The following is a 57671-nucleotide window of genomic DNA, read 5'->3' as shown; positions in this document are numbered from 1 at the left end:
TATTCTTTAATTTCTTCGAAGTTTAATTGTAAGTCATATTGAGACATTACTTTTCCTTCTACTAATTGGTAACGTAAACCTTTTTCTGATTTTGTGTACTCAGCAGCAGCTTCTTCAGCAGTCATTGGAGTCTCACCTGCATCCATTAACCATTTAGTTAAGAAAGCAGCTGGTAATTCAAATGAAGTATTCTCTAATAAATGTTCGTAAACATCGTTTAAGAATTTTTGATCTGCTTGACTAGCAAATTGCTTTTCAGCATCTTCTTTGATTTTTTCTTTTAATTGCTCAACAGAAGTAACAACTCCTTCTCCAAACAATTTATCGAATAACTCTTGGTTTAATTCAGCTTTCTCTGTTTCATTGATTTCGTTGATAGTAAATATTACATCAATTTCTAATCCGTGAACTTTATCGTGATCAACAGCTAAAACTTCCATTAATTTATGGTCATCTTCGAATAAACCTTTAGTACTTACAGTAACTTGGTCACCTACTTTTTTACCAATAAATTTCTTTTGGTTTGTTTTAGTTCTGATATCGCTTACAGCGATTTTAACTTCATTATTGATTCCCTCTTCTTCGTTAGCGAAAGTACCTACCATTTCTGATGTTTCTTCTACTACCTCTTTAGAGATCATTTTTCCGTATTGTTTTTGAATAAACTCAACTTGCTCGTCAAGCATAGCATCATCAGCTACAACTTTGAACTTCTTGATTTTATTTTTACCTTCTAAGTCTAAAGAAAACTCAGGAGCTAATCCTAATTCAAAATCAAATTTTAATACATCTGCATCCCAGTTAATATCATTAGCTACTGGTAATGGATTTCCTAAAATATCTAATTTTTCTTCTACAAGATAGTTACTTAATTTTTCTTGCAAAATTTTGTTTACTTCTTCGAACAATACAGCTTTACCATATTGTTTTACGATTAAACTCATTGGAACTGCACCTTTTCTAAATCCAGGAACGTTTGCGTTCTTTTTGTAGTTAGATAAAACGTTATCTACATTACCTTGGTAATCTTCTTTTGCAAGCTCAATAGTTACGATTGCATTAAGAGCATCTACATTATTTCTTGTAATATTCATTTTTGATGTATTTACATATAAAATTGGGTTGCAAAAATATATTATTTTTACAACCCAAACAACTTTTTAAGTAATTGTATTTCAACTATTAATTTTTTTATCCTCTTCTAGGCTCATCTTTTTGTAAAAACCCATTTACTACAGATTGACAAAATGTCAAGACAACACTAAATAGTAATGCAGTCCAAAATCCACTTACCGTAAATCCATTGACAAAATAGGCTGCTAACTGTATGATAACTGCGTTAATTACAAGTAAGAACAATCCCATAGTAACAATAGTCGCAGGTAATGTCATAAACACTAAAATAGGTCTTAAAAACATATTTAATATCCCTAGCGCTACTGCCACCCATAGTCCAGTAGTAAAACTCTCTACAAAAACTCCTGGTAAAATATTTGCTAATAAAACAACTAAACCAGTAGTAATTAATAATCTAATGATAAATCCCATATTTAATTTTTTGTTTAAAATTAAAAAGAATTTTACTTATTACCAACCATTAATGTTGGCCCAGGGTATACAGCAGGATTAACTAATGGTATACTAGCCTTATAATGTTTATTAATAGATCTTAAAATCTCTGAAGCTATAAATGCATATCCTCTTCCATTTAAATGTACTCCATCTAATGAAAACATAACGGTATTTAAATTCCCCATTCCTTGGAAATAATTAGCTGTATAGATTTGACCATCTTCTACTCTAAGTCCAGAAACTGCTTTATTTAAGATATCATTCATATCAGCTACAGCTAATCCTTTACTAGTAGCTGTTGCTTTAATAATACTATTAAATTGAACTGTAGCTTCTTTGATATTTGCTTGTTCTGTAGGGTTAAGTACAAAAGAATCACTGATAGGGAAACTAACTCCTTTTTTCAGCATAGCATCCATTGTAGGATTTCCTGTTGATTGAGGTAATGAAGCTCCAATCTGTGCCTTACTTGTTAACAGCATTAAGTCTTTTGCAGTAGCATGTCTAGCTTGTCCATAAGACATCGCGATAAACTTGATTTGCTCAGGTGTTAATTTTACAGGAAACAAACCTGCCCCTACTACTTGTGTTAACCCTCCTTCTAATAAAGCAGACATATCTGCCAAAGTTTTATCTTGAATCAAAAGTGGGTTAGCTGAAGTTTTAGATATCAACTGAAGTCTATCCCCTTGACCTCCTTTTGCTAAAATTTGCTTTAATAATCCTATTAGACTATTTAGTTGATCTATATTCCCTTCACCGATAAGTTTAGGAGATAATGGATTATAAGGTACTGTAGTGAAAAATGGAATAGCGGTCACATCAGGAATAGTAGCTACTATACCTTTTGCACCTTCAGAAGTTAGTGTATTTGTAATTTGCTCGTATACTTGCTTAAACACTCCTGCATGAGTAATATCATTTGAACCATACATAGCAGGATTAGTTCCCCCTGCTTTATTTTGATCCACACCTTCTCCTCCTGAAGTAGCATATGCTAATACATCATTAGCTCCAATCCAGTTCGTAAAGAATGTCGGTTTTAGGCTCATCGCATCACCTAATACTGTCGCATTATCAGCTGTAGCCGTACGTACAAAGTATGGGTTAGCGGTAGCAGGAGTAGTTAATAACCCTGATGGATTACCATAACCAGGCGCTATTAAATGGAAAGTCTTAGCACCAGGTACACCAGCATTGTGATATGCTTTTTTCTGTTGCTTAGTTGCTTCTATAGTTACTGCTCTATCAATATTCTGAGGCCCTATAGCTTGTCCATCTGCTCCAGGCATCATATTAACAATCATTCTTGTTGGAAAGCCCGGATTCGCTTGCCCTGCAAATAATAAACCTCCGACATCATTCATATCATCTTCAAATGATGGTTGAGTAAACTCGCCACCACCAACTATTTTAAATTGGGTTGCTAATATATTTGGAAATGAGTTCTTCTGTCCTGATTTGAAAACAGTACCGTCCATAAATCCAGCAGTAAGAGAGTTTCCAACAGCTACATACGAACTAAAGTCAGCTTCTCCTGCATAATATGTTCCTCCATCTATTTCATCTTTGATAGAAGGCTCACATGATGCTAATAAAGCAATGGCAGGTAATAATAATAAATATCTTTTTTTCATGATTTCTTTTTAATTAAATTAAAAACTATAGCTCACACCAAGGCCTCCACTAATCACAGAAGACTTATAAGTTCCTCCAAAAGACACATTCTGACCATCTTCCATAAAATAATCATAAGAACTATTTGTATCACTAAAGTGTAAATAAGTCAATGACATATCGATTGCTATACCATTCTTGAATTTATAACTAAACCCTCCTGTATATGCACGAGAATCATTACGTGGTGTTTCTGGAGCAAAGTATCCCTCTTGTACAGGACTTTCGTCATAATACCAACCAGCTCTAAGTGTTAACTGATCATTCATTGTATACTGTAATCCTAAACGATATGTACTTGAATCTTTATAATTACGAGGATTTACAGATGTTCCAATTGCAGGGTTGTCTACGAACTCAATCTCTAATGCTTTATATGCATTCCAGAATGTTCTATTATAATCAAAAGCAAATAACCACTTATTCCAAGTATAAGACGCTCCTACTGCCAATTCTGCTGGCAAAGGCATTTCTGCTTTAATTTTACCGTTTTTAAACAATCCTTGACCATATCCTGGTACATCATAGAATTTTGACTTACCGCTCTTTTCATCCATGACAATTTTAGAACGATAGTTTAATCCTAATCTTAGATGATCATCTACATTCACCATATATCCAGCTGTCCATCCCCAAGCAGTAACGTTTTTAGCTTCTACTGTTACATTCGTTCTATTTCCTTGCTCATCAGTCATGCTACGAGACAAGTTTTTATTAAATGTCACTCCACCATTTACGAAAATAGGTCCCCCTCCAAAACTGAAGTGTTTACTAACTTTAATAGCTACAGTTGGTTGAAAATAGATTGCTTTTAAATCAATATTATTAACTAAGTGTGAACCTTGCCAATCTTTATCCCATTCTACTTTACTACCGTATGGCGAATAGATAGCTAGACCAACTGTCATCCAATCAGTAGCCTTATAAGTACCATATGCATAGAATGGTGTTCCTGGATTACGAGTTTCATTCTCCCATCCATAAGTTTTATTCTGAAATTTAGTATCAGCGACTAAAACACTAACACCTCCTGAAAAATTAAACTTATCTTCCAAATAAACAGATGCAGCAGGGTTAAAGAATAAAGATTCCGCACCACTACTTATGACTGCTACTCCCGTATGTCCCATTGCAAGTTGTTTATTTCCTTGCATTGCAACTCTATATCCTCCAGCAAAGGCTGAAGTCGATATCAAAGTAAGTAGAGACAGTGATAATATTTTTCTTATCATAATTAACTGTTATTTATAATTCGTTTATTTCAAATATATACAGTTCTATTAGTTTTACAAATATTTAAGCCTATTTTTAACATTCATATTTTTACTTTTTAATTATTATTAAAAAGCAACTCAAATAAACTCATTTTAATACAATACAATTAACAAATTAAAAGAATTATGCATGTATACATTAACAGCACATATATTTAAAAATCAACAACATCTTGCATTTTTACTAAACCACTGATTATCTAACAACAAAAACAGTCAATAAAAAAGAGATATACACTCGGTATATCTCTTTTTACAATATTTCTTAATCTACATAGACTAAAAACTTCTATACTCCACTATCCCATTACTAGGAACAAATGTTTTAAGAATAGAGGTATCTGTATTACTAAAAAAGTAATTAGTTCCTTTACTTTCTCGTGTTGTAAGTAAGTCTAATTCTTCAAGTATTTTTTTCGTTTGTTTAGCAACTGCTTTACCAGAATCTATAATCTTTATTTCTTTAGGAATAATAGTTTCTATAATAGGAATTAGATAAGGATAATGTGTACAACCTAAAACTAGAGTATCTATTCCTTTCTCTACCATTGGTTCTAAATAAGAACGAAGTAAATCCTTCATCTCTTGAGAATGAATTCCTCCATTTTCTATCAAATTAACTAGATTATAACCTATTTGCTCAATGATCTCTATATCAGGATACATCTTAACCTTAGAAGTAAAGAAGTCACTTGTAATTGTTCCTTTAGTAGCCAATATACCTATTTTAGAAGTCTTCGTTAAGATAGTAGCTGGTTTTATAGCAGGCTCAATTCCTATAATAGGAATATGACATCTAGCTCTCATCTCGCTTATTGCATTGGTCGTTGCCGTATTACATGCTACTACTACAATCTTACAATTAAGAGAGACTAAATACTCAACATTTTTAAGAGATAAATCTATTATTTCTTGTTTTGTTTTGATTCCATAAGGAGCATAAAGCTGATCACCTATAAAGATGGTGTCTTCGTTTGGCATTAAGAGATTAATCTCTTGCCAGATAGTTGTTCCTCCTATTCCAGAGTCAAATAAACCTATAGGGTTGTTCTTAGTCATATACAAATATAAAAAAAACCACTCTTTAACAAGAGCGGTTTTGATTATGATTATCTAATTAAACTAAAATTAATTAGCTCCTAATTCTTTTTTTACATCAGCTAAAAGGTCTGCACCTCCTGCTAATAAAACTCCAGAACCATTAGAAGAATCTAATACATAGTCAAACCCTTTAGATTTTCCTACTTTCTGGATAGCTGCTAAAGCTTTTTCTACGATAGGTTGAGTTAACTCTAACTCTTTCTTACCGTAATCTTGTTGAGCTGTTGTTTGGAATTGTTGAATTCTTTGTTGTAATTCATCGATTTCTTTAGCTCTTTCTTCATTTTTAGCATCTCCTGCAGTAGCAGCTTCTGCTTGGTATTGTTGAATCTTAGTTTGGTAAGTAGACATCATTGTAGAAATTTCTTTCTCGTATCCTTCACCTATTTTCTTTAATTCAGCATTAGCATTTTTCATCGCTGGTAATTCTGTCATTAAAGCTCTTACGTCGATATGTGCTACTTTAGATTGAGCCATTACCGCTGTAGTACTAACTCCGAAAAACATTGTAGCTGCAATTAATAAAGATTTCATTTTTCTCATCTTTCTCGATTTTTGATTTATATTTTATTGTTATTCTACTTTTTATTAGCTTCTTCAGCTTTCTTTCTCGCCTCTTCTTGCTTTTGCAAGATTAATAGCTTTCGCTCCTCTTGTTCCTTTAGAATACGCTGTCTTCGCTCTTCTTGCTTACGTAGAGACTCATCTATCAACTCTTGTCGCCTTTTCAACGCTTCTTCTTGCTTACGCTTTTGTTCTGCTTCTCTTTTTTCTTGAGCTATTCTGCGTTCCTCTTGTAATTTTTCTATATCCACAGAAGATTTTTTCGACTGTTGATCTAAAGCTTGTTGTTTTCTTCTCTCTAACTCCTCTTGTATCAGTCTATCTCTTTCTGCTTTACGTCTATCTGACTCAGCTTGTTGCTCCTCCATCATTTTTAGACGCTCTTGAGTTGCCTGCTCTCTGTTCTTCTCATTTTGAAGACGTTTATCCTCTGCTTGCTGTTGACGCTCTTGAATCAACTTCTTCTGAGCTTCGATCTTATCCGCTTTTTCTTGTTTCAGCTTCTCTTGCTTCTCTATCTGCTGTTTGATTTGTTCCTCTTTTCTTCTCTTAAGTTCTTGCTCTTTCTGATAGTTAACATCGTTTGCTAGCTCTTCTTTTCTCTTCTTCTCTTCAATTCGCATGATACGTTCAGCTTCTTCTTTACGTCTCTGTTGCTCTTCACGTCTACTCTGCCTTAGAGACATTGCATCCTCTTTCTGTTCTTCTTCTTCGACAGCTTGTGCTTCTGATTTAGTCATACCTTGCTTTCTACGGGCAGTAGCTAGTCTACGTAAAACTAAGTCGCTAATATCGTGTTTTTTTGTAGCAATCACCATAGTAGCTTCAGAATTTTTATCTAAAACGTAATCAAATTTACGAGCTTCAGCAATATCTTCCACTACAGCAAAAACTTGATCTTGTATTGGTTTGGCCAACATGATCTTTTGTGTAATCAGATCACCTGACGTTCCAAATCTTTTTTGTTGATATTGAAAAAGCTCTTCCTCTAATATTGATATCTCTTCTTCTTTCTCTTCTATCAAATCTCTAGTTAAAAGAATTCGTTCAGCAGCTAAATTATCTTTTAGCTTTTTGATTTCAGCCTTTTTTTTATCAACATCTCCTTTCCACGTATTCGCTCTCTCATCTAATTGGGTAGTAGCCTGTAGGTACTCAGGTGTCTGACTTAAGATATACTCCATATCGATATAGGCTACACGAGCGCTACCACCTTGAGCCACTACTGATACTATTCCAAAAACACTAAATAATAAAGTTAAATACGTTTTCATTCTAAATCAAGTTTTATGATGTAACTAGTACATTAAAACGATTGCCCAAGAATAAAGTGTGTTTGGAATCCACTCTTCTGAGTAGTACCTGGTACAGAATCGAATCCGTATCCAAAGTCAATACCTAACAATCCGAACATTGGCATGAACACACGAACACCAAAACCAGCAGAACGTTTTAATTCAAACGGACTATAGTCTTTAAACGATGCAAATGAGTTCCCTGCTTCTGCGAAAGTCAACACATAAACTGATGCACTTGGCTTTAATGTAATAGGGTAACGTAATTCTAACGAAAATTTATTATAAATAGTACCTCCGATTTGTTCTCCTCTATCATTATATGGAGTTAATGTCTGATTTTGGTATCCTCTTAACTGAATTACCTCACGACCATCTAATGAATAATTTGCTAGTCCGTCACCACCTACATAGAATCTTTCAAACGGAACTACTCCTCTATTATTGTTATAAGCTCCCATATATCCAAATTCTCCTAGTGCACGAACTACTAATTTATCATAGATAGTTGTATACCAATCTCCTTTGAATTTTAATTTATAGTATTCTAACCAATTAAATTTCTTTTGGTCTACTTTAGCCACATCTGCTGTAGCATCTTCCCAATTATTAACTGGTCTATAGCTAGAATCTAAATAAGTTCCTACAGGGATAGTCGCTCCAGTTACTGGATCTATCGCTCCTGCTTTTGCTCTTAATTTATATTCTTGTTGATCACCAAGATTTTTATAATCCACATTGTTAAACAACGAATATGGAGCAGTAAACTTACCACTAACACTAAAGAATGAACCAAACGTTGGGAAAATCGGGTCATTACCACGATTATCACGTCTTAATTCAATCTGATAAGCTAAGTTACGAGAGTCTCCATCTCCGAATGTAAATAATCCTGTATTATAATTTTTCATATTATAATATTGAAAACTCAAAGTATGAGATAATACAAAGTTATCATCTGGCACACTTAATTGTTTAGCAATACCAAATTGCAATGTTGTAATATCAAATCCTCTACTTCTATCTGTACGACGATTCACATAATCATAAAGATTCTGTGTACTATATGCTACTGTACCAAAGAAGTTAATAGGCTTACGTCCTCCGAACCATGGCTCAGAGAAACTTATACTATAGGTTTGATAGTAAGTACTTCCTTGTAGACGTAGTGATAAAGATTGTCCATCTCCCATTGGGAAAGGCTTATAAGACTTCTTATTAAATATATTTCTCAACGAGAAGTTATTAAATGACAGCCCTAATGTACCGATGAATCCTCCTCCACCGTATCCTCCTTGTAACTCAACCTGGCTTGATCCTTTTTCAGTTACTTGCCAGTCGATATCAACTGTTCCTGAATTCGGATCAGCATTTTTCACATCTGGAATAATAGCTTGTGCATCAAAAATATTTAACCCTCCTAATCGTCGGATTGTTTCCATCACTAAAGATTTACTCCATATCTCACCTGGACGAGTTCTTATATCTCTATGAACTACGTGATCATGTGTATTATCATTACCAGAAACTGTAATATTATTAAACCTTGCGATAGGTCCTTCCACGATTCTTACCTCGAAATCGATTGTATCATTAGCTGTTCTAACCTCAACTGGGTTCACATTAGAGAATAAATATCCATTATTCTGATACACATTTGATATATAATACCCATCAGGATCAGTCTTATCATCTATACGTTTATCCAGTAAGACTCCATTATAAACATCACCTTTTTCGATACCCAATACTTGCTTTAATTGGCTATTTGTATAAACAGTATTACCAATAAAACGAATATCACCGAAGTAATACTTATTCCCCTCAGTAACATCAATGTTTATACTTATTCTATTGGTTTCAGGATTATAACTTGTTGTATCAGCAATTATACGAGCATCTCTATAACCATTCTCTTTATATTTACTAACAAGCTTATCTAAATCCTCTTCATATTTAGCTTTGATAAACTTAGAAGGTTTGAAAATACGCAATGGATTGAAAGGACTACGTTGCTTAGTCTCCTTCATTGCTTTTTTCAATTTCTTATCACTTAATTGCGTATTACCACTAAAAGCTATCTCTTCTATACGAACTTTCTTCCCCTTATCTATTCCAACTAATAGTTCTACTGTTCGGCCTGTCGAGTCAGCTGGAATAGTATTTAACGTTACTTTTGTATTATAATAACCATCTTTCTTATACTTATTTAGTAAGAAATACTTAGTAGTAGACAGAAAGTTATCATTAACAATTTTACCCCTATTCAGTTTTGCTTCTTTGATAAGAGCTTCAGACTTTGCCTTTTTAAAACCTTTAATCTTTACACTTTTTAAACGAGGCAGCTCATTTAAAGTTAGTTCTAGATTAATAGTGTCATTTACAACAGATGTTTCGTAGAAGTTAATATCAGTAAATGAACCAACCTTCCATAACTTTGTAAGAGCATGCGAAAGCTCTTCTCCAGGCACAGCTATTTTTTGGCCTTTAGAAAGCCCTGTAAAAGTAACTATCGTTTGTGGGTTTAAGCTATATTTTCCTGTCACTGTTATATCTCCTAAGGTATAGATTTTAGGAGCTTCAAAAGAAGGGGCTTTTATACTGTCCTGTGCATGCACATGAGAGTATACTAGACCAGCAATAAACAGTGCAAAAAGAGATGTACCTTTTTGAAACATTAGATTCGTTTTTTATTTTATTTGTTCACTTGTTTTTCCAAACCTTCTTTCTCTATTCTGATAAGTAAGAAGGGCTTTATAAAGTTCCTCTTCCGTAAAGTCCGGCCAGAGTACCTCTGTAAAATAAAGCTCAGAATAAGCGATTTGCCATAACAAAAAGTTACTTATTCGTTGCTCTCCACTTGTTCTAACTAATAGGTCAACATCAGGTAGATCACTCGTGTAAAGATGATTATTTATAACTGATTCATCTATATCAGCCTCCGAAATTAAGTTATTTTTAACTTTAAATGAAATTTCTTTTACAGCTTTTATTAGTTCAGCTCTAGAACCATAGCTCAACGCTAATGTTAAAGTCATTTGAGTATTGTCTTTAGTCTGATCCAATACGTCTCTTAATTGAGCTTGTACTTTTTCTGGCAATAAAGATAAATCACCAACAGCATTAAGTTTAATATTATTTTTCGTAAAAGTAGGGAGTTCCTTTTTTAGTGACTTCACTAATAATTTCATTAACATATCTACTTCCAATTTGGGACGATTCCAATTCTCAGTAGAAAACGCATATAAAGTTAAATGCTTAATTCCTAACGTAACGCATGTACTAATAGTAGTACGCACGGACTTAACACCATTCTCATGGCCTAGCGTTCTTAGAAATCCTTTTTGTTTTGCCCATCTACCGTTACCATCCATAATGATGGCTAAGTGATTAGGTAAGTTGTCTGTGTTAATCTGTTCTTTCAAATTCATTTAATCTGCACAATAACATGGGTTATTTCCAAAAGTATAACTTATCGATATACCTGAGTAAAAAAACCAATCATTTCCGTTTTTACCAAAACCATAAGACTTTTTATTTGCTTCTGTAGGACTACTTCCATCTAAATTATTAGTGAAAGTATAATGTGCAGCTACTTCAGCATTCAGATTTATCTTAGGCGTAAGTCTTAATTTTAACCCACCCGCAAAAGGTATAGTCATTGAATTTTTCTTACCTCCTTTTACTAAATCTACACTTGTCGACTCAAATCCTTCTACAGGTGTACTTGGTCTAAAGTAAATATCGTTATATCTTATACCTGATACGCCAACAAAAAGGTATGGTGTAAAACCAAAATTCTCTTGGTGTAAATCGAATTCAAAAAAATTAAATTCAATACCTACCGACAATTGTTGAACAGTATTTGTAAAACTATATCCTCTTTCTTTTCGGCTTCCCATATCAGATTTAGCATCATCTCCTCCTATTTTATGGTGAGAATAACTAACTCTAAAAGAGTGCCTAGGGCTTCTATTCCAACGATAAAAAACATTGTACCCCATATCCTTTGGTGCTATATATTGAGTAGAACCAATATCTCCTACATAATTAGAACCACCAAGCCCTACACCGAATTCGTGAATCTGAGCTTTAGCTATAACTGTTGTAAGTAGCAGTAATAGAGATATAAGAATTTTATTCATTCTGTTAAAATAATTTACAAATATAGTAATATAGACCTTTCAAAATCTATTTTTTTCTCACGGATTGCCCAAATGAGGTTAAGCTATTTTGTTCTAAACGTAGAAAACCCTTAAAAAGTATATAGTTTGTTGACTTTTTTAATTTCTCTTATCCTCTCCCCACAGTAATTTATTTCTCAATGTCTTAATAAAACTTTGAGTAGGAAACTCCACTAAATCTACTGTGAAAGGAGCTTTAGTAATAATTAATTCTGTATCGTTGTCCACAGCTTTTGTAGTCGTGTCAAGTGACACTAAGAACTGTTTCTCTCTAGAACTTACTTTTAACTTAATTGTTAAATTATCTCGGATAACCAACGGTCTCACATTTAAATTATGCGGTGCCAACGGAGTTAACACAAAACATCCCGTCTCAGGTTCTATTATCGGCCCTCCACAGCTTAATGAATAACCAGTAGACCCTGAAGGTGTAGATATAATCAATCCATCTGCCCAATAAGTAGCTAAAAACTCATCATCTAAATAAGTTTCTACTGTAATCATAGAGGTTGTATTCTTTCTTGATACAGTCACCTCGTTTAAAGCATACTGAATATCAAAAGCATTATTTTCTTGAGGTAAACAATTTAAGCTCAACAAAGATCTTTTTGATCTCTTAAACTTATTTTCAAACAACAAAGGAATATGCTCCTCTAAATTATCGTGTTGTACATTAGCTAAAAAACCTAACCTTCCTGCATTAATTCCCACAATCGGGATATCCGTATTTTTAATAAAATTAGCGGCGCGCAGCATTGTCCCATCACCTCCCACGCTAATAAAAAAATCCACTTCACTAGTCAATGGATTATTCGTTCCAAACGTTTGGTATTCTTTATCAAGAATATCTTGTTCATTCAATAGACTGTAAAACTTTTCTTCAAATACGACCTCTGTGTTTTCGTATTTTTGAAATAAGTTAAATAACCTACGTACTATATTTTGTACTATAGGTTTGGCAGTCTGTCCATAAATCGCAAACTTCATATTATATGTTTAGATATTTATTAAGGTATTCTGTTCTTTCCTTTAGATCATTAATATGCGTATCTTCAGAAAGTGTACTGACTATCTCATAACCATAACGTCTTAAGTCATCTAAAATAACCTTTGTATTGACACTATTAGTTTTAACTAATAGTTGAGTATTATGATTGTTGTTAGACAATAGTAATAGACCTATCATTTTAGCATTGTTACCTTCTACTATTTGTGTTATTTCTGAGAAGCTGTAATCTAAATGTCCTTTTTCAATGACAAAAGTAGTACCCTTTTCATCAAAAAACATTGTTTTACTCCATTCATTTAACAAATATTCTTTAGAATATATTCCTTTTATTTTACCTTCTTCGTCTAATAGCGGAATAGTATTCGTATCACACTGACTAAACAAATCAAAAAAATCAAAAGGATTCAAATTCGAAGACTCTAAAAGGTAGAACTTATCTAAATCATACATAACATCCTGAATAGTGCTATCGAGATCAGCTGTATAAATATCCTCTGTATTGATATTGCCAATCCAGATTTCATCTTTATTCACCACAGGAAGATGAGAATAATTACTTTTTTCTAGATAAGGAAGTACATCTTTAATAAGCGTATTCAATTTACAGATAGGATAATCTGTGAGTAGAAAGAAGTCAGGAGATAACATAATTCAAGGTTATTATTTAGAAGTGCAAAATAATCAAAAATAAAACAATAGACGTTAATTATAGTTTGTATTTTTGTCTTTAAAACTTAATTTTATGACTAAGCTATCTGTTAATATCAACAAAATTGCTACTCTAAGAAACTCAAGAGGAGGAGATGTTCCTAATTTATTGCAAGTAGCCAAAGATGTACAAAAATTCGGAGCTCAAGGAGTAACTATACACCCTAGACCTGACGAAAGACATATTCGTTATCAAGATGCACGTGATTTAGTAGACGTAGTCTACACTGAATATAATATAGAAGGTAATCCTATGGATAACTTCTTAAACTTAGTATATGAGTGCAAACCTACCCAAGTAACATTAGTTCCCGATGCTGTAGATGCACTTACTTCTAATGCTGGATGGGATACCATTAAACACAAAGCATTCTTACAAGAAGTAATTCAAGAGTGTAAATCACGTAATATTCGTACTTCTATTTTCGTAGATCCAGTATTAGAAATGGTAGAAGGTGCTAAAGTTGTAGGTGCTGACCGCATTGAGTTATATACTGAAAACTTTGCTGCTGAATATGCAAAAGGAAATGAAAACGCTGTCATACCTTATACTCAAGCTGCTGAATTAGCAAACCAACTTGGATTAGGAATTAATGCAGGACACGATTTAAGTCTTGACAACATTGAATTCTTTAAAAACAATATTCCTAACCTACTAGAGGTTTCTATAGGTCATGCCTTAATATCTGAATCTCTTTACCTAGGATTAGAAAATGTAGTAAATATGTACATCAGAAAATTACAATAATGGCAGATATATTATACTCTAAAATAGAAGGCGAAGGTATCCCTTTAATTGTTATGCATGGATATATGGGAATGTCTGACAACTGGAATACTTTTGGTAAACAAATGGCAGAAGTAGGTTACGAAGTACACCTATTAGATCTTAGAAATCACGGTCGCAGTTTTCATTCTGACGATTGGTCTTATGATTTTATGGTAGAGGACATCGTTCGTTATATGGATTATCACGCTATATGTGATGCTATCATATTAGGACACTCTATGGGAGGAAAAGTAGCGATGAAGTTAGCCACTCGTTACCCAGCTAAAGTAGAAAAACTAATTGTAGCAGATATTTCACCGCGCAGCTACGCCCCACATCATCAGGATATATTAGCAGCGCTTAACGCTGTTGACTTCTCTACTAAACCAAGTCGAAAAGAAGTAGAAGAAACCATCGCTTCTCATATTCCCGAAATCGGTACACGACTTTTCTTATTAAAAAGTTTATACTGGGTAGAACCAGGACAACTAGGTTTCAGATTCAATCTGAATGCTTTTAATCAAAATGAAGATGTCGTAGGTGAAGGTGTAGAAGAAGGTGCTGAATACACAGGAGACACGTTATTCATTAGAGGGGGAAACTCTAAGTACATTCAAGAAAAGGATGAAGTACTTATCCAAGAACACTTCCCTAATGCAATCATCAAAACGATTCCAAATACAGGACATTGGTTACATGCAGAGAACCCTCAAATGTTCTTCGATATCGTTAAAGAGTTTCTAGGATAGACAAAAAAATATCACTTATAATAAAGGTCTAATACTTCGTCAGTATTAGACCTTTATTTATATGTAAAATGTAGTTCTCATTCGCCTTGTTCTCATTCGCCTTGTTCTCGTTACCGCGACTTTATGTATATTACCTACAACTTGTATATAATTGTACAAATTCTTAATTCTTAATTCTTAATTAATCATTTGTACCAACTAGAATACATCACATAATTATCTGCTATACGCTCTACCTCACCCCCAAAGTCTGACGCACTTATATCTTTTACCTTTTTAGCAGGCATACCAGCATATATAGAACCTGCCTCTACTACCGTATTCTGAGTGACAACAGCGCCAGCAGCAATTATTGTATTGCTGTGTACAACACAATTATCCATTACAATAGCTCCCATACCAATTAATACATTATCATGTATTGTACATCCATGCACCATAGCATTATGCCCTATAGAAACATTATTACCGATCACAGTCGGATGCTTTAAGTAGGTACAATGGACAATAGCCCCATCTTGTATATTCACCTTATCGCCTATCGTAATAGAATTCACATCACCGCGAATGACAGCATTGAACCATACACTACACTTCTCTCCGAATGTAACATCACCTACTATAGTGGCATTCTCTGCCACATAGCAGTCCTCAGGTATTTGAGGATATTTTCCTCTTATTTCTTTTATAATCATAATATATAGCAATAAAAAATCCCGATAAATATCGGGATTTTTTTATTATTTAATCTTTTGCAGTTGGACAATTACACTCTAAACTTGTACGTTTAGGAAATATATTAAACCCTACTGTAAACTGATGGAAAGCACCATCACCGAAAGTAAGATCTCCCATTAGTTTAGTATAAGAGTATGCAAAACTAACATTCTTATAGTTTCCTCCTAGCATTGGAGAGATATACTGATAACGTTGTGTTTTAGACTTCCCATTCTCGAAATAATCTGTTCCATTAAAGTTAGATCTAAAAGACGCTCCAGCCCAAATCTTACCAAAATCAAACTGTCTATAAACCTTCATATTAACATCTAGTGCAAAATCCTCACGCTCTTCAGTATACTGAGCTAATATAGATGGCTCATAGATCCAACCTGTTCCATATCTCGTATTTCCAAATGCATACCCTGCACCTAAAATATATTTTCTAAAGTTATTGCTCTCTGTATCCGAGTATAATTTACTAGAACTCGTTACCGCATTCTTCACTGTAAACATAGAGAAGAAATTCTGATAGTGATAAGCTGCACCAAAATCAACTGAGAAATAAGAATCTTTTAATTCTAGTCCTCCTGCTACATTAGGATCAAATCCTCCAAACTCACTCTCATCTAACTTCGTCTGAGCAAAACCTGCACTCAATCCAAATGACAATTGGTTTAAGTCATAACGTGACTCACTAAAGGTAATATGGTGAGCATACGTCGCTTTAAAACCAGTCTGTGAGTGATAACCATTCTTATCATTGAATCCGATAATTCCGATAGCTGATTGATCGGTTAGACGAGTACTGGCATTCATTGTCATAAGACGAGGAGCATCATCTACACCACTCCACTGTTGTCTTACAGTCAATCTAACATTCGTACTATTCTTAATACCTGCCATAGCAGGATGTAAAAGATAATAGTTATCTGCTAAATATTCAGAATTTACCGTTAGTCCTTCTTGTGCAAAACCAATTTGAGAAATCAATAATGCTATAGCTAAATAGCGCTTCTTTATTATATTCATAACTTAATTATCTTTTTAAAGAAAAGTGTCCTTTATAACTTACCTTACGTCCATTCATATCATTCGGAGCTTTAAAATCATTTACAAACTCCACAGTGAACCAATAATCTGTAGACGGCATCGGTTTTCCATTCCATGTTCCATCCCATCCCTCTGTATGTGGGCTTAACTGTTTTAACAATCTACCTGAACGATCATAGATATAAATACGAGCCTCATTGTGTCCTTTTAGACCTGGTATATTCCATGTATCATTATATCCATCTCCATTAGGAGTAAAATACTTAGGATAACCAAACACTGAGAATTTAACTGATGTAGAACATCCTGTTACTCTATTTCTTGCATAAGCAATATGTTCTCCGATTGGTATATTATAAAACTGACTTGAAGGTTGGAATGCACTATTATCAATAGCAAAATCATAACCATCTGTAATAGGACTTGTTCCTCCATCTAATACACCTAAGCGCACCATCGTCTCTCCTTTTTCATCAATCTCCATACTGTTCAGCATTCCTGTTGCATCTACTCCTTCCACTACCGCTACTGGTGGTGCTTTTACTGTCCATACTATCGTCTCTGTTGAACAAGACTGTACTCCAGGATAAGGAGAAGTAGCATAGCTTGCTATTGCTCTATAATTACCAGATTTATCTATCTTAATCGAAGTCTGGTTCCCACTTCCAGGTACTGTATTATACACTATCCACCCATTCTCTCGACTTACTTCATATTGCCATGTTATAACAATAGGTCTACCTTTTACATCCTTATTCTCCACACTTAATACGACAGGAGCTATTTCATTCGTCTCTGTATTAATACAAAGTTGTTGAGTGCTTTCTTTAGGGAAATAATCTATAGCTAATTCTACCCCAAGAGAAACTTTAAAAGAAGAGTAATTATCCGCCTTACAATCGAAACCTTCCGTCATGATCACTCTAGTATAAATCGGTCCTTTTACTTCTCCCATCTTAATAGGGTAAGCCGTTACTTTACTCTCAGGCATACGGTTTACATCAGCTTCTGCATCCTTTTCATTTTCATAATATACAGTTGTTATTTTATCTGTAGGATTTAAGTTTGGTGTATTTGTAATAGAAGTTTTCCCCATTACAGTCCCCTCATATCTTCTTAAATTCACAGTAGATTCTCCTGTATTATTTTCTACTTGACAGTAATGAAAAACTTGAGTTGACACTTCTGCTGTCTTTAAATTATCATATCCTAAAGAAGCGTAGAAAAAAGCAGTATTGAAATTCTTATCTTCTAAATTCGTTAAACGAGCCCATATCTTGCGAGTCTCATTTAACTTCACTGTTATCTCTACTCCTACTATTTTATTTGTATTCGCGATTGCGTCTTCCTCTGAATTAAAATATCCTATAGAATATTTTCCCTTAGGATCAAATCCTTCTGCTGCTTGTTCTTCATCTGTAGCTATGGTACGCCCATCAGCTATTACTTTTGTTTGACCATCTATAGTCAAACTGTATGAAGCAATCTTACTATCACAATAAGAAACATTCTGAAGAGGAGGAATAATTGGTTTATCTATTACTTTAAACACTACTTTCTGACTTGTTGATACAAGAGGATTAGCTGATTTAGCCAACTTATAAGAAATGCGTGCAGTAGCATCTGTCCCATGCGCTCCCTCATAAGGTTTAGAGATATCTATTGGATTCTCATTTCTCTGAGCATCATAAGCAGTCTTGTGAAAAGTAATCGTATAATAGTCTGGATTTTCACCAGTGCCTAATAAAGCAGGTATTGTCTTTTTCAAGTCGTAATTACCATATCTATTTGTATCGTCTTTTCTTGTCTCTACAGATTCTAATACTGGGTTAACGCCACTCACTTTTAACTTCTCTACAAAAAGCGTGAACTGACGTGTAGCAGTCTCTCCATCAAGAACGATCTTCGCTTCAATTAATTGGTTCTTATTTGTAGTAAACTTATTAATCTCAGCATCTGTTAGCTTAGTTTTACTAGTACCATCTACTTTGAAAAGCTCTGTATTAGAATTTCCGTAGTACAACTGGTTTTTATCCTCTAACAAAACAAATGTAGCATTACCTTCTTTATCAGCATTTTGATACTGATCAGGACGTCCTGTAACTCTATCATTTAATGTAGCTCCTTCTTCTGGCTTCACTTTAATTAAAAATGGGCTAACCGTTACTTTTGTAGCATCTACTACAGATTGCACTCTAAGAAACCTAGTCAATGGTGCTGTAGTAGGATTAAACTTATCCTCATAAAGAATTTCGCTTATTATTTTATTCGTATTGCGATTAGCTTCATCTTGAGTATTGTGAAAACTATAGATATATCCTTCAGGAACAATAGCATTTCCCTCAGCATCTACAACTAATCCAGTTGTTTTGTTTTTTATTGCCTCACCTAAGAATACTCTAAAATTCCCTGATGTGCTATTCTTTGGAAGAGCCTGTTCTATATCATGAGGTTTCCCAACTTTCACCTCAGGTTTTGGCTCATCTTGGTCATTATATACCTCAACTATCTCTCTATTACCTAGATATTCAAAAGGGTTTATACCTCCAGCTACAGCTCCTACTGACAGAACTCCTGAAAGTACAAATAATGAAAGCCACATTCTTTTGCCCATTTTATCGCTATATTAAATTGTTAGTGCTTACTAATGTTAATTAATTGTTTAAAAATCTTATCTTCGTGACGCTTAGCATTTTTCTTTGCTAATTTTGAAAAAAACTAAATTAACATGTCAAAAATACAAATTCAAAATACGTCAAACCCAACAATTATAAAATTTGTTTTACCAGATTTTATAGCTAAGGGAGAAAACCACGAGTTCAAAAATATTGATGAGACTGCAGAATCACCTTTAGCGAAGGAATTATTCTATCTTCCTTTTGTTAAAACGGTTTATATCTCAAATAATTTTATCGCCATCGAAAAATTTTCAATTGTCGAGTGGGATGATGTAAAAGAAACCGTTGCAGATCAGATAGAACTATTCTTGGCTAAAGGTAAGAAAATCTTAATAGATTCTAAAAAAGAAATAAAAAAGCAACCAATTACTATTTACGCTGAATCAACACCAAATCCTTCAGTAATTAAATTCGTTGCCAATAAATTATTAACAAAAAAAGGTGTAGAGTTTAAAAATATAGATGAAGCTAGTGCTTCTCCTCTTGCTAAAGAGCTTTTTAAACAATCTTTCGTTAAAGAAGTATTCATTGATGAGAACTATGTTTCTATTTCTAAATATGACTCTTTCGAATGGGATCAATTAGTACAGGTTACTCGTGCCTTTATCAAAGAGTTCTTAGAAAATGGTAATCTAGCAGTAGACGAATCGCTTATTCATGATGTTAAAGCAATTGAGGCGGCAGCTGACGAACACTTTGACTCTTTAGATGAAAAGTCTCAACGCATCATTAATATCCTTGAAGAAAACGTAAAACCTGCTGTACAAGCTGATGGTGGTAATATCGCTTTCCAAAAATATGACCAGGAGTCTAATATTGTACATGTACTTTTACAAGGAGCATGTAGCGGATGTCCTTCTTCTACATTCACTTTAAAGAATGGTATAGAAGGAATGCTAAGACATATGCTTAACGATGAGAAAATCATTGTAGAAGCTTATAACGGATAGTAAACAACTAGATATAAAGAAAAAGGTAGCATTATAAATGCTACCTTTTTTTGTGCTTTATTATCTAAGTAGAAGGTAGAAAATCAGAAATCTACTTCATTACACTCCTAAATATCATAAAAACAAAATGAGGTTGCCTAGGCAACCTCATTTCTTCACTTAAATTAAATATAGATTAGCTCATTCTTTTGAATGACTTCCTCTTAACATCAATTTCGAAATCTCGAAACAATTCTAACAATCCAATTGTAGACTTGATTAGATCATCAGTCTCAAATAAAATAGAGAAGTATAACTTACTATTTTTAGGACTTGTCTCTGTCGTACGAATACGAATGATTTGTTTCTGGATTAACTTATCTACAGTAGCGATTAAATCATCTTTTTCCTGTAGGATTTCTTCTATCTCAGAGAATTTTTCTTCTGTAAATAATATGATTACTTTATCGAATAATACTTGAAGCTTTTTATCTATTAGTTTTAAATCTCTAATTTGATTAAACTTCAGTTTCTTATGGTTATTGTCAATATGCGTATAACTATTCTGAGCAATAAAATTGATAGACTTAATCATATCTTGTAGATACCCTAGCGTCAATACATAGAATTTACTTGCTTCTACAGAAGTTTCATCTAGATTTTTAATAAAGAAGTACACATTACCACGTAAGTTATCCACTTCTTTTTCTAGCTTCTTAAGCTGCTTTCTACTTTTCTTTAATTCTGTCAATTCTTGCAGAGCCACACCATCTATCACCGAAGTATATAATTCATTTGCTCTTGTAATCACATTAGCGATTTGAGAAGAACTTTCTGAAGCTACCCCTTGGATAGTCATAATATCAACGCTATCTAACTTCGCTTCATTATCTGCTTTTTCTTTTGTCTTCTTATTATACATTTTATTACTTCTGTATAATAAAATTCCCACTAGAATTAACATTCCTACTAAAGCGTAGATCTCTCCTATTTTTAATACATAAGCGATCACAAAAGAAGCAATAAATGCTACAATAGCTGTTACGAACCAACCACCTATCACATTAAACACCCCTGCTACACGATACACAGCTGAGTCTCTATCCCATGCTCTATCCGCAAATGATGTACCCATCGCCACCATAAAAGTCACATAAGTAGTTGATAGTGGTAATTTCATAGAAGTACCGATAGAGATCAAGATACTCGCCACAATAAGGTTCACTGAAGCACGTACCATATCGAATGCTGGTTCATCCTTTGGAGTTCTACTCTTTGGTTTCTTAGGAATCTCAAAGCGCTTATCCATTTTGAGCTGTAGTGATTTTGGCAAGAAGTAATTCACTCCCATACCGATTAACACCATACCTCTAACGATAACCTTAGACAGAATATTAGGTGAGAATTTCTCCTCTGTACTTCCTGTATCTTGTCTTGCCAAGCTCATTTCTGTCTCGATTACATTCTTCGCTTTCTTAGATGTCCATAAAGTATACACCATGATAATACCTGCAATGGCTAAAAAATAGAAAGGAGCAACTACACTCTCTTCTGCTAACTTATGCATCATATAAGTATCAGGAGACTGACCCGATGCCATAAAGAACTCAAATGATTGGAATGCTGCAATAGGCACACCTATAAAGTTCACTAAGTCATTACCTGCAAAAGCCAATGCTAATGCAAATGTTCCGATAACGATAATTACTCTAAGTATATTTAACTTAAAGATACTCATCAGTAATTGAGAGAATATAGTCCAAAACACTAAACTAATCCCTATAATAGTTAACTGATTATCTCCAATCCAGTTACTAGTTTCTTTTGTAATAAAACTTGCACCTTTTAATCCTTTTACCAAGATAAAGAAAGTAATAGCAGTAATAGCTACCCCTCCGAATATCGCTCCGAAGTATTTCAACTTTTGTTCCACTTGGAAGGTAAAGATCAACCTAGAAACGTATTGTACTAAAGTACCTAACGTAAAAGAAAGTATTACTGACAGTAAGATACTGACTACAATCTCGGTGGCCTTCTCCGTATTGATATAATCTGGCAACATAGACCAGCTATCGTTATTAGATACGATTTTGATTACAGCAAGACATACTGCAGAACCTAATAATTCGAAAACAATAGATACTGTAGTAGATGTTGGCAACCCTAAAGAGTTAAACACATCCAGAAGTAGTACATCGGTAATCATCACCGCGAGGAAGATGACCATCACATCATTAAAGGAGAACATACTAGGGACGAATATACCACTTCGGGCTATCTCCATCATCCCTCCTGAAAATATCGCTCCTACTAGAATACCTAGTGAAGCTACAATCATAATTGTCTTAAAAGTAACCGCTTTTGAACCCAATGCTGAATTCAAGAAGTTCACCGCATCGTTACTTACTCCAACAGTTAAATCGATAATAGCTAATACCCCAAGGGCTATAAGCATTACAATAAAAATCTGTTCCATTTATAAATTCTATTTAAATTAAGTGTGCCGCAAAATTGATTATAATAATTCACACCTATGTTAACTTAACGTTATTAATCCTTCTGCTTCTTTTTATAGTTAAAATACATTTGAGTACTTTTGTTAAGCAACAACAATATCAGAATCTCATCATGAATTTATTACACTTAGAATCAAGCCCTTACTTATTACAACATGCCAATAACCCTATTTATTGGAAAGCATGGAATAAAGAAACTTTAACACGAGCTGAGCAGGAAGACAAACTTATTATTATCAGCATAGGATACTCTACTTGTCACTGGTGTCATGTTATGGAAAAAGAAAGTTTTGAGAACCAAGAGGTAGCAGATATTATGAATCAACATTTTATCTCTATCAAGGTTGATCGTGAAGAGCTTCCTCATCTAGATAACTTCTATATGAAAGCAATCCAAATTATGACGAAACAAGGAGGATGGCCTTTAAATGTAGTTTGCCTACCAGATGGTAGACCTATCTGGGGTGGTACTTATTTTAAGAAAGAAGCATGGATAGATTCTTTATCACAGTTACATCACCTGTACAAAGAAAAACGCGATACTGTACTTGACTTTGCTACTCAACTTCAAGAAGGGATATCTATTCTTAGCCAAGCACCTATAGCACAAGAAGACTCTAGATTCAATACTGAACTTGTATTAGAGAATTGGAAGAAGAGTTTTGATTGGGAATATGGAGGGTATACACGAACGCCAAAGTTCATGATGCCTACTAACTTACTATACTTACAGAAAAAAGGAGTATTACACCGAGATCAACAATTATTAGAATACATAGACCTTACGTTAACTAGAATGGCATGGGGAGGTCTATTTGATACAGTAGAAGGTGGTTTCTCTAGATATTCTGTCGATCATAAATGGCATATTCCTCACTTCGAAAAAATGCTTTATGACAATGCACAACTGTTATCTGTATATGCAGATGGATATAAACGTACTCACAATAAACTCTACAAAGAAGTTATTGACAAGACAATTAATTTTACTACTAACAATTGGGCTAATGGTGAAGGAGGATATTATTCAGCACTAGATGCAGACAGTTTAGACAGTCACAACCAGCTGGAAGAAGGTGCTTTCTATATTTGGACAATAGAAGAATTAAAAGAATTAGTCCAACAAGATTTCCCTTTATTCAGTACTGTATTTAATATCAATTCTTTTGGACATTGGGAGAACAACCAATATGTATTAATCCAAACCCGTGAATTAATAGATATCGCTAACGAGAATAATATCCCTCTTGAAGACTTAGAAAATAAAAAAAAGCAATGGGAAACAGCTCTAAGACAGTATAGAGCGAATAGACCTAAGCCACGCCTAGATGACAAAACACTCACTTCGTGGAATGCTATGTACATCACAGGATTATTAGATGCATACACGGCTACTCAAAACACAGCTTATCTAGAACAAGCTAAAGCATTACACCTATTCATCCACAATAACCTATGGTGTGAAGAGCGTGGACTATTGCGTACGTATAAAGATGGAAATGCCAAGATAGAAGCTTTCTTAGACGATTATGCCTTTTATATACAAGGATTAATTTATCTATTTGAACACACAGAAGAACAACAATACATCACAGAAGCCAAAAATCTTATGGACTACTCTTTAGACCACTTCTTAGATCACGAGAGCAAGTTCTTTTATTTTAGCAAGCATAACCAAGAAGATACTATTACACCAGCGATAGAAACAGAGGATAATGTTATCCCTTCTTCTAACGCGATTATGGCTATAAATTTATACAAACTCGGTTTGCTATACGAGAATAGTTACTACAGTGATCTCACAATTAATATGATGAATACTGTACTATCTACTGTTGATTATCCTTCAGCATACTCACATTGGCTATTGCTACAACTATATTTAGAGCAACCTCTTGAATTAACATGGGTGGGTGCAGATGCTCTACAACATAACCTATCGAGAAGAGAAAACATAATAACGAGAGCTTCTGTATTCTCAGTATCCTCACCATCAACTGTACCTTACTTAGCTAAATATACTCCTACAGAAGAAACTTTACATTATATTTGTATAGAAAGAGCATGTTTAGCACCTGATACAGATCATACACAGATAGATAATTATACTTTATAAAATATGCAAAAATTAGATACTTTATTATCTAGATATATTGAAGATATTATTACCTATATACCTGAGATAGTGACTTCACTTATTATCTTAGGTATAGGTCTATGGGTTATTCGCTTCTTACAGAGATTAGCAAAAAGAATATTCTTAAAAAAGAATATAGACCCTACTTTCTCTAGCTTTATTCTAGATGTATTAATCTGGGGAATGCGAATACTCTTATTTGTTATCATCGCCTCAAAGCTAGGTATACAAACTAGTTCATTCGTAGCGATTATTGGTGCGATGAGTTTAGCCATTGGTCTTTCATTACAAGGATCATTGAGTAACTTCGCTGGAGGTGTATTAATTATTCTATTTAAACCATTTAGAATAGGAGATATTATAGAGGCACAGGGAGAAACAGGTAAAGTACTAACCATACATATCTTCTCCACTCAGGTACTAACTTATCAGAACAATATAGTGTATATCCCTAACGGAGTACTATCTAATGGTAAGATTAAAAATATTACACAGAACAACCTTAGAAGAGCTGAAATAGCAGTGCAAACAACTCTACTTAAAAACACAACAGTCTTTATAGAAAAACTACAAGAGGAGCTAGATTCCTATGACAAAGTACTTTCACAACCAAGACCTAGAATATTAATTAGGGAGTTATTAGACACTAAGATTACATATACCGTACAGATATGGGTAGAGAATGATAACTATACCGTTGCCACATCTTATGTCCTGTTAAAAGCTAGAGAAATAAGTGATGCGCTATAATAGATATTCATTCAATAAATAAGGGCTAACAATCTATAGATTAGTAGCCCTTATTTATTATTATTTATTTCTTCTTTTGAATGAGAACAAAGTCTTTAAGATAGAAAGGCTCAAAGTAAGCCACATCTACAAATTCTTCTTTCACATACTTATCATAAGCCATCACTCCCATTTCACTTGCAGAAGGATATGTAATCTCAGGATAGTACATAAAACCTTCCGTACCTAATGTTTCCTTACACTTCATTGCTCCATCCCCTATCAGATGTAATTTTGTTCCTTTATATTGATTAAAAGAGTTTTCATCAATAACGATTGCCTCTATTTCACTTAATTTATTATACTCTTTATCAAAGACTGCGGAGAACACTTCCATACGTCTAGCATCTAGCATTGGTACGATCAGTCCTTCTGTCACCTCCACCTGTCTTGCTAATATCTCTAAAGTGTCTAATGCTATTAAAGGAATCGACAATCCATAACAAAGCCCCTTCACTGAAGATACTCCTATGCGCAAGCCTGTATAGGATCCTGGTCCTTGACTAATCGCTATAGCCGAAAGATCTTTTAAAGTCTTGTTATTCTCTTTTAATATTTCTTCTACAAAAACGTGTAGCTTCTCAGCATGAGAGAAATTCTCTTCTGCTATCTCCTTACACGCTATTACTTCTCCAGTCACTGATAATGAGACAGAACAGTTCTTAGTAGCTGTCTCAATAGATAAAATCGTTATCATTATTATTTTTTACTTTCTACTTCTACTTTATCTCCATGTTGAAGGATTCTACTTACAGTCGAATATGGTCCTGTAATAATCACATCCTCAGCATGAAGCCCTTCTATTATTTGAATATTCGAGTCGTCTTTTATTCCAGTTTTCACAAATTTAAGCTTTGCTGTACCGCCATCATTAACGAATATAGCTTCTCTCATAAGCTCTTTATCGAATATCTTCTTTCCTTCTGTTTTATTCATAACAGTATCAGTAGGTGTTTTCATTACCACAGCACTAATAGGTACCGCATAAATATCATTCTTAACATCAGTAATAATATCTACAGCTGCAGTCATACCTGGTCTAAATGGAGAGTAATTCTCAATATCCTTTTTTACCAAGTCTTGGTATGATTCTGCTAAGATTTTAATCTTTACTTTAAAAGTCGTTACCTGATCAGCTGATACTGTCTGATTAGAAGCAGAATTAGAAATACTAGTAACTACACCTCTAAACTCTTTTTTTAGATATGCATCGACACTGATTCTTGTCTCATCCCCTAATTTCACTTTTACGATATCATTTTCATTAATATCGACTTCTACCTCCATTCCACTAAGGTTAGCCACTCTTAAAATCTCCGTACCTGCCATCTGTTGGGTACCTAACACTCGCTCTCCTAACTCTACATTCACTCTAGAAATCGTACCATAAGCTGGTGCGTATATCGTCGTTCGAAGAAGATTAGCTTTTGACTCTGCTAGTGCAGCCCTAGAACTCTCTACATTATAATAAGCAGAAGATTGAGCTGCTTTAGCCACTTCATACGTTCGCACTACTAGATCCCATTCAGAACGCGAAATCACTCCCTTGTCATACAATCTACTATTTCGATCATAATTAGATTTAGCCTCTTTTAACTGAGCTTCAGCCTGTGATAATCCAGCTTTACTCGTCGCTAACATCGCCTCTACTCTCTCCATAGCAGAAGTATATAAGTCTGGATTAATTACGACTAATAGATCTCCCTTATTAACGACCTGTCCTTCTTTGATTGGCAAATTTATGATTTCTCCAGATACTTCTGAAGATATTTTAATCTCTATTTCGGGTTGTATCTTTCCTGTACCTGATACTGTCTCGATAATATTCGTCTTTTCTAATTCTATCGTTTCTACTTTAGTACGATCTTCTTCTTTACCGAAAACAAACTTTCCAATAAGTAAGACAGCCACTATAAGGATACCAACTACTATGATGTATTTTTTCTTCATCTCTCTAATGTTTAAAAAGTGGGATACCAAAATAATACTCTAGTATCTTGGTTTTAAAAATGTATTCATATTTAGACTTTAATAAATCTGACTGTGCCGTCACAAATAAAGTCTGATTTTGATTTAATTCAAAGATATTAATTAAGCCAACAGAATAACGCTCCTTTGAGTACTCTAGAGACAGCTTCCTTGCTTCAAGACTTGCATTACTAGCCTCATACTTCTGATAAGCACTCTCCGTATCTGTATAAGCCTTAAACACGAGCTGCTCTAAATTCAGTGCAATTACCTCTCTTTCATTCTCTATCTGTTGTAGCGTAAGTTTTTTTAATTTGATACTATTTCGAGTAGAGAAACCATTAAAAATAGGTATCGTTAGACTTAAACCAAAATTCGAATTAAAGTTATCACTAAACTGATTGAAAAAAGAATTAGGCCCACCGTATACAGCCATACTATTCTGTCGCAATACACGCTGATTAGATCCTTCTACATACCCTACTTCAGAAGTAGATTCTAATAAGCGATTTCCTACTAATCGATCTTGGTAATTCATATTCGTACCTAGATTATAAAATGCTTGTAGAGTAGGGCTATAAGCAGACTTAGCTATACTTACATCTTTTTCTGCCATCAGCACATTCGTTTCTGCTGTTTTGATATCTGTCAATACTTCAGTAGCTCTATTAGTAATATCTTGAGGGCTATAGCTAAGCATACTTGACTCTGACACTTCATAGTCCGTATCTACAATATCAAAAGATTCATAGGACTTGATTTGAAGCAATTGAGCTAAGTTTAAACGAGCCATCACTAGTTCATTCTGTGAAATAATTAATCGCTGTGTATCTATAGCCACAGTCGCTTTGGCTTCTAACAAATCACCTGCTGGTACAACACCTTCATTCACTAACTCTTGCGTACGCTCCTGCTGACTCTTGTCATATTCTAATTGCGTTTGATTCGTCTTTACCAATTCTTTATTAAACAAAATCTGCAAATAAGAATTAATCACATTCAACGCAATATCCTCCTTCATCTTTTGCAACTTATACTGAGAAGCTAGATGTGATAATCTAGCCTTGACCAACATATTCTGTTTCTTCAGTCCTCCGTATAAATCTACTTTCATACCCAGACCTAAATTTGTCGCTTGAATAGTCTTACTATCTACCATACCTGTTAACTGATCTGGCTGATCTGCGATAGTCCATGAATGACTTCCGGTTAAATTGACATTAGGCATGAAGCTGCCTATCGCGATATCCTTATTAATCTCTGCGCTTTGTTCATCTAACTCATACTGCTTAATACGAATATTATTCTCTATTGCATAGTCAATACACTTCTCTAATGACCATAGAGTACGTTCTTGTCCTTTCACAAAAGAACAATATAAACCCAGTACTATACAAGTACCTTTTAGAAAGTAGCGATTAACCATATTCGATATACTCTTCTGAAATTAATAATTAATTATAACTCAAGTATAAAGTAATAAAAAAAACCGCTACTATTAGCGGTTTTCTGTTATGATTTTGTACTTTTTTTGTTTTTATATACTCTATAACTAAAATACATAGCAAAAGCAACAAGCAAATACGGAAATATCATTAGGTACACTATTCCGTCGTTTACAGCTTCTGCTTTCACTCCTCCGTCTTCTGTCTCTAATGTAGCTCGACACATCGCACACTGAGCAAATGCCTCACCCGAAAAGAAAAATACAGAAAACAGCAGACCCCAAACTAACTTTTTCATCATTACTTAATTGTATTAGTTAATATAATAAGGCGAAATCATCAAGTAAACGATAACTCCTGTCACAGCTACATACAACCACATAGGGTAAGTAATACGAGCTAACTTTTTATGTCTAGCATAAGATCCAGAAATACCACGTACAAACGTGAACAAAACAAAAGGAATAATGATAATAGACAATAAAATATGGGTAATCAAAATAAAGAAATAGATAGGACGTATAATTCCCTCTCCTCCAAACTTCGTCTCAATAGAAGTCATGTGATAAGCCACATACATCGCTAAAAAAGCTACTGAACATGCAATACACAATTTGATTAAACGCTCGTGTAATTGCTTATTTCCTTTTTTAATAGCCATTACTGCCCATACTAATAATACAGCGGTAAGTCCATTAATAGTAGCGTAGATTGGAGGTAAAAATGATAACGGTTTTACATCATATCCTAGTTTCTGTAGATTAACTCCAAATAGGATAGCTACTACCACAGGTATTGCTATAGAAAGTATCCATATCCACTTATTGTACTTTTGTTCAATATTGTTTTCCATTTTAATAATATTATTCTTCTAATAATGCTTTTATATCCTCCTTTAACCAAGCAACACCTTCATCACTGGTCCCATCGTAATAAACTACAGGATTACCATGCTCATCTTTACGAGAACGAATATTCCCTTCCTTATCTATCAGGGCAAATAAACCTGAATGTTCAAAACCACCTGGTGCATCAGGATTAACTCCTGTGTATAAATTAAACTTCTTCGCTAAATCATAAATATACTTAGCATCTCCTGTCATCATATGCCAATATGGATTCTTCACTCCTAATCCTTCTGCATGAGTATGTAGAGCCTCTACAGTATCACGAGTAGGGTCTATCGTAATAGAAGCAATACCAAAGTCTAATTTGCCATAGAATGTATCTTGTATTTTCAACATATTCGCATTCATAATAGGGCAGATAGTAGGACAGTTAGCAAAGAAGAATTCTACTAAATATACTTTCCCTTTATAATTATCATTGGTAATCGTCTTATTATTGTGATCCACTAATTCAAATTTAGGTGCAGTACCTATAATTTCTAAATCAGCTTTCTCAAACTTTTTAATAATCTTAGGCACAGCCCAAATTCCAAATATTAAAATAATAAGTGAGATCCAGATATACGACTTGTCTTTCATATTATTCGTTTGTATTAATTCGTTTATATTTTTTTAATGCTAATCGATACTCAGCTAAAAGCACTTTTACATCATCCATCATATCATTATTTAACTCTGCTGCTGATATTGTTGAGTAACCTTCCTTATACTCATAATTCCCTATTTTATTCTCTCCTTTACGTCCACGTACATTTCGGTCTTTATCCACTAGATATACATTGCTACTAGCTAAGTCACTATCTAACTTACCAACAAGACCCAATGAATTAAAGAACTCTTGTATCTCTTCAGGTTTTAAGAATAGATAATTCCAATTAGACATATCAGAGATCGGGCTTAACTCATCCACTACCTTCTGAGCGGCTTCCTCACTTCCATAAGGCAATACCATCACCAACTGAAAATCTTCAAAATCTTTATATCGCTTATATATCTTCTGATTTAAATTAAAGGCATCTCCACGATCACGGAACAAATGCGCTCCTGGGAAACCTAATACGGTAATCTTACCGTCTAAAGAAGGCATCTTCTCCAAGGACGAAGTTCCTTTCGGAAAATCCTGAACACCTTCAGTAATTATAGGCAAACGCTTAAATTGATTAACACCTGTTGCAAAGAATAAGTATGCACAAATAGGCATCACAAACAGCAACGTTAGAATTAAATATTTTTTCATTTTTACACAATGTTGACTAACTAACAAAAATAAAAAAAGGCGGTCAATAAACCGCCTTTAAAATATATAATAATATGTTATTAAAATATCCACTTATATTGTGAGTTTTGGAATACATCGAAGATGTAATTACCTTCTGTCAATACTAAAGTGATTAAATACACACATAAGAAAGTAAGAACTCCAGCTACAGACCATCTGAATGCCGATTTCTCTTGTTCTAAGTGCATAAACGCCCACATAATGTAGTATGCCTTAACAATCGTTAAGATAATGAAGATATAGTTCAATAAACTCAATCCAAAAATATGTACGTGATGTAGAGATTCTGGTTTAATAATACCTAAGATAACCTCTACTAGAGTAACTACAGACATGATTACGAATACTGTCCATATTCTCTTTGTATTTGAATGATGTGCTCCTTCTGCTGCCATTTTACTTTATTTTTAAAATTAAACTAAATAGAAGAATGTAAATACGAACACCCATACTAAATCCACAAAGTGCCAGTATAATCCTCCTTTTTCAACCATTTCGTAAGAACCTCTTCTTTGGTAAGTTCCTAATAATACGTTGAAGAAAATTACTACATTAATTAAAATCCCTGTAAATACGTGGAATCCGTGGAATCCAGTAATGAAGAAGAAGAAATCTGCGAATACTTTATGTCCGTACTCATTGCGGATTAAGTTAGCTCCTTCTACTACTAATACAGCATCTTCTAAACGTTTAACTGATTGCTCTCTAGTTAAAATTTCTTTGTGCTTAGCATCTGTAGTTAATTGAGTTCTAATTCTTACGTTAGGATTAGCTTCAAAACCTGCTTTTACTTCTGCTAAAGAATATGTAGGTGCATTCTCTCCTTTTACAAACCAAGTAGCTTTAGCTCTTGTTAAAGTAGCCTCATCTCTGTTTGGATCTACTTTTGCAAAATCACCTAATGCAATTTGTTTACCATCTTCTCCTACGAACTGTAAGATAGATCCTCCACGAGTCTCTACTGCTCCGTAAGTTCCGTTAATAAAGTTTTTCCACTCCCATGCTTGTGATCCTAAGAATACTAAACCTCCTACGATCGTTAAGAACATGTACACTGCTACTTTATTCTTTTTCATTTGATGTCCAGCATCTACAGCTAATACCATAGTAACCGAAGAGAAAATTAAAATAAAAGTCATCAATGCCACATAGAACATCGGCGCATCTACACCGTGTAAAAATGGAAAGTGATTAAATACTTCGTCCGCAATCGGCCAAGTATCCATGAATTTGTAACGAGTAAACCCGTATCCTACAAGGAATCCACAAAAAGTTAATGAATCTGATAATATGAAATACCACATCATCATTTTACCATAGCTTACTTTAAGAGGCTCATTTCCTCCACCCCAAGTAGTTTCTTTAGTAGCTGCTGTAGTAACTGTCGCTCCCATAAAATGTTGTTAGTTATAAAGTTTTCAAATTTAGTTTATTTTTTTTATTTAAAGAATGTAAAAAATAAAAACAAATAAATCCACAATAAATCCAAAAAGTGCCAAAACCATGCACACAATTCAATTCCAATATATTGCTGTGAATTATACTTTTGTTTAAAATGATTATAAATTACATACAATAGTGATAAAACCCCTCCAGCTAAGTGAGCGATGTGTACTATTACGATCACATATAAAAATGATGTGGTAATCGTACTCTCACTCCCAGTGAAGAAATATCCCATAGATATTACCTCATTAAAGCCTTTGAACTGCAAAAAAACGAATAACAATCCTAATATCAAAGTAGAAACTAGATAAGTAGTTGTTTTATTGCGATCATTTTGTTTTATAGCCTTATATGCTAAGTGCATAGTAACGCTACTTATTGCGATTGCTAATGTACTATATAAAAAAGAATTTGGCAATTGAAACTCTGCTAACCAGTCTGGACGTGACTTACTTACTACATAAGCACTCGTTAGACCAGCGAAGACCATCATAATACTACCTATCCCGAAAAGCATCATCACCTTTAATGCCTTTCCTTTTCTTTCGTATTGTTCTTGAGCTGTTATATCCATTTATTGTTATCTTAAAATTTTATCAAGTATATAGATTATCTGTATTAACGAAATATACGTCACACTCACTAACATCAGTGAACGTGCTGCCTTATCTGTTCTTTTCTTATACAGTTTTATTCCTGCCCATAACATCCATAATCCTGCTAATAACACTAGCACAGCTGATACAGGTGTTAGGTATAATCTACCTGTAACTCCAAATGCAGGGAATACAGACGCAATGATTAACCAAATCGTGTATAAGATAATCTGTGTCGCAGTCTTAGAATCCTTCTCTCCTGTAGGTAACATAGAGAATCCTCCCTTTTTATAGTCGTCATATAAGAACCAACCAATAGCCCAGAAGTGTGGGAACTGCCAGAAAAACTGAATAATAAATAATGTTCCTGCCTCTATACCAAAGTTATTAGTAGCCGCTACCCATCCTAACATGAAAGGAATAGCACCTGGGAAAGCTCCTACGAAAACTGATAGAGGGGTAATAGTCTTTAACGGTGTATATACACTCGTGTACAAAAAGATAGAGATAGCACCGAACATAGCCGTCTTAGGATTCACTACATAAAGGATAGCGATACCTAATACTGTAAGCGTACAAGCTAAAATAAAAGCTGCACTAGGCTTAACTCTTCCAGACGCGATAGGACGATTCATAGTACGAGTCATCTTCGCATCTAGCTCTCTCTCTATAATTTGATTAAATACATTAGAAGCACCTACCATACAGTATCCTCCTATAGCAAGAGCTAGTACTGTAAGAATGTCAATACTTCCTAAATCGGGTATAGCTAAAAAGTAACCAGCTATGGTAGAAAAAACTACGCTGAGTGCCAACCCCATTTTAGTCATTTCTTTAAACTCCGTCAACACAGAAGTTGACGTATTTTTTTCAGACGATAAATTCAAAGCTGTTTTCATTTGTTTTTAATGATGTGCAAATATAGTTCAATTTTTAAAACAATACCTAAAAACAAACGTGACAGCCTTTAATATAACCTTTTTTTAAATATCCTCAGTCTTTAGTGTTCTAAAAAAAAAACATTCAAATAAATCAGCACTTTCACAAAAGAAACATTGATGATAATCACAAACAACTAAGATTGCTATGACTATCAAAACGAATTAAATATGTTTTTTAACAATTCTTACACTTATACCAATAGCTACTAAGTCAATTTAATGCAATTCACAACCAAAATAATACAACTTGTATTCTTCTCTTTTTCTAAATTCCAACACTAAAATATAGAAACACAAGGATAATCCTCTTCAAAAAACAAAGCCATAAAACACATCCAATGTTATCTACTTTCTGACTTAGAAATAAAAATTCTACAAGGCATTATAGTTATTCAACAACAATAAAATAGAATGCAACCATCTTATCAAAGTAATCCTGATAACAAAACACCTTTTTAGAAAAAATACAACGCTATTCATTCCAACATTAATACGCTATGCAGCTTTATTATCAATTCAAAAACAGGCTTAAATAAACAGCATTACAAAAAAACAATAATCTACTTATTTACAACATCTTAAACCTTTCTAATCGGCAGTTATCGCATAGTGGTCGCATAGTGTTGCCATACTGCTCGCATATTTTTGGCTAGTTTTAATGCTATCACTACCCTATCATTATTCCATAACCATCTCATCGTACCCATAATGATTCCTTATGCATATACGATATTATAACCCTCTTCGCTATTTCTAATTAAAAACAATAAGTTTAAAAGCTTATCTAAACATTCAATGCACTTATCTAATACTTGTGATAAAACTCCTTAAAACCGCAAAAAAGCATCTCACAACAAGGCACAAAAAAAGAGCATCTAGTTTAGATGCTCTCATATAGAACTAAAATGTAATCTTAGTAATTATCTACTGTACCTGATCCGTCAACAATGATCTTAGCAGAAGAAGTTCCTAGACGTTTCACTCCTAAATCAATTAATTTGATCGCGAAGTCTTTATCACGTACTCCTCCAGAAGCTTTTACAGGTAGAGGCCCAGCGTTCTCTAACATTAAAATCATTGCTTCTAGTGTAGCACCATTCGGTTTACCACCTTCTGTTTTATAGAATCCTGTTGAAGATTTCACAAACACTTTCTCATAATCTTTCTCATTGAACTTCGATAACACCACATTTTTAATCAATGCTGTTAACTGCACAATTTGATTATCTGTCAAAGCAGCAGTCTCTATAATCCACTTCACTACTTTTCCAGCATCAAGACCTAGCTTCGTACACTCTGCTACTTCTTTTTTTACTTGTTCTACTTCTCCTTTTTGGAAAGCAGTATAATCAACTACATAGTCAATCTCATCCACCCCATCAGCAATGGCTTGTTTAGCTTCAGCTAACTTCGCCTCTAGACCGCGGTTCCCTTCTGGAAAATCTATAACTGTACCGATCGCCACCTTTGAGTTAGCAGCATCCACCATTTTTCGTCCCATCTTTACTTGGTCAGGGCGAATCATTGCTAATTTAAATTTCTCATCAATTGCTTCTTGAATTAAATCAGCTACTACCTGATTATTTTCTACTTCAGTTAAACCAGCTTGATCAGCTAATTTTAAATAAGTAGAATCCATAAATTCCCTTAAGTCTCTCATAATCTAAATATATTTAAAACAAAAAAAATGACCCCGTGATGGGGTCATTTTTAAATCTTATTTCTTTCTTCTAAAAAGAGTCAAACATAGTAATACCCCAAATAAACTACCTAGACAGTTTGCTAATTCGTCAGCCCATTCTGCACTTCGAGAAGAAGTGAAGTAATACTGTAATAACTCTACAGTGCCTCCCATTAAACTAGCAATAGTAAAGATAAGAATACTTACCCAAATTCTAGACCTATTTGGCTTACTTTTCACTAAATATACAAACCAAATTATGGAAAATACAAAATAAAAAGTAAAATGTGCTACTTTGTCTTTATATGGGATATCAAATCTTGGTGCTTTTGCAATAGTATCACTATCCAACAGGCAACCTGCTAATACAAGACCTGTCCATAGTATTCCTAATACAAAAAAAGTTTTACGCCCCAATCAATTCTTTATATTGTGCATCTGATAATAAAGATGATACTTCATCCATATTAGACACTTTTACTTTAATCATCCATCCTGCTCCGTAAGGATCAGTATTCACTAACTCTGGCTCTGTATCTAAGCCTTCGTTAAACTCGATCACCTCTCCTGACAATGGTAAGAATAAGTCAGAAACGGTTTTTACTGCTTCTACAGTTCCGAAAACTTCATCTCTATCTAAAGTTTGATCCAATGTCTCAACTTCTACATAAACGATATCTCCAAGTTCTCTCTGAGCGAAGTCAGTAATTCCAATTGTAGCAACATCTCCTTCGATAGCTACCCACTCGTGATCTTTAGTGTACTTTAAATTAGCTGGTATATTCATTATAATAAGTTTTTAGCAAATGTATAATATTATTACATAATGTGGAACCAATATCCGTTAATTTCCAAAATTATATCGCATTGTAAAACCTGCTCGAATATTCGTGATTGGATACATAGTCGAAATAACGGCTTTAGAGAATGAATGGTCATAGAAGAAGAGCGCTGTAAGGTTCTTACTCAACATATAGTCTGCTGACAATTTCAACGACCACATATTTTGTCCTCCACCAGTCTGGCTATTTCCATAGTCTAGATAGCGCACTACCGTCTCTCTCTTCGTCAATGTGAAGTCTGCCTTAATATTAATATCACTAGCGATTCTTCCTCCCATTCCATTGTTAGCATACATCGAGTTAAACCCTACGTCTTTGACACGGTACCCCAATCCTAATACAAAGTCATTCCCATTCGTCTCTGTCAATAAATTATTGTCAAAGCTCAACGATAGCATTCTATCTTTTCTCATCTCTAAAGACATTCTGATCGAAGATTTTGTCTCCACTTCAAAACGGATTAAAGGATTAAACTGCTCAAATAATGTAGCATTGTTTACAACATATTCACTAGGGTAATTACCATATTTATTTACTTCATTCGGAGCTTTATAATACTCCGTATTATAACTGTAAGACCCCAATGTATAAGAGGCTCTATATCCATGGTTAATAGAGAAGTTCTTGAAATTATCTTTAAACCATCCTATTCTCATCAGTCCTCTGTACTTCAAGTTCCAGTTAGGCAAAGGCATTCCTTTAAACAAACCTGTCGAAACCTTATTCGCATCTTTACCTGTATACGCCGCCACAAAAGATGGTAATAATACAGACTGACTTCCTTTACTATACCCGATAGGGAATCCTTCTCTATCTAAGTTGGCAGGATTGGTAATATCAATACCACGCTCTACAGCTAATCTATTTGCTACGATAATACGATTATCCAACATTCTGTCAAAAGTAGCTGAACTCATTAAATCACTACTAGAGAAAGCTGTACTTAACATCACCGTAGACATACTGAAGTTTCCATAACTATAAGGTGCTTGTCCTATATACTCATTGTTCTCTACCACGAATTGTTCTGAATAGTTATCAGACTTCATACGTTCAGCATAAAGATCAATAGTCAAGTCAGGTATTAAAGATATTGAAGCATTCAGGTTAAGTGTCTTATTACTAATCGTAGTATAAGGTTGATTCATCTCTGGGTAATCTGTTAAATACCCTTTACGAGCAGCATCATATCTAATATCTGCTTGATTACCGAATACGAACCCTAAATCAGGTTTAGACGTACCAAAGAAACCTACAGTAGGTAAGAAACCTGGTAACATCGTACCACTATTCTCAGAATAATTAATCTGGATATTCTTTACAGATGTTAATACTCCTATTAATAAATCTTTCGTAGCAGTACCAAATGCAGATGGCTCCCCTTTCTCCTTCTTGTCTTTTTTCTTAGTATCTTCTTTCGCTTGTACTACTTTCTGTCCAGGAACGATAGTTGCTTTTTTCGCTTTAGAAGGCGTTCTTCTGCGATCAGAGCTTTTCACCAACCCTAAATAACGATACAAAGTCTCCATACCTAAAGTAGTATTCAGACGTTGTGTTCTCGCATTCTGAATCGTGTTCCCCAAAGAATAATTAATACCGTCTATGTCAATATTAGAATAAGCGTCTGATGCACGTTGCCAGTTAAAGCTACCTGTATAAGCATAGTTAGAACGGATAAAAGACAATACTGGAATCTTACTAAAAGGCAATTCATAATTCACTGTTAACTGCTGTGTAAACTGATTAGGCTCACCAATATTAAAGTAATCATCCCATATTGTATTCGTATTATCTACGATTCCATTTACACTGTCATAATAGTTTCGAACGATATTATTACTACCTCCGATATAACTTAGACGAAGAGATTTAGTCAAGTCAAAATTGAATCCAAAGTTATAGTTAAAGAAATAATTTCTTCTATACAATGGATCTAAACCTATCCCTTCTACATCTATTAGTCTAAACTCTTGTCTATTATACTGACGCATAATATTAGAACTAAACGATATATTAGTCGGTAGATAATTAAAGTTAAAGTCTCTCAATAGTCCCCAATATTGCCCTTTCATAAAACCGATGTTTTTAAAAGGCTCTACAGACTTCGTTTCGAAAGCATAAGTATAATCAAGTGATGATCTCACTTGTTGTTCTAACATTGACTCTATTTCAAAATCGTGGTGTCTCACCTCATTATACGAGTGAGATACTGTAATATTCTCTATATCATAGATACGATTCTTTTGTTCTGGTCCTCTCTGCTTATTAACACCAATAAAGTTTATACTCTTACGCTTCGTGTAGTCCATCGCTCTCTTCTCAGCCTCTTCTGCCTCAGCTGATGTCTTCGCTCCAGACTTGATATAACTAAGCTTTAAATCAGGATTCATCGGATCGTACTCAGGCGTAATAAACTCTTCACTGATAGCATAATTAAATGGCAGTGTGATTCCCCAACGTTTAGGTAACAGTTGTCCTAAGTTTACGTTAGTCATTACACTGTACGACTTTCTATCTTCACGACTACGGTCATGAGGCCCTTGTTCTAATCCACCAAAACCAATAGTAGACTTCATCCCTGTCAAAGAGATATTAGCAAAGTCTGCTATATTAGCATCAACTGTAGCTGTAGCTGCCCATCCTCCTTTATTATCCATATCTGACATACGTAATTCATCAAACCAGAACTCTCCTGATAAGGCTTCTGCTCCTGGCGAGATATTACGTATCCCTATCATCATCATCCTTACTTTTCCAAAGTTTGGATTCCCTTTTATACCAAGTCTTACTTTATTAGGCTTATCTCCAGCACTTGGATTTAACTCCTCTTCATTTACATAAAATATCTTAGAACTGTCAAAACCAGGACGAGATACTTCTCCCATCTTCATCACTTTTAACTTTGCAAGTAAGTCTATAGGAAGATTTAGTTCATTCTCTTCCGGCCAAATCGCATCAGGGTTAGTTTCTCCACCATTTGTTATTTTTAATGGTATCTCTACTTCATAGAAGTTCTCAATAACATCACTACCTATACGGATGAATGCTGCCATCTCATAATCTTGTAAACGTCTCGATGCGCCACCTTCTAAAGACTCTCCATGGATAAACATTCTCAGTTTTTTATACTGACGCATGTCTACATTAAAGATCTTAAATACTCCTCTAGCATCATTCGAAAGTAAACCTGAAGGATAAGCATTTAAATCTTTTGGATATATCTTTAATGAAAGTGATTGTTCATTCTGATTAATCAATGTATTATTCATATAAACCTGTTCTCTTCTTACTCCAGGAGGAGTTACGTAAGGAATAGGTTTACGATCATAATTATCTGTTAGATTCACAGAAGATACATCTATTCCTGTATTAGAGTATTTCTCATCATTAGTCCCTGAATTATCTTCTATGAGGTTTCTGTCATATCGCTTCCAATCCGATCGAACTAAGTTTAAAGTTCCAAAACGAAGTGTTACTTGTTTCTCGAAACCTGTAAGATACATTCTCATAAACTTCATTGATCTCGTATCTTCTATAGCTCCTACTTTTTTCCCTTTAGTATCAATTGGGATTTTGTACTGAATCCATCTTACATCAGATACAGATCCATCAGGTAACTGTACTTTAGTTTCTCTGACATCTGTAACATATTTATCACCTACTATAGTGTTAGGCTTCACTTTTACCTTATACTCAAAGTATGCATCAATAGTATTCATGGTATTATCCCCATCAATATCTTCTGCATCAGGCTGATTATTTCCTGCTCTCCCACCGCCTGCTGGGCTATTATTTTCTAAACCATTATAATCTCTATAACGCTCTAATATTCCACCTTGAGCATCTAAATAATGTACAAAGTTATCTGCTGCTGGATCACTAAATCCTGCAAAATCTTTAAAGAAAGCTCTTTCTTCTTCATCATTTAAACCATCAAGTCCAACGTCTTGTAACCTTCTATTCTCTGCATTATTATCAAATGCATAAACTAATGAAGGAGCTGAAGGTACTTTCCCCCAAACAGTATTAATCGTTGTTACTGCATTAGCTCCTGTATCAGGTAGTCCATTCTCATACTGCTTATGTCCATCTCTCAAAATATCTTCAGAGATAAAACCTAAGTTTAATCTAAGCTCTCCTGTATTCTGAACAGTTAATGCATCACCACTCTTTCCTACATACGGATCCATTACCCAAAACTCTACAAACTCAATATTCGCTTGTTCAAAGTTCGTAGTCGTTAAACCACGCATAATACCTGCCCAGTTTTTTCTAGGTGTTAAAGAGCGAGGGTTCGTTAGATAACTTCTATTAAAATTATAAGGTCCTCTCTCCTCTGGATAATAAGTCAAGTCTAGTGTATTAATCACTCGACTCTCTCCATAAGCAATATCTTTGTCAGGGAATAACTCTTCACTGTAAATCCTACGTGTTCTATTAGATGATAAATCATACTCACTTACCCCATCTGGTTTGCTCCCTACATAAAATGTTGGATCAATAGAATACCATGACATCTTAGATCTTCTATATCCATCCTCTAGAGAATATGCTGGCAAAGCTACATCCACCTTATCTCTATCACTATCTATTTCATTCAATCCATGGAATCCTACTGGTACACTCGATAACTTCCATGAGAGAGGGGACTTAACATCAATAATAGATTGCATTCCTTCAAAATCATCAATGTAAGAAGTTGCTTCACCATTCATCTGATCTAATTTAGAGGAACCTGGTTTTAAATAAGCAAATTCTCCTCTAAACGAAACTCTAGATTCTACATCTGTATCTATATTAGGTAACTTATTAACCATTCTAGTTAAGAAAGGTACTTCAGTAGAATACTGTGCATTCAATCCCCAGATTGTATTATTCACAGCTTCTTGACCATAACTCGACTTATGAGTAAATGGACGTTCTGACATCTGTAAGAATGTACCTCCTAATATAAAGTCTTTGCTAAACTTATGTTCTACGTGCATTCCGAAGAAACGCTTAGTCTGCTGACCAAACATCGTATTATTCTCTACAGAAACTTCGATCGGTGTATTAGATGCTTGTAGTCCTGGATCTAATATCATCACTCGACCTCTACTGTAATCTACTGTATAATCTACTCCTTCTACTAATACCCTACCTGCTGCTCTTACAATAACTGATCCTGGAGCGACATTAAATGATCCAATAGGAATACCTTCTCCCATTGAACTAGAGAATTTCCCTTTTAACTGGAATTTATTCTTCTCATTTTGGCTTCGTAGAGCTTCTGCTTTAGTAGTACGATACATACTTCTAAAGACATACTTTGATTGGTTTTTATTATATGAACTAGATTCGTTATAATCTTCACTTAACTGATTAGCCGAAAGCTTTTTAAATAAGTGCTCTCCAAAAGGCTCAACAGTCGTAAAAATAATACGACCATACATTGGGTCTATCGTAATCCCATCAAATGTATTGCTGTTGTATTGGTTATTATTATTTCCGTATCCTCCACTGTTGCCATACCCTCCATTATTCCCGTATCCGCCGTTATTTCCAAAACCACCATTGTTTCCAAAGCCTCCATTATTACCGCCATATCCTCCATTACCACCATAGCCACCATTGTTATTATTACCATAACCATTATTCATATTACCTGCATTAGTAGGATCAAACGTGTTTTGCATTCCTCCATTAGGCAAAAAGTCAAAGAAACCATCTCCCCCTTGCTGAGGGTCATTCGTATAATTCAATCGGTCTAAATGGAATACTTTTAATAATGGTGTGCGCTCTACATCTGGAGGCAATGGCTTCCCATCCACAGAACTAATATAATTCAGTGGACTCGGATCTGTATAAAGAATATTGAATCTAAACTTATCTTGTGAGATATACATCGCATTCGGAATCTGATAGATATTCTTCATCATCAGTTTCCATACTGGCTGCCCTACTAAAGTAAAATTACTTTTTAATAGCTTCAGAATAAGCGATTGACTCTGTGGCACATCTGGGTTTGCCTCATCTACACCAGGAGGCAATACCGTCATACCTCCATCTGTACCAAACTCCCCCACTTGATATATCTTATCTCCAATAGAGTACTGGAACGCTACAGCAAGAACTTCATCATTAGAAAGTTTTTGTTGTAATGATATGTATCCTAACTGAGGATGGAATGTAAACTCATTGGCACTTAACTTACGTGCTCCCTCTAAACGTACAAAATCTCGTCCTTCTTGTACAGATACATTAAATCCACTTGCACCTGATGTGTTTAATCGAATAGAGGAATTTAAATAATTACCCCCAATGTTTCCTGGGTCATATTGGTTATTCGCATTATCAGGATATGCATTAGGCACTCCATTGATAGTAAAGAAATCAGGCTCAGGCTTAGAAACAACATCTGCATTAGGTCTTCCTAATTTATTCTGTCCTTCTCCTAAATCCTGTATAGCTATAATATTACGTGCATTATTACCTGTTTGATTAACGCGTCCATATCGATTCGTTATCCATACTTCTACACGGGTAATTCTTACTCTACTTTTTATAAAAGGATATTTCTCTAAAGCCTCATCATAGTTATTTCTAAAATAATGAGATAAAAAGAAGTGTCTATCCTCATCATAATCTAACGCATCTAATTCGAACTCTTCTAATGTTCCTGCACCGTCAGCACGAATAGAAGTCGTCTGAGACTTCTGCTCTGAGAATACTCCTGTAATAGTGGTTCTACCGAATTGTAATTCTGTCTTTACCCCAAATAAACTCTGTGCTCCTCTAACTAGCGAACCACTAATAGGCATACTTACATTACCTACTTCTACTTTACGTACGATATCATCTTCGTCTGGTGCGAAAGATAATTTCATCATATTCTGGAAGTCAAAAGTAGCCTGGGTATCATAATTAATATTCACAGCTAGTCTAGTACCTACCATTCCTTGTAATCCCATACTAATGCGTTGATTAAAATCAAACGCCATATTCTTACGATTACGCGTAGATACTACAGGGTTATCTTGTTTACTATAACGAACTCCCATATCAAACTCTACAGATCCTGTAGGTTTAACATCAATAGTATTCGATCCAAAAATAGTACTGAACAACTTCGAATTCACATAATAACGTGGTAACATATCACGCTTGATCTCTTCGTTCTCCTCACGTCCATGCATTACATTAAATCGCTGCTGAAAATACTTACGCAACTCTGCACGCATAATAAGCTCTTCAAACTCTTTACGAGTTAATACAAGAGGATAATTGACATTAAATCCGTCAAAGGTTTTAGTAAAGTAGTAACTATCCGTTAAAGGATCATAGGAGTATGCTTCCTTAATAAGATTAGGATCAGGTATGACAATTTTCCCAATATCATATTGAGTTTGTAAACTATCAGCTACTTGTTCATCTGGATCTTGAGCATACATCCCTTGTACGCTCAAAAAAAGAACAACTAGCCAAAAAAAAATTGACTTTGATATAGGAAATTGCCCCCTCAAAATTTATAAGTTTTTTAAAGCTTGCTTAATGATGAATTCAACAGATGCATCAGGTGTTTGCTTCATAATCTTATCAACAACTTTCTCAGCTGATTTACGTACAAAACCTAATACCTCTAAAGCTGATAACGCTTCATCTGCATTTGTATTGTTAATAACAGGAGAAACTTCATCAATATTATACAATTTTATTACCTTTTCTTGTAAGTCAAGTATAACACGCTGAGCAGTTTTAGCACCAATCCCTTTTACAGACTGGATTGTTTTTACATCAGCAGAAGCAATAGCTTGTAGAAGCTCTTTAGGAGCAATAGATGAAAGCATATTACGCGCAGTATTACCACCAATACCAGAAACTGATATCAATAGTTTAAATAATTCACGTTCTATTTTATCTATAAAACCGAACAGAGTATGTCCGTCTTCTTTTATTTGTAGGTAAGTATATAATCTCAAATTTTCTGAGGAACCAATTTGAGAAAAAGTATGCAGGGAAATATGGATAAGATATCCTACTCCCCCGCAATCTATTACCACTTCTGTGGCTGTTTTTTCTACTAGGCGTCCTTGAATATGTGCTATCATTATTATATCAAATTTTACTTCAAAAATAACAATAAATATTAACTATCTACTAACAAATAACTAATCGCACAACTACTATTCAGAGTACCAGTATATTATTTCTTTTTGCGATTCTCGCGTACTTGAGCATCTACTACAGCTACAGCTGTCATATTAACCATCTCATCAACACTAGCACCTAGTTGGAATACGTGAACAGCTTTATCTAAACCTAAAATAATAGGACCAATAGAAGTCGCTTTATTCAATTCTTTCAACATTTTATAAGTGATATTAGCAGAATCTAGGTTAGGAAAAATAAGTGTATTTACTTTCTTATCTACTAACTTAGAAAAAGGGAATTTCTTCTTCAACATTTCACTATTTAAAGCGAAGTCGATCTGAATTTCACCATCTACAATCATCTCTGGATGTTGATCATGTAAGATACTAACTGCCTCTTTCATTTTTGTTGGAGAAGCATTAGGTGCAGACCCAAAGTTAGCATATGATAACATTGCAACAACAGGTTCCATACCGAACATACGTACAGTCTTCTCTGTCATCACGGCTATTTTAGCTAAATCTTCAGCTGTAGGATCAGGGTTAATAGCAGTATCTGCTAAGAACATTGGTCCTCTCTTCGTCATCATTAAGTTCGTTGTAGCTACTCTGCTTACACCTTGCGCACGAGGTATTAATTCTAAGATAGGTTTAACTACATTAGGATAACTACGAGAATATCCTGTCAACATAGCATCTGCCTGCCCTTCATTCACTAACATAGATGCAAAGTAGTTTCTTTCTAACATTAGTTTACCTGCATCGTATAAAGTAACTCCTTTGCGCTTTCTAGTTGCCCAATAAGCATTAGCAAAAGCAGCTCTTCTTTCTTTTTGCTCATCAGACTTAGGATCAATAATTTCTACATCATCATTAAACTCTATTTCTTTCTTAAGCTCTTGAATAGTTTCTTTATCTCCTAATAAGATTGGAGTCACCATTCCTTCTTCATAAGCAATCTGAGCAGCTTTTAATACATCTAAATGGTCAGCTTCAGCATATACCACACGTTTTGGTTCAGTCTTAGCACGGTTGATTAACATACGTACTAATTTATTATCTGACCCCATTCTTTCTTCTAAAGAAGATTTATATTCTTCCCAATCTGTAATTGGAGCAAGTGCTATTCCACTTTCCATTGCTGCTTTAGCAACTGCAGGAGGAACAACAGATATCAATCTAGGGTCAAATGGTTTTGGGATAATATATTCTCTACCGAAAGTAAACTTAGTCTCTCCGTAAGCAATATTTACTTGCTCTGGCACTGGCTCTTTAGCTAACTTAGCCAAAGCTACTACAGCAGCCATCTTCATTTCTTCGTTAATCTTAGTAGCACGTACGTCTAATGCCCCTCTAAAGATATAAGGGAAACCTAATACGTTATTAACTTGGTTAGGGAAGTCAGAACGACCAGTAGCCATAATAACATCCTTACGTGTAGAAGTTGCAAGGTTATAGTCGATTTCAGGTCTTGGATTAGCCATCGCAAACACGATTGGGTTATCTGCCATCCCTAAAAGCATTTCTGGTTTTAATACATCCGCAGTAGACAATCCGATAAATACATCAGTCCCTTTTAAAGCATCTGCTAAAGAGATATCACTATCAACAGCAAACTCTCTTTGTAAATCTGAAATACGTGTATCGTCTTTCTTTAAAACACCTTTACTGTTAAACATTTTTATATTCTCTTGTTTAACACCAAAAGCTACATACAACTTAGCACATGCGATAGCAGCTGAACCTGCACCAGAAACTACCATCGTAATTTCTTCCATTTTCTTACCAGCTAACTCTACTGCATTTAGTAAAGCTGCTGCTGAGATAATAGCAGTACCATGTTGGTCATCGTGCATTACAGGAATATCTAACTCTTCTTTCAATCTTCTTTCAATTTCAAAAGATTCAGGAGCTTTGATATCCTCTAAGTTAATTCCTCCGAAAGTTGGAGAAATGTTTTTTACAGTTTCGATAAACTTATCTACATCAGTAGTATCTACTTCAATGTCAAAAACATCAATATCAGCAAAAATCTTAAACAGCAATCCTTTTCCTTCCATTACTGGCTTAGATGCTTCAGCTCCGATATCTCCAAGTCCTAGTACTGCAGTACCGTTAGAGATAACAGCAACTAAATTTCCTTTTGCTGTATATTTATATACATTATTTACATCGCTTGCAATTTCCAGACAAGGCTCTGCTACACCTGGTGAATATGCTAAGGCTAAGTCTCTTTGTGATGAATACTTCTTCGTAGGAACAACTTGTATCTTACCAGGCGTTGGTTCAGCATGGTATTTAAGTGCTTCTCTACGTAAACTATCTTTATTCATATATTTACATTTAACGTGATGAACAAAGATAACCTTTTTGTAATATAATTCGGATTTACGAAATTCACTCCCCTAAAAATTGCATATTTCGCAACAAGCCCTCATATTTCGTCCTTTTAATTGCAGATTTTTTAAAAATTTCATTAAAAGTCTCCTTCGTAAGTTCTTTCCATTCGTGCTTTGAATACTCTATTAACGCATTATTAGGAATAAATCTTTGCTCTTTATGGGGAGATGCAAAGCGATTCCACGGACAAACATCTTGACACACATCGCAACCAAACATCCAATTATCTAATTTCCCACTAAAGTCGGTTGGAATATCATCTTTCAATTCTATGGTGAGATATGAAATACATTTACTCCCGTTTACAATATGAGGACTTTCAATAGCTTCTGTAGGACAAGCATCTATACATTTAGTACACGTTCCACAATGATCAGTAGTAGGGCCGTCTTCTTCTAATTCTAAATCAATTATTAATTCAGCAATAAAAAAGAAAGAACCGCTTTTTCTATTAATCAAATTGTTATTCTTACCGACCCATCCCAAGCCAGCCTTAGCTGCCCAAGCTTTATCTAAGACTGGTGCAGAATCAACAAATACACGTCCATCTACAGCCCCTATTTCACTTTCTATAAAGTACAGAAGCTCTTTCAGCTTATCTTTTATCACATGGTGATAATCCTCTCCATAAGCATACTTAGATATTTTATAACTATCACTAATTTGTCTTTCTTCTGGGTAGTAATTTAAAGTTAATGACACAACGCTTTTCGCTCCTTCTACAAGTAATCTAGGATCAAGGCGTTTATCAAAATGATTCTCCATATAAGACATCTGCCCATGCATTTGTTTATTCAACCACTGCTCTAAACGAGGAGCCTCAACTTCTAAGAAATCCGCTTTAGAAATACCACAAGACGAAAAGCCAAGGCGTTTGGCCTCGGCTTTTATAATATTAGAATATTTACTTTTATTTTCAATCATTTAATCACTTCTATGACCACTACATATCAAAAAGCCCACCTTGTGGATGAATTCTTTCTCTACCTAAGTGTTTATAAGCTTTGTCAGTTACCTCACGCCCTCTTGGAGTTCGAACAATAAAACCTTCTTGAATTAAATAAGGCTCATAAACTTCCTCTATTGTTTCACCATTCTCAGAAACAGCAGTCGCTAAGGTAGATAATCCTACTGGTCCTCCCTTAAACTTATCAATAATCGTACTCAATATCTTATTATCCATTTCATCTAATCCAAAAGAATCTACATTCAATGAATTTAAGGCGTATTTAGAAATCTCGATATCAATATCACCATTCCCTTTTATCTGTGCGAAATCACGTACACGTCTCAACAATGCGTTTGCAATACGAGGTGTTCCTCTACTTCTTCCCGCTATTTCTATAGCAGCTTCTAGATCAATATGAACACCTAATATAGAAGCACTACGTTCAATAATAGTCGCTAATAGTTCCTTATTGTAATACTGAAGGCGACTTTGAATACCAAAACGAGCACGCATAGGTGAAGTCAATAAACCAGAACGAGTAGTCGCACCTACTAATGTAAAAGGATTTAAATGAATCTGAACCGTACGTGCATTCGGACCAGACTCTATCATAATATCAATCTTAAAGTCCTCCATAGCAGAATACAAATACTCTTCTACTATAGGGCTTAAACGATGAATCTCATCAATAAATAAAACATCACGTTCCTCAAGATTAGTTAATAATCCAGCTAAATCACCTGGTTTATCTAAAACTGGCCCAGAAGTGATCTTAATTCCCACATCAAGTTCATTAGCTAAAATATTAGCTAACGTAGTCTTACCAAGTCCTGGAGGTCCATGAAACAAAGTATGATCTAAAGCTTCTCCCCTTTGATTAGCAGCTTCAACGAAAATCTTTAAATTCTCTAATACCTGATCTTGCCCAGCAAAATCATCAAAAGACAGCGGGCGTAACTTCTTCTCAACATCTAATTCATCAGAAGAAAAGTGCTTATTAGTTGGGTTTAAATTCTCATTCATAGTACAAATATAATTCAAATATCAGAGTCTACACTAACAAAAAAAGTCATCCTTTCGGATGACTTTTTAATATCTATAAGAAATATAATCTTAGTGATGTAATTCCTCTTCACCTGCAACGAATGGCATGTTTTGAGGAGCGTAATCTTCTGGTAATCCAGGTTTACTATAGTCATAAGGCCATCTGTAAACAACTGGTAATTCTCCAGGCCAGTTACCATGAATATGTTCAACTGGTGTAGTCCACTCAAGAGAGTTACTTCTCCATGGGTTCTGAGTAGCTTTCTTACCATAGAAAATACTATAGAAGAAGTTCCATAAGAACACTAATTGGAAAGCAGATCCAACTAAAGCGAATACTGTAATTAACACGTTTACATCGTAGAACTCATCAAATAATGGGAATGCAGTATTTGAATAATAACGACGTGGTAAACCAGCTAATCCGATGAAGTGCATTGGGAAGAATACTCCGTAAGCACAAACTGCAGTTACCCAGAAATGGATATAACCTAAGTTTTTATTCATCATACGTCCGAACATTTTAGGGAACCAGTGGTAGATACCAGCAAACATTCCGTAAAGAGCAGAAATACCCATTACTAAGTGGAAGTGAGCAATAACGAAATATGTATCGTGAACGTTGATATCTAATGTTGAATCTCCTAAAATAATCCCTGTTAAACCTCCTGTAATAAACGTAGATACGAATCCAATACAGAATAACATTGCAGGGTTCATTTGGATATTACCACTCCAAATTGTAGTGATATAGTTGAATGCTTTTACTGCTGAAGGAATTGCAATCAACAATGTAGTAAATGTAAATACAGATCCTAAGAATGGGTTCATACCAGATACGAACATGTGGTGTCCCCATACAATTGTTGATAAGAAAGCAATACCTAAGATAGAAGCAATCATCGCACGGTAACCGAAAATTGGTTTACGAGCGTTACAAGCAATAATTTCTGACGTAATACCCATCGCTGGTAAAATTACGATATATACCTCAGGGTGACCTAAGAACCAGAATAAGTGCTCATATAATACAGGAGAACCTCCTTGGTAATGTAATACCTCTCCAGCTAAATAAATATCTGATAAGAAGAATGATGTTCCAAAACTTCTATCGAATAACAATAATAAAGCTGCTGATAATAAAACTGGGAATGATACGATACCAATAATAGCTGTAGTAAATAAAGCCCACACTGTTAATGGTAATCTTGTCATAGACATTCCTTTAGTTCTTAAGTTAATTACTGTAGCAACATAGTTTAACGATCCCATTAAAGAAGATGCGATAAAGATTGCCATAGATACTAACCATAATGTCATCCCCATTCCTGAACCAGGAATAGCCTGTGGTAATGCACTCAATGGAGGATATACTGTCCATCCAGAAGATGCTGGTCCTCCTTCTACAAATAATGAAATAATCATTAATACTGCAGAGATGAAGAATAACCAATAAGATAACATATTTAAGAATCCTGAAGCCATATCACGTGCTCCAATCTGCAATGGAATAAGTAAGTTCGAGAACGTACCACTTAATCCAGCAGTTAAAACGAAGAATACCATTATGGTACCGTGCATCGTTACTAGGGCAAGATAAGCATCATTTTTCATAACTCCATCAGGAGCCATTTTATCACCTAAAAACCATTTGAATACTGTGAAAGATTCTTCTGGCCAAGCAATTTGCATTCTAAATAACAGAGACATTCCAATCCCGATGATTCCCATAATAATACCTGTAATCAAGTATTGTTTAGCAATCATCTTGTGGTCTAAACTAAACACATATTTAGTAAAGAAGTTCCCTTTATCGTGATGATCATGATCATGTGAGTGATCGTGATTGTTTTCGTGTCCTTCTACTGACATAGTTATAGATTGATTTTAATATGTGAGTTTTATTTTCCTACTTGAGCGATAGCTTCAGTTTCAACTTCTTCAACTGCTGCAGGAACTTCCTCTACTGCTGGAGCAGGTGCGTTGCTAGCTTTTTCAGCAGCAACTTGCTCTTTTAATGTAGGAAGCTCTTTTAACCAAGATTCGAATTCTTCAGGAGTCTCTACAACAACTTTCATTTGCATGTTATAGTGAGAAGCTCCACAAATCTTATTACATAAAATTAAATAATCAAATGAATAAGGTTCTAATGCCTCTTCTCCTTTAGCGATTAACTCTTGGCTTCTTTCAGCTCTAATATCGTTAATATTACTAACTTTTTTTACAATCGCCTCACGCTCTCTCATTTCTGCTGTAGTAACAGTAGGAACGAAAGCAAACTGAGTAACCATACCAGGAACACAGTTCATTTGTGCTCTAAAGTGAGGTAAATAAGCTGAGTGAAGTACGTCTTGAGAACGGAATTTTAATACTACTTTTTTACCTTTTGGTAAGTGTAATTCTTTTGCCATTTTATCATCAGCAGCATTCGGGTCAGACATATCTACCCCAACTAAATTGATACCTTCTATAAAACGAACGTTAGCTTTACCTAAAGTGTTATCTGTTCCAGAGTAACGAACATCCCATCCGAATTGTTTAGCATATACTTCAACAATAAGAACGTCTTCTTCTTCATCTACAAACATAATATCATTCCAAGCAAATAATCCATAAAGAATTAAACCTGATAATGTAATTACAGGAATAATTGTCCAAAGAGCTTCTAACTTATCATTATCTGAATAGAAACGAGCTTTTCTACCGTTTATTCCACGTCCTTTGAATGCAAAGTAGTGTAATAAGAACTGAGTAAAAATTTGAACAACAAAAATTAACCCCATTGAGATCCACATTAAATTGTCAACCTCTTTTCCGTGCTCTGACGCAGGGTTATCCATCAAAGGAAAGCTTCCATACTCAACTAAACAGAATATAGTAAAGATATAGATGAATCCTAAGAAAGCGAAAGTCAAATAACCATTGATGTTATTATCCTTCTCATTAGCGATCTCTGTAGAAATATCATCAGGGTGAGAACCTACTTGAGTTAAATCAAATATTTTCGTCAATTGCCATACAGCAACTCCTAATAATACAACCGCAGCTAATATTAATAAACTTGTCATTTGTTTATTTTTAAATATTAATAGTGAAAATGTTTACTCTCTTCAATCAATGGGTTATTCTTAGCTAATAATGGCGCTTTAGCAATTGCACTAAATCCTACATAGATAAATAATCCGATGAAGAAAATAAGTGAAGCTATCTCAGAAACACCAATAAACCAAGAACCTCCAACTGTACCAGGAGAGATCATCATAAAGAAGTCAATATAGTGACCTACGATGATACAAGATCCTGCCATTACAACAATCCAAGTTAAACGTTTGAAATCTGTATTGATCAATAATAATAATGGCAATAAGAAATTCAATACTAACATTCCGAAGAATGGTAAGTTATACTCTTGAATTCTGAAGATGAAGTAAGTTACCTCCTCTGGAATATTAGAATACCACTGTAACATGAATTGAGAGAACCAAAGATAAGTCCAGAATATACTTAATCCAAACATAAATTTAGCTAAATCGTGAATATGACTAGTATTAACATATTCTAAGTATCCTTTGTTCTTTAAATAAAGAGTAACAAAAGCGATAGTTGTAATAGCTGTTACGAAGAAACTAGCGAACACATACCATCCGAATAATGTACTATACCAGTGAGTATCAATTGACATAATCCAATCCCAAGATGCCATAGACTCAGTAACAATAAAGAATACTAAGAAAGCAGCTGAAGCTTTAAATATCTTTTTGTAGTAAGTTTGATCACCACTCTCATCTAAAGCTAAAGATTGTTTACGAGCATAAATTCTATAAAAGTTCCATCCTGCTAAATAGATAACTGTTCTAATTAAGAAGAAAGGTACGTTTAAGTATCCAGCTTTTCCTTGAATAATTGGATCTGCATCAACTACTGCTTGGTCAGCCCATATAAATAAATGGTTTCCTCCCAATACAGAAATTAATAAAATCACGAAGAATATAACTGATCCTGGTAATACATAAGCAGATAATCCTTCCATTACTCTGAATAATACTGGAGACCATCCAGCACTAGCAGCATTGTTAATAGCATAAAAAGTTAAAATACCTACAGCTACTAACATAACGAATATACAAGCTACATATAACGCTGTCCAAGGTTTGTTTTGCATTTGACCAAGAACATGTTCTAAATGTTTTTGATGTTCAGCATGATCAGCGTCAGACACAGAGTGGTCTGCAGCAGATACATGATGCTCACCACCATCATGATGAGCTTGCTCAGTTAAGATCTGCTCTACTTCAGCAGTTGTCTTAGGGGCACTGAAGAAACCATATGCAATCCCTACAAGTCCAAGAACCATAAGGACGATTGCAAAAGTCTTCAAATTTTTTGAAAATGTGTACATATCTAAACTTTCAAATAAGTTTTACAATTTATTATTCTGATTTCAATTTTAATACGTAATCTGTTACTAACCAACGTTCATGTTGAGTTAATTGGTTAGCATGAGATCCCATTGAATTCAAACCATAAGTAATTACGTGGTAGATTCCTCCTTCTGTAAGTTCTCTATCTTTATAGTTAGGAACCCCTAAGAATTTTTCTTTCTTCACTAAATTACCTTTTCCATCCCCAGCTCCTCCGTGACAAACTGAGCAGTAAATTGTATATAACTCTTTACCTTTTTCTAAATCTTTCTCCTCAGCAGATAATGGTGATTTTAGATTTAATCTAGCCATTGCTAAACCTTCTGTAGTATTCTCATACTCCTCAGGTGAAAATCCGCGTGGTATAGATCCTTCAGCAGGTAACTGACCTTCTTTACCATTTTTAAAAACTGTAGTAGGAACTTCAGAATATGTCTCATATGCAGATGACTCATACATATTTGGCATGAATTGATAGTTTGAACGTTCTTTATTAAAACAAGAAGTAGTCAAAACTGATACCCCTACTAAAGCTACTATTTTATATATCGTTTTCATTCTACAATTGCTTTTCAATTACTTTAACTTCAACTGCTCCCGTTTGTTTGAAGAACTCAATCGCTGCTGCTTCATCAGTTTTCAAAGCTACTTCCATTAAGAAGTGATCATCTGTAGTTCTAACATCAGGATTCTCAGCTTTCTTGAAAGGCCATAATTTACTTCTCATAAAGAAAGTAAGAACCATTAAGTGAGCTGCAAATAATACAGTCATCTCAAACATAATTGGAACGAATGATGGCATATTCTGAATGAAGCTAAAACTTGGTTTACCTCCAATATCTTGTGGCCAATCTACAATCATAATATAATACATCATGAATGTACCAAAAGAAAGTCCAACTAAACCATACAAGAAAGCACAAATAGCTAATCTTGTAGGTTTTAATCCCATAGCCTTATCTAGACCGTGTACTGGGAATGGTGTATAGATTTCTTCAATATGATGATGAGCATCTCGTGTTTCTTTTACAGCATGTAACAACACATCATCATCGTTGTATAGTGCGTGAATTACTTTATTACTCATAATATATTAATGATTTAAAGATTGATGATTCTCTTTGCTGTCTCTTTCTTTTTTGTAAAACTCTCCTGAAGATTTCAAGATTGTTTTTACCTCTGCTTGTGCAATTACAGGGAAACTTCTTGAATATAATAAGAATAATACGAAGAAGAAACCAATTGTACCGATGTAAATACCAGCATCTACGAATGTAGGTTGGAACATTGTCCATGAAGATGGTAAGTAATCTCTGTGTAATGATGTAACGATAATTACGAAACGCTCAAACCACATCCCCACGTTTACTACTAAAGAGATAACAAACGATGCTAAGATATTAGTTCTAATTTTCTTGAACCACATTACCTGTGGAGAAATTACGTTACAAGTCATCATTAACCAGTAAGACCACCAGTAAGGTCCTGTTGCACGGTTTAAGAAAGCGTATTGTTCATACTCTACTCCTGAATACCAAGCAACCCATAACTCAGTAATATATGCTACCCCAACGATAGAACCAGTGATCATTACAATAATGTTCATTAATTCAATGTGTTGTACTGTAATATAATCTTCTAAGTTAGAAACTTTTCTCATGATGATAAGCAGGGTATTTACCATTGCGAATCCAGAGAAGATAGCTCCTGCTACGAAATATGGAGGTAAGATTGTAGTGTGCCATCCAGGAATAACTGAAGTGGCAAAGTCAAAAGATACAATCGTGTGTACAGAAAGTACAAGAGGAGTAGCTAAACCAGCTAATACTAATGACACTTCCTCAAAACGTTGCCAGTCTTTTGCACGACCTGACCAACCAAATGATAAGATTGAGTATATTCTTTTTGTAAATGGCGTTATAGCTCTATCACGTAACATAGCGAAGTCAGGTAGTAAACCAGTCCACCAGAAAACTAATGATACTGATAAATACGTAGAAATCGCGAATACGTCCCATAATAATGGTGAGTTAAAGTTAACCCATAACGATCCGAACTGGTTAGGAATAGGTAATACCCAATATGCTAACCATGGACGTCCCATGTGAATGATAGGGAATAAACCAGCCTGAACTACTGAGAAAATTGTCATTGCCTCAGCAGAACGGTTGATCGCCATTCTCCATTTTTGTCTAAATAATAATAATACTGCAGAAATTAACGTACCAGCGTGACCGATACCTACCCACCAAACGAAATTGGTAATATCCCAAGCCCATCCAATGGTTTTATTTAATCCCCAAGTTCCAATACCTGTACCTACAGTGTAAGCCATACAACCTACTCCCCATAGAAACGCTAATAAAGCTAAAGTAAAAACTCTCCACCATAGTTTATTCGCTCTCCCTTCTACAGGTCTAGCCACATCCACAGTTATATCGTGATATGATTTCTCACCAATAACTAAAGGTTTTCTAATGGGTGCTTCGTAATGTGACGACATAATCCTTTATATGTTTCTTTAATTAATAATTCTTTTAACTAGATATTTCTAACCTTAACGTGATAGAATACATTTGGTTTTGTTCCAATGTGCTCTAATAAATGGTAAGCTCTATCTGACTCAGCTAATTTAGTAATTTCTGACTCTTTATCATTTACATCACCAAATACCATCGCTCCACTTGAACAAGCTGCAGAACATGCAGTTTCAAATTCATTTGGACGAATTGCTCTACCTTCATTCTTAGCTTTTAAGATTGTAGATTGAGTCATTTGGATACATAATGAACATTTCTCCATTACCCCTCTTGAACGAACTACAACGTCTGGGTTTAATACCATACGTCCTAAATCATCATTCATGTTGTAATCGAAAGCATCGTTCTGAGAATATAAGAACCAGTTGAAACGTCTAACTTTGTAAGGACAGTTGTTTGCACAGTATCTTGTACCAACACAACGGTTATAAGCCATATGGTTTTGTCCTTGACGACCATGAGATGTAGCAGCTACTGGACACACAGTCTCACATGGAGCGTGGTTACAGTGTTGACACATTACTGGTTGGAAAGCCACTTGTGGGTTTTCAGCTGGATGTTCTAATTCTTGGAACACTTCACGGTATTCTCCGAATCCACTTGCATTAACTTTTTTCTCGATATCTCCTGCGAATGTATCTTCTGAAGAGTAGTATCTATCGATACGTAACCAGTGCATATCTCTACTTCTTCTGACTTCTGACTTACCTACTACAGGTACGTTATTTTCAGCGTGACAAGAGATAACACAAGCACCACATCCAGTACATGCATTTAAATCAATTGATAAGTTGAAGTGATGTCCAACTGATCTATCAAATGATTCCCAAATATCAATAGTAGAAGCTTGTACAGTCTGGTGATCGTAAGAAACCACAGGTTTAATATTCCAGTCTTCAGCATCTTTTGTATTGAAGATCTCTAATGTAGTATCTTTTAAGATATCACCTCTACTCATTAAAGTGTTTTGTAACTGAACACAAGCGAACTCATGATCACCACCTACTTGAGTAATAGCAGCACTTTGTACTCCATTACAGTCTTTGTATAATGTGTAAGCATTAACACCTACTTGCATTTCTTCTTTTAATGCAGCTTTTCTACCGTAACCGAATGCTAAACCGATAGTTCCTTGAGCTTGTCCAGGTTGGATAATAGCAGGTACTTTCTCTAATTTAACACCGTTAGCTTCGATAGTTACATAGCTACCATTAAGACCACCATTAGCAACGTGATAATTTTTAATTCCTAATGACTCAGCATCAGCTTGAGCTACAGTTACGTAGTTATCCCAAGATACACGAGTGATAGGGTCTGGGAACTCTTGTAACCAAGGGTTATTAGCTTGTTGTCCGTCTCCC

The 57671-nt window shown here is 34.6% G+C and carries 47 protein-coding genes (2 of these 47 running past the window's edge); 5 read left to right on the top strand and 42 right to left on the bottom strand.

The window, feature by feature from the left end; genetic code table 11:
* The 12 genes from tig to AABL87_RS05555 form a co-directional block, all read right to left on the bottom strand.
* Positions 1 to 1094, bottom strand: partial view of a trigger factor gene (gene tig, locus AABL87_RS05610; RefSeq protein WP_006262824.1) — the 5' portion only. The gene continues 229 nt to the left of window position 1, outside the view; the window shows 1094 of its 1323 coding nt (coding positions 1-1094); its start codon is at positions 1092 to 1094; the stop codon falls past the left edge of the window.
* Between the two features lie 97 nt (positions 1095 to 1191).
* Entirely contained in the window at positions 1192 to 1548 is a 357-nt protein-coding gene (locus AABL87_RS05605; RefSeq protein WP_006257317.1) for a phage holin family protein, read from the bottom strand.
* Positions 1549 to 1580: 32 nt separating this feature from the next.
* Positions 1581 to 3209 carry a hypothetical protein gene (locus AABL87_RS05600; RefSeq protein ID WP_025125371.1) on the bottom strand — a complete coding sequence of 543 codons (1629 nt, stop codon included), beginning with the start codon at positions 3207 to 3209 and terminating at the stop codon, positions 1581 to 1583.
* Positions 3210 to 3227: 18 nt separating this feature from the next.
* The gene (locus AABL87_RS05595) at positions 3228 to 4481 is read right to left on the bottom strand and encodes an OmpP1/FadL family transporter (RefSeq protein WP_341277063.1); all 1254 of its coding nucleotides are present in this window, start codon (positions 4479 to 4481) and stop codon (positions 3228 to 3230) included.
* Positions 4482 to 4802: 321 nt separating this feature from the next.
* A complete protein-coding gene (murI, locus tag AABL87_RS05590) occupies positions 4803 to 5582 on the bottom strand; it encodes a glutamate racemase (RefSeq protein WP_006257320.1) in 780 nt (259 codons plus the stop codon).
* Positions 5583 to 5651: 69 nt separating this feature from the next.
* Positions 5652 to 6167 carry an OmpH family outer membrane protein gene (locus AABL87_RS05585; RefSeq protein ID WP_006257321.1) on the bottom strand — a complete coding sequence of 172 codons (516 nt, stop codon included), beginning with the start codon at positions 6165 to 6167 and terminating at the stop codon, positions 5652 to 5654.
* A 35-nt stretch (positions 6168 to 6202) separates the two neighbouring features.
* A complete protein-coding gene (locus AABL87_RS05580) occupies positions 6203 to 7462 on the bottom strand; it encodes an OmpH family outer membrane protein (protein ID WP_341277062.1) in 1260 nt (419 codons plus the stop codon).
* 32 nt (positions 7463 to 7494) lie between these two features.
* Entirely contained in the window at positions 7495 to 10161 is a 2667-nt protein-coding gene (locus tag AABL87_RS05575) for a BamA/OMP85 family outer membrane protein (RefSeq protein ID WP_006257323.1), read from the bottom strand.
* Between the two features lie 12 nt (positions 10162 to 10173).
* Positions 10174 to 10914 carry an isoprenyl transferase gene (locus AABL87_RS05570; RefSeq protein WP_341277061.1) on the bottom strand — a complete coding sequence of 247 codons (741 nt, stop codon included), beginning with the start codon at positions 10912 to 10914 and terminating at the stop codon, positions 10174 to 10176.
* Positions 10915 to 11628: a type IX secretion system protein PorG gene (gene porG, locus AABL87_RS05565; RefSeq protein ID WP_016650181.1), complete on the bottom strand. Its 714-nt coding sequence runs from the start codon at positions 11626 to 11628 to the stop codon at positions 10915 to 10917.
* A 138-nt stretch (positions 11629 to 11766) separates the two neighbouring features.
* A complete protein-coding gene (locus tag AABL87_RS05560) occupies positions 11767 to 12654 on the bottom strand; it encodes an NAD kinase (RefSeq protein WP_006262819.1) in 888 nt (295 codons plus the stop codon).
* A 1-nt stretch (position 12655) separates the two neighbouring features.
* A complete protein-coding gene (locus AABL87_RS05555; protein WP_016650180.1) occupies positions 12656 to 13324 on the bottom strand; it encodes a CBS domain-containing protein in 669 nt (222 codons plus the stop codon).
* A 94-nt stretch (positions 13325 to 13418) separates the two neighbouring features.
* On the opposite strand from AABL87_RS05555, the gene AABL87_RS05550 reads away from it, so the two are divergent.
* Together AABL87_RS05550 and AABL87_RS05545 are read left to right on the top strand one after the other, a co-directional pair.
* Entirely contained in the window at positions 13419 to 14132 is a 714-nt protein-coding gene (locus AABL87_RS05550; protein WP_341277060.1) for a pyridoxine 5'-phosphate synthase, read from the top strand.
* Entirely contained in the window at positions 14132 to 14902 is a 771-nt protein-coding gene (locus tag AABL87_RS05545) for an alpha/beta fold hydrolase (RefSeq protein WP_006257331.1), read from the top strand. Before AABL87_RS05550 ends, AABL87_RS05545 begins: the two co-directional genes overlap by 1 nt.
* 185 nt (positions 14903 to 15087) lie before the next feature.
* Here the strand turns inward: AABL87_RS05545 and AABL87_RS05540 are convergent, their stop codons facing one another.
* From AABL87_RS05540 to AABL87_RS05530, 3 genes are read right to left on the bottom strand one after another with little or no spacing between them, the layout of a single operon-like run.
* A complete protein-coding gene (locus AABL87_RS05540; RefSeq protein WP_006257332.1) occupies positions 15088 to 15597 on the bottom strand; it encodes a gamma carbonic anhydrase family protein in 510 nt (169 codons plus the stop codon).
* Between the two features lie 49 nt (positions 15598 to 15646).
* Entirely contained in the window at positions 15647 to 16651 is a 1005-nt protein-coding gene (locus tag AABL87_RS05535) for a PorP/SprF family type IX secretion system membrane protein (RefSeq protein WP_006257333.1), read from the bottom strand.
* A 7-nt stretch (positions 16652 to 16658) separates the two neighbouring features.
* Entirely contained in the window at positions 16659 to 19274 is a 2616-nt protein-coding gene (locus tag AABL87_RS05530; RefSeq protein ID WP_006257334.1) for a T9SS type B sorting domain-containing protein, read from the bottom strand.
* Between the two features lie 126 nt (positions 19275 to 19400).
* Here AABL87_RS05530 and AABL87_RS05525 point away from each other — a divergent pair, with 126 nt between their 5' ends.
* Positions 19401 to 20300, top strand: coding sequence for a NifU family protein (locus AABL87_RS05525; protein WP_006257335.1), 900 nt, complete (start codon positions 19401 to 19403; stop codon positions 20298 to 20300).
* A 175-nt stretch (positions 20301 to 20475) separates the two neighbouring features.
* Here the strand turns inward: AABL87_RS05525 and AABL87_RS05520 are convergent, their stop codons facing one another.
* Positions 20476 to 22755 carry an inorganic phosphate transporter gene (locus AABL87_RS05520; protein WP_006257336.1) on the bottom strand — a complete coding sequence of 760 codons (2280 nt, stop codon included), beginning with the start codon at positions 22753 to 22755 and terminating at the stop codon, positions 20476 to 20478.
* A gap of 152 nt (positions 22756 to 22907) precedes the next feature.
* On the opposite strand from AABL87_RS05520, the gene AABL87_RS05515 reads away from it, so the two are divergent.
* Both AABL87_RS05515 and AABL87_RS05510 read left to right on the top strand, forming a co-directional pair.
* Positions 22908 to 24911 carry a thioredoxin domain-containing protein gene (locus AABL87_RS05515; protein WP_286417973.1) on the top strand — a complete coding sequence of 668 codons (2004 nt, stop codon included), beginning with the start codon at positions 22908 to 22910 and terminating at the stop codon, positions 24909 to 24911.
* Between the two features lie 3 nt (positions 24912 to 24914).
* Positions 24915 to 25682: a mechanosensitive ion channel family protein gene (locus AABL87_RS05510; protein WP_341277059.1), complete on the top strand. Its 768-nt coding sequence runs from the start codon at positions 24915 to 24917 to the stop codon at positions 25680 to 25682.
* 64 nt (positions 25683 to 25746) lie between these two features.
* Here AABL87_RS05510 and tsaB read toward each other — a convergent pair whose 3' ends face one another.
* The 26 genes from tsaB to AABL87_RS05380 form a co-directional block, all read right to left on the bottom strand.
* Positions 25747 to 26418: a tRNA (adenosine(37)-N6)-threonylcarbamoyltransferase complex dimerization subunit type 1 TsaB gene (tsaB, locus tag AABL87_RS05505; protein WP_006257339.1), complete on the bottom strand. Its 672-nt coding sequence runs from the start codon at positions 26416 to 26418 to the stop codon at positions 25747 to 25749.
* 2 nt (positions 26419 to 26420) lie between these two features.
* Positions 26421 to 27671, bottom strand: coding sequence for an efflux RND transporter periplasmic adaptor subunit (locus tag AABL87_RS05500; protein ID WP_006266314.1), 1251 nt, complete (start codon positions 27669 to 27671; stop codon positions 26421 to 26423).
* Between the two features lie 4 nt (positions 27672 to 27675).
* Positions 27676 to 29115, bottom strand: coding sequence for a TolC family protein (locus AABL87_RS05495; RefSeq protein WP_025125381.1), 1440 nt, complete (start codon positions 29113 to 29115; stop codon positions 27676 to 27678).
* A gap of 86 nt (positions 29116 to 29201) precedes the next feature.
* On the bottom strand, positions 29202 to 29435 hold the full coding sequence (locus tag AABL87_RS05490) for a hypothetical protein (protein ID WP_006257342.1): 234 nt from the start codon (positions 29433 to 29435) through the stop codon (positions 29202 to 29204).
* Between the two features lie 12 nt (positions 29436 to 29447).
* Positions 29448 to 29987 carry a DUF420 domain-containing protein gene (locus AABL87_RS05485; protein ID WP_006257343.1) on the bottom strand — a complete coding sequence of 180 codons (540 nt, stop codon included), beginning with the start codon at positions 29985 to 29987 and terminating at the stop codon, positions 29448 to 29450.
* A gap of 10 nt (positions 29988 to 29997) precedes the next feature.
* Positions 29998 to 30621 carry an SCO family protein gene (locus tag AABL87_RS05480; protein ID WP_006257344.1) on the bottom strand — a complete coding sequence of 208 codons (624 nt, stop codon included), beginning with the start codon at positions 30619 to 30621 and terminating at the stop codon, positions 29998 to 30000.
* A gap of 1 nt (position 30622) precedes the next feature.
* Positions 30623 to 31243, bottom strand: a complete 621-nt coding sequence (locus AABL87_RS05475) for a hypothetical protein (protein WP_006262808.1) — start codon at positions 31241 to 31243, stop codon at positions 30623 to 30625.
* 116 nt (positions 31244 to 31359) lie between these two features.
* On the bottom strand, positions 31360 to 31716 hold the full coding sequence (locus tag AABL87_RS05470; RefSeq protein ID WP_006257346.1) for a cytochrome C oxidase subunit IV family protein: 357 nt from the start codon (positions 31714 to 31716) through the stop codon (positions 31360 to 31362).
* Positions 31717 to 31734: 18 nt separating this feature from the next.
* Positions 31735 to 32715: a cytochrome c oxidase subunit 3 gene (locus tag AABL87_RS05465; protein ID WP_286417970.1), complete on the bottom strand. Its 981-nt coding sequence runs from the start codon at positions 32713 to 32715 to the stop codon at positions 31735 to 31737.
* Positions 32716 to 32759: 44 nt separating this feature from the next.
* Positions 32760 to 33341, bottom strand: a complete 582-nt coding sequence (locus AABL87_RS05460) for a cytochrome c oxidase subunit 3 (RefSeq protein ID WP_006257348.1) — start codon at positions 33339 to 33341, stop codon at positions 32760 to 32762.
* A 6-nt stretch (positions 33342 to 33347) separates the two neighbouring features.
* Positions 33348 to 34262 (bottom strand): heme o synthase, encoded by a 915-nt coding sequence (gene cyoE / locus AABL87_RS05455; RefSeq protein ID WP_006257349.1) that lies wholly within the window; start codon positions 34260 to 34262, stop codon positions 33348 to 33350.
* Between the two features lie 955 nt (positions 34263 to 35217).
* Positions 35218 to 35964, bottom strand: a complete 747-nt coding sequence (gene deoC / locus AABL87_RS05450; RefSeq protein ID WP_006257350.1) for a deoxyribose-phosphate aldolase — start codon at positions 35962 to 35964, stop codon at positions 35218 to 35220.
* Positions 35965 to 36021: 57 nt separating this feature from the next.
* Positions 36022 to 36402, bottom strand: coding sequence for a VanZ family protein (locus AABL87_RS05445; RefSeq protein WP_006257351.1), 381 nt, complete (start codon positions 36400 to 36402; stop codon positions 36022 to 36024).
* On the bottom strand, positions 36392 to 36772 hold the full coding sequence (gcvH, locus tag AABL87_RS05440; RefSeq protein WP_006257352.1) for a glycine cleavage system protein GcvH: 381 nt from the start codon (positions 36770 to 36772) through the stop codon (positions 36392 to 36394). The genes AABL87_RS05445 and gcvH overlap by 11 nt, the downstream gene beginning before the upstream one ends.
* A 57-nt stretch (positions 36773 to 36829) precedes the next feature.
* The gene (gene sov / locus AABL87_RS05435) at positions 36830 to 44329 is read right to left on the bottom strand and encodes a T9SS outer membrane translocon Sov/SprA (RefSeq protein ID WP_006257353.1); all 7500 of its coding nucleotides are present in this window, start codon (positions 44327 to 44329) and stop codon (positions 36830 to 36832) included.
* 3 nt (positions 44330 to 44332) lie between these two features.
* Positions 44333 to 44914 (bottom strand): Holliday junction branch migration protein RuvA, encoded by a 582-nt coding sequence (gene ruvA / locus AABL87_RS05430; protein ID WP_006257354.1) that lies wholly within the window; start codon positions 44912 to 44914, stop codon positions 44333 to 44335.
* Between the two features lie 95 nt (positions 44915 to 45009).
* A complete protein-coding gene (locus AABL87_RS05425; RefSeq protein ID WP_006257355.1) occupies positions 45010 to 47289 on the bottom strand; it encodes an NADP-dependent malic enzyme in 2280 nt (759 codons plus the stop codon).
* Positions 47290 to 47353: 64 nt separating this feature from the next.
* On the bottom strand, positions 47354 to 48280 hold the full coding sequence (gene queG, locus AABL87_RS05420) for a tRNA epoxyqueuosine(34) reductase QueG (RefSeq protein WP_006257356.1): 927 nt from the start codon (positions 48278 to 48280) through the stop codon (positions 47354 to 47356).
* Positions 48281 to 48299: 19 nt separating this feature from the next.
* Positions 48300 to 49328, bottom strand: a complete 1029-nt coding sequence (ruvB, locus tag AABL87_RS05415; RefSeq protein WP_006262802.1) for a Holliday junction branch migration DNA helicase RuvB — start codon at positions 49326 to 49328, stop codon at positions 48300 to 48302.
* Between the two features lie 90 nt (positions 49329 to 49418).
* Entirely contained in the window at positions 49419 to 51221 is a 1803-nt protein-coding gene (locus AABL87_RS05410) for a cytochrome c oxidase subunit I (RefSeq protein ID WP_006257358.1), read from the bottom strand.
* A gap of 29 nt (positions 51222 to 51250) precedes the next feature.
* A complete protein-coding gene (locus tag AABL87_RS05405) occupies positions 51251 to 52417 on the bottom strand; it encodes a cytochrome c oxidase subunit II (RefSeq protein WP_006257359.1) in 1167 nt (388 codons plus the stop codon).
* 17 nt (positions 52418 to 52434) lie between these two features.
* Complete coding sequence (locus AABL87_RS05400) at positions 52435 to 53748, bottom strand: hypothetical protein (protein ID WP_006257360.1); 1314 nt, start codon at positions 53746 to 53748, stop codon at positions 52435 to 52437.
* Between the two features lie 31 nt (positions 53749 to 53779).
* Positions 53780 to 54328 carry a c-type cytochrome gene (locus AABL87_RS05395; RefSeq protein WP_025125387.1) on the bottom strand — a complete coding sequence of 183 codons (549 nt, stop codon included), beginning with the start codon at positions 54326 to 54328 and terminating at the stop codon, positions 53780 to 53782.
* A 1-nt stretch (position 54329) separates the two neighbouring features.
* A complete protein-coding gene (locus AABL87_RS05390) occupies positions 54330 to 54857 on the bottom strand; it encodes a DUF3341 domain-containing protein (RefSeq protein ID WP_006257362.1) in 528 nt (175 codons plus the stop codon).
* Between the two features lie 6 nt (positions 54858 to 54863).
* A complete protein-coding gene (gene nrfD / locus AABL87_RS05385; protein WP_006257363.1) occupies positions 54864 to 56273 on the bottom strand; it encodes an NrfD/PsrC family molybdoenzyme membrane anchor subunit in 1410 nt (469 codons plus the stop codon).
* Positions 56274 to 56311: 38 nt separating this feature from the next.
* Positions 56312 to 57671, bottom strand: the end of a protein-coding gene (locus tag AABL87_RS05380) for a TAT-variant-translocated molybdopterin oxidoreductase (RefSeq protein WP_341277058.1). The gene runs 1694 nt beyond the window's last position; only the last 1360 of its 3054 coding nucleotides appear in the window; its start codon lies beyond the right edge, outside the window; it ends in the stop codon at positions 56312 to 56314.

Origin of the sequence: Myroides sp. C4067, assembly GCF_038039665.1 — a bacterium.
Taxonomy (GTDB): Bacteria; Bacteroidota; Bacteroidia; order Flavobacteriales; family Flavobacteriaceae; genus Flavobacterium; species Flavobacterium odoratimimum.
Note: the sequence above shows the minus strand (reverse complement) of the source record. Positions and strands in the feature narration are given on the sequence as shown.

What these genes read in the sequence shown, in the direction of transcription:
- AABL87_RS05605 (WP_006257317.1), bottom strand. Translation starts at nt 1,548, where the DNA reads ATGGGATTTATCATTAGATTATTAATTACTACTGGTTTAGTTGTTTTA.
- AABL87_RS05600 (WP_025125371.1), bottom strand. Translation starts at nt 3,209, where the DNA reads ATGAAAAAAAGATATTTATTATTATTACCTGCCATTGCTTTATTAGCA.
- AABL87_RS05595 (WP_341277063.1), bottom strand. Translation starts at nt 4,481, where the DNA reads ATGATAAGAAAAATATTATCACTGTCTCTACTTACTTTGATATCGACT.
- murI (WP_006257320.1), bottom strand. Translation starts at nt 5,582, where the DNA reads ATGACTAAGAACAACCCTATAGGTTTATTTGACTCTGGAATAGGAGGA.
- AABL87_RS05585 (WP_006257321.1), bottom strand. Translation starts at nt 6,167, where the DNA reads ATGAGAAAAATGAAATCTTTATTAATTGCAGCTACAATGTTTTTCGGA.
- AABL87_RS05580 (WP_341277062.1), bottom strand. Translation starts at nt 7,462, where the DNA reads ATGAAAACGTATTTAACTTTATTATTTAGTGTTTTTGGAATAGTATCA.
- AABL87_RS05575 (WP_006257323.1), bottom strand. Translation starts at nt 10,161, where the DNA reads ATGTTTCAAAAAGGTACATCTCTTTTTGCACTGTTTATTGCTGGTCTA.
- AABL87_RS05570 (WP_341277061.1), bottom strand. Translation starts at nt 10,914, where the DNA reads ATGAATTTGAAAGAACAGATTAACACAGACAACTTACCTAATCACTTA.
- porG (WP_016650181.1), bottom strand. Translation starts at nt 11,628, where the DNA reads ATGAATAAAATTCTTATATCTCTATTACTGCTACTTACAACAGTTATA.
- AABL87_RS05560 (WP_006262819.1), bottom strand. Translation starts at nt 12,654, where the DNA reads ATGAAGTTTGCGATTTATGGACAGACTGCCAAACCTATAGTACAAAAT.
- AABL87_RS05555 (WP_016650180.1), bottom strand. Translation starts at nt 13,324, where the DNA reads ATGTTATCTCCTGACTTCTTTCTACTCACAGATTATCCTATCTGTAAA.
- AABL87_RS05550 (WP_341277060.1), top strand. Translation starts at nt 13,419, where the DNA reads ATGACTAAGCTATCTGTTAATATCAACAAAATTGCTACTCTAAGAAAC.
- AABL87_RS05545 (WP_006257331.1), top strand. Translation starts at nt 14,132, where the DNA reads ATGGCAGATATATTATACTCTAAAATAGAAGGCGAAGGTATCCCTTTA.
- AABL87_RS05540 (WP_006257332.1), bottom strand. Translation starts at nt 15,597, where the DNA reads ATGATTATAAAAGAAATAAGAGGAAAATATCCTCAAATACCTGAGGAC.
- AABL87_RS05535 (WP_006257333.1), bottom strand. Translation starts at nt 16,651, where the DNA reads ATGAATATAATAAAGAAGCGCTATTTAGCTATAGCATTATTGATTTCT.
- AABL87_RS05530 (WP_006257334.1), bottom strand. Translation starts at nt 19,274, where the DNA reads ATGTGGCTTTCATTATTTGTACTTTCAGGAGTTCTGTCAGTAGGAGCT.
- AABL87_RS05525 (WP_006257335.1), top strand. Translation starts at nt 19,401, where the DNA reads ATGTCAAAAATACAAATTCAAAATACGTCAAACCCAACAATTATAAAA.
- AABL87_RS05520 (WP_006257336.1), bottom strand. Translation starts at nt 22,755, where the DNA reads ATGGAACAGATTTTTATTGTAATGCTTATAGCCCTTGGGGTATTAGCT.
- AABL87_RS05515 (WP_286417973.1), top strand. Translation starts at nt 22,908, where the DNA reads ATGAATTTATTACACTTAGAATCAAGCCCTTACTTATTACAACATGCC.
- AABL87_RS05510 (WP_341277059.1), top strand. Translation starts at nt 24,915, where the DNA reads ATGCAAAAATTAGATACTTTATTATCTAGATATATTGAAGATATTATT.
- tsaB (WP_006257339.1), bottom strand. Translation starts at nt 26,418, where the DNA reads ATGATAACGATTTTATCTATTGAGACAGCTACTAAGAACTGTTCTGTC.
- AABL87_RS05500 (WP_006266314.1), bottom strand. Translation starts at nt 27,671, where the DNA reads ATGAAGAAAAAATACATCATAGTAGTTGGTATCCTTATAGTGGCTGTC.
- AABL87_RS05495 (WP_025125381.1), bottom strand. Translation starts at nt 29,115, where the DNA reads ATGGTTAATCGCTACTTTCTAAAAGGTACTTGTATAGTACTGGGTTTA.
- AABL87_RS05490 (WP_006257342.1), bottom strand. Translation starts at nt 29,435, where the DNA reads ATGATGAAAAAGTTAGTTTGGGGTCTGCTGTTTTCTGTATTTTTCTTT.
- AABL87_RS05485 (WP_006257343.1), bottom strand. Translation starts at nt 29,987, where the DNA reads ATGGAAAACAATATTGAACAAAAGTACAATAAGTGGATATGGATACTT.
- AABL87_RS05480 (WP_006257344.1), bottom strand. Translation starts at nt 30,621, where the DNA reads ATGAAAGACAAGTCGTATATCTGGATCTCACTTATTATTTTAATATTT.
- AABL87_RS05475 (WP_006262808.1), bottom strand. Translation starts at nt 31,243, where the DNA reads ATGCCTATTTGTGCATACTTATTCTTTGCAACAGGTGTTAATCAATTT.
- AABL87_RS05470 (WP_006257346.1), bottom strand. Translation starts at nt 31,716, where the DNA reads ATGGCAGCAGAAGGAGCACATCATTCAAATACAAAGAGAATATGGACA.
- AABL87_RS05465 (WP_286417970.1), bottom strand. Translation starts at nt 32,715, where the DNA reads ATGGGAGCGACAGTTACTACAGCAGCTACTAAAGAAACTACTTGGGGT.
- AABL87_RS05460 (WP_006257348.1), bottom strand. Translation starts at nt 33,341, where the DNA reads ATGGATATAACAGCTCAAGAACAATACGAAAGAAAAGGAAAGGCATTA.
- cyoE (WP_006257349.1), bottom strand. Translation starts at nt 34,262, where the DNA reads ATGAAAACAGCTTTGAATTTATCGTCTGAAAAAAATACGTCAACTTCT.
- deoC (WP_006257350.1), bottom strand. Translation starts at nt 35,964, where the DNA reads ATGAGAGACTTAAGGGAATTTATGGATTCTACTTATTTAAAATTAGCT.
- gcvH (WP_006257352.1), bottom strand. Translation starts at nt 36,772, where the DNA reads ATGAATATACCAGCTAATTTAAAGTACACTAAAGATCACGAGTGGGTA.
- ruvA (WP_006257354.1), bottom strand. Translation starts at nt 44,914, where the DNA reads ATGATAGCACATATTCAAGGACGCCTAGTAGAAAAAACAGCCACAGAA.
- AABL87_RS05425 (WP_006257355.1), bottom strand. Translation starts at nt 47,289, where the DNA reads ATGAATAAAGATAGTTTACGTAGAGAAGCACTTAAATACCATGCTGAA.
- queG (WP_006257356.1), bottom strand. Translation starts at nt 48,280, where the DNA reads ATGATTGAAAATAAAAGTAAATATTCTAATATTATAAAAGCCGAGGCC.
- ruvB (WP_006262802.1), bottom strand. Translation starts at nt 49,328, where the DNA reads ATGAATGAGAATTTAAACCCAACTAATAAGCACTTTTCTTCTGATGAA.
- AABL87_RS05410 (WP_006257358.1), bottom strand. Translation starts at nt 51,221, where the DNA reads ATGTCAGTAGAAGGACACGAAAACAATCACGATCACTCACATGATCAT.
- AABL87_RS05405 (WP_006257359.1), bottom strand. Translation starts at nt 52,417, where the DNA reads ATGACAAGTTTATTAATATTAGCTGCGGTTGTATTATTAGGAGTTGCT.
- AABL87_RS05400 (WP_006257360.1), bottom strand. Translation starts at nt 53,748, where the DNA reads ATGTACACATTTTCAAAAAATTTGAAGACTTTTGCAATCGTCCTTATG.
- AABL87_RS05395 (WP_025125387.1), bottom strand. Translation starts at nt 54,328, where the DNA reads ATGAAAACGATATATAAAATAGTAGCTTTAGTAGGGGTATCAGTTTTG.
- AABL87_RS05390 (WP_006257362.1), bottom strand. Translation starts at nt 54,857, where the DNA reads ATGAGTAATAAAGTAATTCACGCACTATACAACGATGATGATGTGTTG.
- nrfD (WP_006257363.1), bottom strand. Translation starts at nt 56,273, where the DNA reads ATGTCGTCACATTACGAAGCACCCATTAGAAAACCTTTAGTTATTGGT.